The sequence below is a fragment of the Streptomyces sp. GLSS-08 genome (assembly GCF_056387915.1).
In genome coordinates this window covers 56,461-111,733 of record NZ_JBWJAQ010000015.1, presented here as the reverse complement: position 1 = coordinate 111,733, position 55,273 = coordinate 56,461, and the positions used below count along the sequence as shown (strand labels likewise).

Below are 55,273 nucleotides of genomic sequence, written 5' to 3'. Positions count from 1 at the left end.
CCCCGGCCGGCTGCTGCTCGTGTGCGACACCGTCAGCCGCAGGGGCCTGCTGCTGGCCCTGCGCACCGGAGCGGTCGTCCTGAAAACCGCGGACCTCACCGAGGAGACCCTCGCGGCCGCTGTACGCCGCGCCGCCCACCCCCATCCGAGCATCCCCTACCCGGAACTCTCCCACCTGCTGACCGCGGCTCCCGGACCCGGCGAACCGGTACCGGACGTGCGGCCCCCGGCCCTGACGGCCCGCCAGATGTCCGTGCTGCGCCTGCTGGCCGAGGGCCACGCCAACGCGGGCATCGCCCGCCTGCTGGACTGTTCCGAACACACCGTCAAGAACGTCATCTACGAGATCATGGCGCGTCTGCAGGCCCGCAACCGGGCCCACGCGGTCGCCCAGGCCGTGCGCCACGGCCTGGTCTGACGCGCCGAGGACGCCGGGACGGGGGACGGGGGCGGGGGAGGGGGAGGGGACCCATGGACACCGGGCGCCAGGAGCGCCCGCGCGGTCCACCCGTCACCCCGGGGCCGCGTCCGCCCCCCCCGGGACAGGGGGTGAGGAGCGGGCGACGAACGCGGGGCGGACGAACGCCGCACAGCGCGAACCCGGCGGGAGCGGCCGTCAGAACGCGGGCGCCGGCAGCCGCCGTGGTACGAGCCGTTCCTCCACGACCCGCTCGCCGTCCCGGCTCACCACGTAGGCGGCCTTGTCCGGCAGTTCCGCCACGACCTCGACCAGCTCGGTGCCCCGGTAGACCAGGCCCACCCCGTCATCGGTGCAGTGGGCCGTCGCGAAGGTGCCGTCGGCGACCATGCGGTGGATCAGGGGACGCCGGCCCGCGTCGGAGTCGTAGTGCACGCCGTTGCCGTACGGAAGCAGGCCAAGACCCCCGGTCACCGGGCGCAGTTCGGGCCCGAAGGAGTCCGTGGCACCGCCCTCGAACCAGCAGATGGAACCCGCGCTCACCCCCGCCAGCACCACACCCGCCCGCCACGCGCGCCGCATCACCGCGTCCAGCGCGTGCACCCGCCACACGGCGAGCAGGTTGGCCACCGAGCCGCCCATCACCCAGACCACGTCGTGGTCGAGGACCGTGCCCTCGACGTCGTCGACGTTCGGCATGGGGAACAGGTGCAGCGGGGTCAGATCGAAGCCCGCGATCCGGGCCGCCTCCGCCATCCGCGCCGCGACGTGCTCGGCGTCCCCCACCGCCGTGCCGACGTACAGGATGCGCGGGCGCCTGCCGTGCACCCCGGAGAGGTCCACCGCGTGGTGGACCAGAGCATCGAAGAGGACCCGGGCACGCGCGCCGACGCGGTGGCCTCCGGAAGTGGCGAGGATGGTCGGTTCAGCGCCGCTCACGTCCGTGATCGTATCGCGGGCCCCCGCGCCGGGAAGTGGGGAAGCCGTGAAGAGCGGGCCGCAGGACCGCACTTCACGGGGAGCGCCCAGGCAGCACGGCGGGGACCGGTCCGACGACCGGTCCCCGCCGTGCTGCCGCGGGTGCCCTCACGGTGCCCGCAGGGCCACAGCCGCCCCGTACCCCGCGGGGACCAGGACGTCCCGCACGGTCCACTGCGGCGACGGAGCGGCCGGCCGCGGCCCGGTGCCCACGTAGTCGAGCGCCGGATCCCGCACCAGCCCGGTGCCCAGGCCCTTGAGGTAGGCCTCCTTGCGCACCCAGGCCCGGGTGAAGGCCGCCGGACGCGCGTGCGCGGGCAGCCGCGCCAGTTCCCGCGCCTCGGCCGGATGCAGCGCGGACTGCGCGCCGAGCACCGCCTGCGCGGTGGCCAGCCCCTCCACGTCGACACCGACCGGCGCCGGGGCGAGCGCCACCATCACGAGGTCCCCGCTGTGCGACAGGGAGAAGTGCACCCCGGCCGTGCGCAGCGCCGGCCGGCCGTGCGGACCGCCGCAGCCGGCGCACGGTTCACGCATCAGCGGCAGCGCCTCGGCGCGGATGCCCAGCAGGACACTCAGCACACTGCGCAGCGCCGCGTGCGCGACCACATAGGCGTCGCGGTCCCGGTCGCGCCGGAACGCGCGCGCCCGCGCCCGTTCCTCCGCGTCCAGCAGTTCCCGCGCGCGCCGCAGCGCCCGCTCGTCCTGCGCCCCGACCTGGGCCAGGTACAGCTCCAGCGGTCCCCGCAGCGCCCGCGGGCCCGGCGGACACGTCCGGCCGGGCAGCGCGGACAGGTCCAGTACGGCCGGGCACAGCCGGTCCGGTGGCGGTACCGCCGGAGGACCATGGGCCGGCCGCGACAGGAGCCGGCCCGGACGGCCCTCAGACATCTGCCCCGGCCAGCCGGCGGCGCAGACTGAGCGGGCGCATGTCCGTCCAGATCACACCGATGTGGTCGAGGCACTCCTGCCGGCTGCCGCGCCGGCCCTCCGGGTACCAGCCGGCGGGCACCTCGCGGTCCGCCCGCCAGATCGAGTACTGCTCCTCGTCGTTGCGCACCACGAGGTACACCTCGTCGGTGCCGGGGCGGGGTGCCTCGCCGCCCGCGCCGGTCGCGGAGTTGGGTTGCGTCACGGTGAACCTCCCGCAGGTGATGGGGCCGGCCACAGGTCAGGGGCCGACGCTGCCAGCGTGCCCGGGCCCGCCGGGCGGGGTCAGGGACGAACGCGCCGTACCGGCGGCGTGCGTTGCTGCCGGATCTTCTCTGGTGAGCCACGGCCCTGGCGCGGGACCGTGCTCTCCGGCCGGGGCGCCCGGCATCCCGGCGGCGGCACCCGCACGGCCGGGCAGCGGGACCCCCGCGCACCCCCTTCCGGAAGGAGCACGCGATGTCGGACGAGCACGCACCTGTCCTGCTGCCGGGCGGAGGCTGGCGGCTGTGGGACCAGTTCGCGCTGCGCGGCCCCGGCTTCCCCGCCGACGGCGTGCTGCGCCTGGCCCCGCCCGGACTGGCCGAGGCCGCCGACAAGTTCGGTCCCGGCACGGACCTGTCCGGGCCCGAGTGGCAGGCCTTCACCGAGGAACTGTCCGCCGCCGCCGTACACACCGCCCGGCACCTCCAGGAGGTGGCCGCCCAGCCCCGCTTCCAGGCGGCCCTCGCCTGGCAGAACCCCGCCGTCCTGCGGACCGGCATCGCCCCGTTCCTGCGCTGGACGCCGGGTGTGGACAGCCGCAGCAGCATGCCGCGCCAGCGCGAGGAACTGGTCGCTCACTACTGGCAGCGGTTCTGCGTGAAGAACGACACGATCGGCTTCTTCGGCCCCGTCGGCTGGGGCCGCTGGGACCTGTCCGCGCCGGACGCCGTCGCCGTGGACGCAGGCGACGGCTTCCTCGCCGCGCAGGAGGTGTACTTCTCCGGCTGGGCCGTCGACGCCCTGGCCAAGGTGCTCGGCGAGGACCGCGAGCTGATGCGCTGGATCCCGCCGCGCCGGGTGTCCTTCGTGCGCTGCGAGGACGGCGAGGTGCGGGTCCCCGGACGCCCCGCACAGCGAATCGGCGCACGCGAACTCGCCGTGCTGGAACGCTGCGACGGCACCCGGCACACGGACGCCATCGCAGCCGAGCTGGGCCTGGACGCCGATGAGGTGGCCCACACGGTCGGCGAGCTGCTCACCCGGCGCTGGGTGCACTGGCGGCTGGAGGTGCCCGCGGCCACCCACCCCGACCGCGCCCTGCGCCGCATCCTGGAACGCGTCCCCGACCAGGCCGCCCGGGAGCGGGCGCTGGACAGGCTCGCCGTCCTGGAACGCGGCCGGGACGCCGTACGCGCCGCCCGCCTCGACGCCGGCGCGCTGAGCGCCGCGATCACCGCCCTGGAAGCCGACTTCGCCGCGCTCACCGACAGCGAGGCCCAGCGCGCCAAGGGCGAACGCACCGCCCCCTGCCGGGGCCTGGTGTATTCCGACGCACGCCGGTCGGCCACGGCCACGGCCGGCGCCGCACTGCTGGCACACCTGGAGCCCCTGCAACTGTGCCTGACCGCCGCCCGCTGGATGACGAACCGCTTCGCCGAAGCCGTCCGGGGCCGCCTGCACACCGTGTACGACCGCCTGCGCGCCAGCGGCGGACCGGTGGACCTCGGCACCCTGTGGCTGCACACCCTGCCCTCCCCGCACCCCGACGCCGGCGACCTGATCGACGCGGCCCAGGCCGAACTGCGTGCCAAGTGGGCCCGCATCCTGCACCTTCCGCCCGGCGCGCGCCGGGTACGGCTGAGCACGGGCGAACTGGCCGAACGGGTACGCCAGGAATTCGACGAACCGGGCGACGGCTGGTCGCTGGCCCGGTACATCAGCCCCGACGTCCTGGTCATCGCCGAGGACGACGCCGCCCTGGCCCGCGGCGACGTCCGGCTCGTCCTCGGCGAGATGCACTGCGCGCTCAACACCATGGGCGCCTCCCTGTTCGTGCACCAGCACCCGGACCGCGACGAGCTCCTCGCCGAGACCACCCGCGACTTCCCCGGCCCGCGACTGCTGCCCACGCTGCCGAAGGAACTGCCGCTGAAGTGGTCCACACGCAGCCGGCCCTCGCTGGACCGCCCCGAGGACCACTACGTGACCCTGGTCGACCAGACCGGCGACCCGCACCGCCCCCGCACGGTGCTGAGCGCCGACGTCCTGGTGGAGGAGCGGGACGGCCGGCTGGCCGCCGTGCTGCCCGACGGCACCGCCCACGACCTCCTCGACGTCTACGCCAACACCCTCACCCAGCGCGTCATGGACCGCTTCACCCTCCGCCCCGAGGGCGAACACACCCCACGCATCACCATCGACCGCATGATCGTGGCCCGGGAGACCTGGCAACTGCCCGTCGCGGAGGTGGACTTCGCCGACGAGAAGACGGAGGCCGCCCGCTTCGTCCGGGCCCGGCACTTCCAGCGGCGGCACGAACTGCCCCGGTTCGTGTTCGTCGTCTCCCCGACCGAACCCCGCCCCTTCTACGTCGACTTCGACAGCCCCGTGTACACGACGATCCTCGCCAAGGCGGCCCGCAGGCTCGCCCGCAAGGACCCCGCGGCACGGCTGAAGGTCAGCGAGATGCTGCCCACCCCCGAGCAGGCCTGGCTCACCGACGACGAGGGCCGCCGCTACACCTCCGAGCTGCGCTTCGTGGCCGTCGACCAGACCGTCGCCGGCATGGGGGAGGACTGATGCGCACCGTCGCCGACGACATCGCCGCACACGCCGCCCGGACCCCGGAGCGCATCGCGCTGACCACCCCCGCCGGTGACGTGACGTACGCCCGCCTCGCCGCCCGCGTCGAGGAGCTCACCCGGCTCCTGCGGGCCCACGGCGCCCGGCCGGAGACGGTGTGCGCCGTCGCCGTCGAGCACGGCACCGACGCGGTCGCCGCCATGGCGGCGGTCCTGCGCTGCGGCGCCGCCTTCCTCACCCTGGACGTGGGACAGCCCAGGGACCGGCTGGCGGCCTTCGTGCGCAGCGCCGGCGCCCGCCTGCTGCTGACCACGTCCGCCCACGCCTGCCTCCTCGGCCGGACCCTGCCCACCGTCCTGCTGGACCGCCCCGCACCCCCGAACGCCCCGCCGCCGCCCCCGGCCGACCCCCGCGCCCTCGCCTACGTCAGCCACACCTCCGGCAGCACCGGGGAACCCAGCGCCGTCCTGATCGAACACCGCTCCCTCGACGCCTACCTGCGCGACACCGCCCACGCGTTCGGCCTCGGCCCCGGCACGGTGGCCCTGCAGACGGCGCCCCTGGGCTACGACGCCTCGATCCGCGACACCTTCGTCCCGCTGCTGGCCGGAGCACGGCTGGTGATCGTGGACCGGGCCCGGCTGCTGCGCCCCGAGGAGTTCGCCCGCACCGTCCGGGAGCACCGGGTGACGGCCCTGCTCAGCGTCACCCCCTCCTTCCTGTCGCACCTGGCCGGAGCGCCGGGACTCACCGATCCGCTGGCCGGGGTCGCCCTGGCCGCCTCCAGCGGCGAGTCACTGCGGCCCTTCCTCGCCGCCGGCGGGCGCCCGCTCGTACCCGGCAGACTCGTCAACCAGTACGGCCCGACCGAGTGCACGATGACCACCACCCGCCACAGCGTGCCGGCCGAACCCGACCCGTCCGCCGACCAGGTGGGCGTGCCCCGGGCCGGCACCGTCCTGCGGATCCTGGACGCGGACCTCGCGCCGGTCGCCCACGGCACGGTGGGCGAGGTGTACATCGGGGGAGAGGGCCTGGCCCGCGGCTACGGCGGCCGCCCGGCCCGCACGGCCGAGTGCTTCGTCCCCGACCCCTTCGGCCCGCCCGGCGCCCGCCTCTACCGCACCGGCGACCTCGGCTGGTGGGACGAGGCGGGACTGCACTACGCCGGCCGCACCGACCGGCAGGTCAAGATCCGCGGCTACCGCGTCGACCCGGCCGAGGTGGAGGGCGCCCTGCTCTCCCACCCGGGGGTCACGGGCGCGGTGGTGACCTCGCACACCGACGACCGGGGGCGCGTCCACCTGCTCGCCCACGTCACCGGCGACCTGGCCGACATCACGGACGCGGCCCTGCGCGGCCACCTCGCCCGATCGCTGCCGCCCCATCTGATGCCGCGCCGCTTCCAGCGCCTGGACACGCTGCCCACCACCCGCGGCGGCAAGGCGGACCGCCGCCGGCTGGCCGCCGGGAGCACCCGATGACCGCCACCGGTTTGCGCCCGGGCACCGGTGACATGCGCGCCGGCACCACCCGCCGGCACCTCGGCCCCGCCCTCCGCAGCCCCGCCGAACCCGGCCCCGCCGGCCTCGGCCCCGCGGACCTCGAAGCCGCCGCCACCCGTATCGCCCCCCACATCGTCCGTACGCCCCTGCTGCGCGGCCCGGTGACGGCGGCGCACGGCTCGCGGCTCCTGCTGAAGGCCGAACACCTCCAGCTCGGCGGCTCGTTCAAGACGCGCGGCGCCGCCAACGCCGTCCTCGCCCTGGGCGCCGACCGGGTCGTCACCGGCTCCTCCGGAAACCACGGCATCGCCCTCGCCAGGCTCGCCCGCACCCTCGGCATCCGGCTGACCGTCGTCCTCGCGCAGGGCGCTTCCCCCGCCAAGGCCGCCGCGGTCCGGGCACTGGGCGCCGAGACCCTCCGGGTGGGCGGCGGGGTGGCCGAGCGGGAGGAGCGTGCCCGGGCGCTCGCGCAGGAGACCGGTGCCCTCCTCGTCCCCTCCTCGGACCACCCCCTGGTGGTCGCCGGGCAGGGCACGGCCGGAAGCGAACTGCTCGCCGACGCCCCCGGCACCGAGACCGTCTACGTCCCCACCGGCGGCGGCGGACTCCTCGCCGGCGTGTGCCTCGCCGCCACCGGCCGCCCGGTCCGGGTGGTCGGGGTCGAACCCGCCCTCACCCCGCGCTACGCCCGCTCCCTGGCCGCCGGCCGCCCCGTCCGGCTGCCGCCCAGCACCACCGTCGCGGACGGGCTGCGCGGCCAGTGCCCCGGACACGTCCCCTTCCCGATCATCCGGGACCGCGTCGACGACCTGATCGCCGTCGGCGACGCCGAGATCCTCGCCGCCACCGCCCTGCTGCACCGGCACGGCGTCCACGCCGAACCCAGCGGAGCCGTCGCGCTGGCCGGGGCGCTGCGCGCCGGCCGCCGCGAACGGGCCGTGGCCATCGTCTCGGGCGGCAACACCCCCGCCCGCCTGCACGCCACCCGCCCCGACCAGCACACCGACCCGTATCCCGCTGCCCGCACGAAGGAGCACACGTCATGACCTCGAACACCGCCACCGCCGCGACGTCCCTCACCACGGTCGACCTGCTCGTCGGCATCTTCCAGGACGTACTCGGCCTGCCCGACCTCACCGCGGACACCGACTTCTACGAGGCGGGCGGCGACTCGCTCACCGCCTTCCAGATCACCGGCCGCCTCCAGGAGGCGATCGGTGCCGACGTCCCGGTCTCCCTGGTCTTCGCCTACCCCACACCGCTCGACCTGGCCGAGGTCGTCGACGCCGACTACGGCACCGCCTGACCCCTCCCGCCGGACCAGCACGGGCAGGACCGTCCACCCACGCTCGCCAAGGAGAACGTGCCATGACCGAAGACTTCGTGCCGTCCCTCGGCCGCTGGCGGCTGTGGGAGCAGTTCGCCCTGCGGGGGCCGGGTTTCCCCGCCGACGGGGTCCTGCGCCTGGCACCGGCCGGACTGGCGGAGGCGGCCGACAAGTTCGCCGACGACGACCCTCTGGAGGGCGCCCGCTGGGCGGACTTCGCCCAGCTCTTCGCGGACGCCGCCGTGGAGAGCGCGCACACCTTGCAGGACATCGCCCGCATGCCCGCCTTCCGGGAGGCGGTGGCCTGGCAGAACCGGCCGGTCCTCACCTCCGGCATCGCCCCGTTCCTGCGCTGGACGCCGGGTGTGGACAGCCGCAGCAGCATGCCGCGCCAGCGCGAGGAACTGGTCGCTCACTACTGGCAGCGGTTCTGCGTGAAGAACGACACGATCGGCTTCTTCGGCCCCGTCGGCTGGGGCCGCTGGGACGCCGCGACGCCCGGCGCCGCCGTCGACGCAGGCTCCGGACTCATCGCCGACTCCACCGTCTACTGGGCCAGTTGGGGCATCGACGCACTGGCCAAGACGCTGGACACCGACCCCGCCCTGCGGGAGTGGATCGCACCCCGGCGGGTGCCGTTCGTCGCACTGGACGGGGACCGCGTCCGGGTGCCCGGCCGCCGCCCGGTGACCGTGTCCGCCGACACGGCGGCCGTCCTGGCCCGCTGCGACGGCGTCCGCCCGGCCCGGCGCATCGCCGCCGAACTCCCCGACACCGACGTGCCCGCCGTCCTGGCCGATCTGGTCGCCCGCCGCTGGGTGGCGTGGCGGCTGGAGGTGCCCGCCGGCACCCACCCCGACCGGGCCCTGCGGGCCTGGCTCGAGTCCGTCGGCGCGCCACAGCCGCGCAGCCGCGGGCTGGCCGCACTGGACCGGCTGGAGCGGGGCCGCGCCAAGGTGGCGGCGGCCCGTGGCGTGGAGGCGCTGGTCGAGGCCATGGCGGAGCTGGAGCGGGACTTCACCGACCTGACCGCCACGGCCGCGGTACGGGAGAAGTCCGCGTCGACGGCCCCCTGCCGGGCGCTGGTGTACTCCGACACCCGCCGGTCCGCCACCGCCCGCCTCGGCCCCGCCGTGCTGGACGCACTGCACCCGCTGCGGCTGCTCATGGACAGCGCCGCCTGGCTCACCGCAGAGCTGGCGGCGACCGTGACGGCCGAGACGCGACGCGTGTACGACCGGCTCGCCGCCGAGGGCGAGGTCGACCTGGCGTCCTTCTGGTTCGGGTGCCTGCCGGTGCTGCACGGCGCCGCCCGCACCACCGCCACCGAGCTCCAGCGGGAGTTCGCCGCACGCTGGCAGCGCATCCTGGCCGTCCCCGAGGGCGCCCGCCGGGTGACCGTGGCGTCGGCGGACATCGAGGCACAGGTACGGGAGGCGTTCCGGAGCACCGGCGGCGGCTGGACGGCAGCCCGCTATCTCAGCCCGGACGTGATGATCGCCGCCGACGGGGCGCAGGCCGTGGCCCGCGGCGACTTCACCCTCGTCCTGGGCGAACTGCACCTCGCCGCCAACACGCTGGGCGCCTCCCTGTTCACCCACCAGCACCCGGACGCCGCCGAGTTGCTCCGCCTCACCGACCGCGACCACCCCGGCCCGCGCCTCATGCCCCTGATCCCCAAGGAGCATCGCTCGCGCCTGTCCGTCCGGGTCCGCCACACACTCGTACGCCCCGAGGACCACCAGGTCGCCCTGGCCGACTTCACGGCGGACCCCGCCCGCCCCCGGGCCGCCCGCAGTGCCGACGCCACCGTCGAGGAACGCGACGGCCGGCTCCTCGTCCGGCTCCCGGACGGCTCCGCCTTCCCGGCCGTCGACGTCTTCTCCCACGTCCTGACCACCCTGGCCATGGACCTCTTCCAACTCCTGCCGCAGACCGGCCACACGCCCCGGGTGACCCTCGACCGCATGGTGGTCGCCCGGGAGACCTGGCGGCTGCCCGCCACCGACGCGGGGTTCGCCGACGACAAGGACGAGGCCCGGCGCTTCGTCCGCGCTCGCCACTGGCGCACCCGGCTGGGCCTGCCGCGCCACGTCTTCGTCGTCCTGCCGACCGAACCGCGGCCCTTCTACGTCGACTTCGACAGCCCCGTCTACGTCACCATCCTCGCCAAGGCGCTGCGCCGCCTGTCCCGCAGGGACCCGCAGGGCACGTTCACCATCACCGAGATGCTGCCCACACCGGAACAGACCTGGCTCACCGACGACGAGGGCCGCCGGTACACCGCGGAGGTGAGGTTCGTGGCCTTCGACACGGAACACACCCCCTGAACCACACGGAGGATCGCGGTCCCGGCCCCGGTCAGTGCCTCGCGCGCAGGACGGGATCGGGCTCGGGACGCGCGCCGGTCAGTTCGGGTTCCAGGCCGTCGGCCAGTTCGGTGGTGCGGCGGCCGATGTCGGCGCGCCACGCCTCGAAGGCCCAGGCGGTGAGGGCGACGACGGCGACACCGAGCAGCCAGCCGCCGACCACGTCGCTGAACCAGTGCACGCCCAGCGCGACGCGGGTGAAGCCGACGCCGAGCACCGAGAGCACCGCCAGGCACCAGCACGCCACCCGCCAGGCGCGCGGCACCATGGGCAGCAGGACCAGCAGCAGGATCGCGAACGACGTGGTGGCGGTCATGGCGTGGCCCGAGGGGAACGAGAAGCCCGGGGCGTGCGCGACCGGGTCCTCCAGGCTGGGCCTGGCCCGCTCGACGACCACCTTGACGAGCAGCCCGATCAGCCCGCCGGCCACCGCCGTCACGGCGGACCAGGCCGCGAGCCGCCACGCCCTGCGGTGAAGCAGCCACAGGGTGAGCAGCGCGACCACGATGCGCAGGGTCACCGGGTCCCAGACCCAGTTCGACAGGAATCGCAGCGTGTCGGTCCAGCCGGGGTGCTCCAGCGCCGTCTCGTTCAGCCGCCGCGCCGCGCCCGTGTCCACCCGGCGCAGCGGCTCCCACTGTCCTTTGACGAGGACCAGCAGCAGGCCGAACGGCACCGCCGCGATCGCGGCCACGACAGCCGCGCCGAGCAGACGGACGCCGAACCTGCGGTCGGCCTCCCGGCGGCGACGCTCGCGGAAGGGGCGCGTGGTGAACCGGAGGGGCATTCAGACTCCCGGGTCGGTGTGGATCGGACCGGGGCGCATGGCCCGCGCGGCTTCCAGCTGCGCGGAGAAGGACAGTCCGAGGAACAGGGCGATGGAGGTCAGGTAGGCCCACAGCAGCAGCGACATGAAGGCACTGAGCGGGCCGTAGACGGTGTCGAAGGAGCCGCTGATCCCGAGGTAGAGACTCAGCAGCCAGGTGAGGGTCGTCCACAGCACCAGGTACACCGCGGCGCCGAAGGCCAGCCAGGTGTAGCCGGGCTGCCTGCGGCGGGGCGAGCGGCGGAAGATGGCGCTGGCCGAGATGAGCACGAGGACCAGGCCCAGGGGCCAGCGCAGGATGTTCCACGCGGTGAGCGTGCCGTCCTTGAGGTGGTACACCGTCACCGCCGCGGAGGCCAGGTCCGCCCCGGCCACCATCACGATGAAGCCCACGCCGAGCGGCAGGCCGGCGCTGACGGACATCACCAGGCCGCGCAGGTACTTGAGGTGGAAGGGCCGGTCGCGTTCGTTGCCGTAGATGCGGTTGGCGCCGCGCTCGATCTGGCACATCGCGGTGGTGGTGTTGACCAGGGAGAAGAGGAGACCGAACCAGAGAGCGATCTGCGCACCGTCGCCCGCGGTCCGCTTGCTGCGGTCCAGCGCGTCGTCGACCACCTCGGCGCTGGGGCCCTGGGCGATCCGGTGGATCGTCAGCTCGGTGAGCCTGCCGATGCTCTCGGTGTGCAGGGCGGTGGACAGCCCGACGAAGGCGATCGCCAGCGGGATCACCGAGAGCACCGTCTGCAGGGCGAGCGCACGGGAGTGCGTGAAGCCGTCGGCGTAGCGGAAGCGGATGAAGGCGTCGCGCAGCAGCGGCCAGCGGCCGTAACGGCGCAGTGACACCAGCGCCTCGTCGGCGGAGAGTTCCTCGCCGGTCATGTCCCTGGTCTCGGGGACCTTGGTCGCCGTACCCATCACTTCTCCCCGGACGGCAGCAGCATCGTCAGCGCGCCCGGACGGACCTCGGCGGTCAGGCGCCGGCCGGGCGCGACCGGATCCCCGTCCAGTTCGCGGGACTGCACGGACTCGAAGGTGAGCTCGGCGCGCCGGAAGGTGAAGAACTCCACCGGTACGCCGGTGCCGGCGTCGGCGTCAGGGGCGGTGAGGGTGTCCACGGACGTGGGCCGGGGTGTCCTGGCGCCGCCCCGCAGCAGCGCTCCGAGGGCACGGACCCAGCCGCCGGGTCCGCGCGGGTCGAGGATCAGCAGGTCGAGCCGTCCGTCGTCGGGCCGGGCGGCGGGCACGAGCGTGACGCCGCCCTGCACGGTGCCGATGTTGGCGAGGAGGACCATGCGGGCGGTACGGCGCAGGGCCGGGGCGCCGTCGAGCCGGACCGTCACGTGCATCCGGGGGGCGCGCAGCGTGGTGATGCCGGCCAGTACGTAGGCGGGCCAGCCCAGGAAGGACTTGGTGCGGTCGTCGGTGTTCTCCATGATCGCGGCGTCGAGTCCGGCGCCGGACATGGCGGCGAAGTGGGTGGCCGCAAGAGCGTCGCCCTCGATGCGGCCGAGGTCGATGTGGCGCACGCTCCCGCGCAGTGCCTCGTCGAGCGCGGCGGTGGGCGACAGCGGAAGGCCGAGGTTGCGGGCGAGCAGGTTGCCGGTGCCGCTGGGCACCAGGGCGAGGGGGACACCGCTGCCGGCCATGGCGTCGGCCGCCGCCCGCAGGGTGCCGTCCCCACCGCACACCACCACCAGTGCCGCGCCGTCACGGACCGCGCGGGCGGCCTGGCCGCCTCCGGTGTCCTCGGCCGTGGTCGGAACGAACTCCGGTGCGGTGTGCCCGTGTTGCCGCAGCACGTCCCGCAGCGCGGCGCAGGCGCTCTCGTCGGTCACGGTGGGGTTGTAGACCACGACGGTGCGGCCGGGCGCCAGTTCACGGCGGACGGTGCCGGCGGCCGGAGCCGGAGCGGGGCGCGCCGAGGGGGCGGCGGCCACCGTGCCCTCGGTGAAGAGGGCACGGCCGACGATCAGCAGCGACAGGCTTCCGTTGACGAGGCCGCCCACGAGGTCGGTGGGGTGGTGCATGCCCCGGTAGAGGCGGGAGAGAGCCACCATCAGCGGCACGAGCAGCAGCAGCCCGCAGACGACCTTGCGCCAGGGACCACGGATGCGGGACAGGGCGAGCGCGGCCAGCCCGGCGTACAGCGCGGTGGCCGCTCCGGTGTGCCCCGAGGTGTAGCTGGAGGTGGGCGGGGACGCGTCGAGGCGGTCCACCTCGGGCCGGTGACGGTCCACCGACTCGGTGATGATGAGGAAGACCAGCGCCTGGAGCGAGACGCCGGCGGCGAGGAAGACGGCCTGGCGCCACATCGGCAGACGGGGTATCAGGATCAGCGCCAGGCACACCGCGAGCGTGATGGCGATGATCGTGAGGGTGTTGCCGGCCTCCGACGCGAACCACGAGAGGGTGGTGAGGGCACCGGTGCGGCGCTGCTCCAGTGCCTCGTTCAGGTCGTCCTCGGCGGTCATCGGCCACACGTCGCGCGCGGGGCCGGTGATCAGCAGCCCGATGCCCACCATGAACGCGGCCTGGCAGAGCGTCAGCGCACCGATGCGCGCGGCGGTCCGGCCGCTGCCGCGAGGCAGGGCGGGGGTGCGGGCGGGCCTGGCGGCCCCGGGTGATTCACCGGGCAGGACGGTGGGTCTCTCCGGCACGGCGGTCGGCATCAGGACTCCCACGGATCGGCGCCTCGCGGCGTTCTTCTCGGCCGGGGGGTGTACCCTCCCGATCCACCGCCGTATGCCCGCGAAGTCGCCGCGCAGACCTCAGGATCGACCGCAGGCTCTCCGCACCACCACGCAAATTTGCCGATCAGCCGCACATCCTTCACACGGGCCGGTGTGTTCGGGCGGTCCCGGCCGACGCCCCGTCAGACGAGGGGCGCAGCAGAGCGCATGCCGGGGCGCCGACGTGTCCGTGCGCTTCACACGGACACGGACGGCCCTTCCCGGCCGGCTGCGTCGAGCAGCAGCTTCGCGGCCACCGACGCCCCGTCGGTGCGGATCGTGCCGGCCACGTCCCGCGCCCGCGCCCGGGTCCCGGGCAGCAGGGCCGTGGTGAGCTCCGCCGACAGGGAGTCGAAGGTCGGCGTCAGGCCCTCGTGCGCCGCACCGATGCCCAGCTCGGCCACCCGCCTCGCCCAGTACGGCTGGTCCGCGATCCGGGGGACCACCACCTGGGGCGCGCCGGCCCGGGCCGCCGTCGTCGTGGTGCCCGCGCCGCCGTGGTGCACCACGGCCGCCACCCGGCGGAACAGCGCCTGCTGGTTGACCTCGCCGACGACGAAGCAGTCGTCGGCATCGTCGACCGGGGCCAGGCCCGCCCACCCGCGGGCGAGGAGTACCCGGCGGCCCTGCGCGCGGCCCGCGTCCGTGGCCACCCGGGCGATGCCCTGCGGGGCGTGCGCGGCCATGCTGCCGAAGCCCACGTACACCGGCGGTTCCCCCGCGTCCAGGAACGCCTCCAGCTCCGCCGGCAGCGGCCGGTCGTCGGGCAGGATCCACGCCCCGGTCTGTACGAGGTCCAGGTCCGTCATGCCCTGCGACGGACACAGCGTCGCGTCCGCCGCCAGCCACGGCCGGCCGGCGAAGACGTGGTCGCGGACGTTGTCCACCGGCGGCAGGCCGATCGCCGCCCGATGCCTGTTGAGCGCCTCGCCGTACAGCGCGTTCACCCGCTGGGCGTCCTGCTCCCACAGCACCCGGTAGTCGGTCTCGTCCTGCGGGGACGGCGTGCCCGGCCGCCTCCCCGGTGGGAAGTGCCGCGACGGCAGGCCCAGAGTGTGGAAGCACGCGAACACGTAGGGGATGCCCAGCTTCTCGGCCACGTCCCGCGCGCCGGCGGGCATCAGGCCGGTTGCCAGCAGCGCGTCACATCCCTCGGCCGCCGCGGTGAGCGTCTCGAACCGGGCCGCGACCAGCTCGGGGGCGAGCCGGAACGCGTCCTCGGCCGTCGGTGGCCTCGGTCCGGCGACCACCGAGCGCACCGACGGGCCCAGCGGCACCATCGGCACACCTGCACGCGCCAGCAGCGCCGCGAACTCCTCGTCCGGCGGCGCGCACACCCGCGCCTGCGCACCGAGTTCCCGCAAGGCCACCGCCAGCCCCGCCAGCGGTTCGACATCCCCGCGCGATCCCCACGTCGACAACAGCACACGCATGTCCCAACTCCTATTTCCGCAGGTCATGGCTTACGGCCGCCGATTCTGCGGTACGACCCGGGCCTTGCCGCAAGCCCCCCGGTGCGCTATAAGTTGAGAGTGGCAAGGAGAGACATTCTTCTTGCCTTTTCTTCTTTCCGTCCCCCCCTTGGGCGCACGGCGTCCTCACGACACCGCGACCCGCCGCGTACGGCGGCGGTACGGGCGGGGACACCCATCCGAGGTCACCATGAACATCCTCTTTCCGTGAAGAATCCGCCCGCTGTGACGCTCTTCCGCGGACCTCTTTCCGTGACGACAGGATGAAGAATGACCGAAACGCATGCCCCGACGTCTCTCCGCGAAATCTTCTTCGTCTCCAACAACGTGGACGAGACCGGGGGCGTCACCAGCTGGGTGCATCAGATGGCCCGCCTGTTCTCTCAGCGGGGACACGCCGTTCATGTGATCGGCGTCGTTCCCGCTCCCGAGGACCAACGCGCTGATCTGGGTGAAAGCCTGCCGTACGACACTGTCACGCTGTACGACGTCCACCCGGCCGCCGCTCCGGCCCGGCGCGGACCGGCAGCCACGCTCGATGTGCGCGAGCGGCGCCGCCGGGCGGTGCGGGAGGCGGGCATGCGCGAGCAGTCCGCCAAGCTCACCTCGCTGTTCCGTAAGGCGCGGCCCGGGGCCGTGGTCGTCGTCACGCAGGTCTGGGCCATGGAATGGGTGGCGCTCTCCGATACGTGCGGGCTGCCGGTCATCGGCATGAGTCACGAGTCCTTCGAGACGTGCCGCAAGTCCTCCCGCTTCCACCGGGTCAAGCGGTTCTACAAGGACGTGGACCGGATGCTGGCGCTCACCCGTGAGGACGCCGACCTGTGGATTCGCCAGGGCATGAACAATGCGGGCTGCATGCCGAACCCCCTTCCGTTCTTTCCCGAAGTCCCTTCCGGGCGGAGTGAACAGCGCGTGGTCAGCATCGGCCGGCTCCATGAGGAGAAAGGGGTGGACCTGCTTCTCGATTCCTGGGTCGAGATCGCCTCGGGCCACCCCTCCTGGACGCTGTCGATCTACGGCGCGGGCCCGGAGGAAGAAGCCCTGAAGAAGCAGGCGGCGCAGCTGGGAATCACCGCCTCGGTGGAATGGAAGGGCCGCACCGGCGACGTGCTCGGGGCGCTGCGCGAAAGCTCGGTCTTCGCGCTTCCGTCCCGGGGGGAGGGGTTTCCCCTGGCGCTCATGGAAGCAATGGCGACAGCCGTGCCGTGCGTGGCCTTCGACGTGAGTCCCGGAGTGCGGGAGATCATCACGGACGGCGAGGACGGGCTCATCGCACCGGCAGGCAACACCCGTGTGTTCGCGCAGCATCTGGACAGGATGATCTGCGACCGGGACCTGCGTAACCGCATGGGGGACCAGGCGCGAAGGAGCATTCAACGATTCTCCCCGGACGAAGTGGTGAGCCGCTGGGAGTACCTTTTCGCCCTGCTGTACCGCTAGGAGGGCTCACCGGCGCACGGCGGGTGTGCTCATACGAATGGCGGCTCCGGTCCCGAAGGTGCCGGGATCCACCGAGGTTTGCCGCGCAGACCAGTCGACAGGAAGCCGCCCCGGGCGTAAGGTTTGCGTCACAAACCAGTTTGGGAGGGGCGACAATGGAACGCAGGAGTCTGGAGTCGGCGGCGGCGGTCTACTACTACCTGAGAGGCCTTCTCTCGATCCCGGTAGGCGCCATGATCATCTTCGCGGGGCTCGGCAACCTGGCCTGGGGCCCGCTTCGCCACACCTGGGTCTTCATGGGCTGCCTGCTGGTGGCAGCGGCGGCGTATCTGTTCATCACCCGCTACTACAACGAGAACTACGGGCGGGTCACCCTGTCCGCAAGCGCCCAGACCAAGGGTGCCGTCGCCACCGCCGTCAGCGCGGTGGTGGTCGCCGGAGGGGTGCAGGCGGACTGGTCCCTCGATCTGCCGCTCAGCCTCACCGCGGCCTCGTTCGCCCTGATCACGGTGATCTACTACGCCGTCGGCGTAGGGCTGAGGGCACACAACACGATCATCTGCGGCGCGCTCCTGGCAGCCGGCCTCGTACCCGTCTGGGGTGGTGCGGGAGCGGACAGCAAGGTCAATCTGGGCCTGGTCCTGGCGGGGGCGGCCACCATCGTGACGGGGATCTTCGACCATCGCGCCCTCAACCGCACCTTCGGACCCTGCGAGGGGCTGACCGCCGGGAACAGCAATGCCCAAGCCTGAGATGCCGGGGTCCGAACCCGCGGAGTCCGAAGCCTCCGGGCCCGTCGTGCCGGGGGCCGGGAACGAGGAGCTGGTCCTCGACCGCCTGATCCACGAACCGGGCCGGCTGGCGATCCTGACGGTGCTGTCCTCGGTGAAAGCCGCCGATTTCGTCTTCCTCCAGCGCGCGACACGGCTCACCAAGGGGAATCTCTCCAGTCACCTGTCGAAGCTCGAGGAGAGCGGCCTGGTCGAGATCGAGAAGACCTTCGTGCACAGGAAGCCGAAGACGAACGTCACGCTGACGGCGGTCGGGAGAGAGCGCACCGCCCGTCACTGGGACCAGTTGGAGCGCCTGAGGAACTTCTCCGGGGAAGCCATCCAGGAATAGGGCCCTTGTCCGGCCCACTGGAGAGAAACGGCCCACTGGAGAGACACGCGGCCCTCACAAGTACCGCGACCGCACCCGCCGCCCTCGTCGCGTGACCCGGCGAGTGGCTTTGCAGCAGCCGGACTGGGGGACGATGGCCTTCGGTGAACTCTTGACGCTCTGGCTCCTCGCCATGGCGGTCCTGGAGTGGCCGGTGCCGGGCTCGGTGGCTACGCCCTGATCTGCAACCGGGTGCCTGGACGACTGCTCGCCAGAACAGTACGCAGCCCCGGACCGCGGGGAACCGGCATGCTGTTCATGGTCTCCAGCCTCGCCTCCGTCTCATGGACGCCGCTCATCATCGGGCTCGGCATCACTGTCACCGGACACACCGTCAAGCCCACCGGATGACCCGGATCCGCCATTCGAGCGACGGCACCAGCCACCACCAGGGCGGGCCGAAGAGACCGCCCCCGGGCGTCACGGACGAGCCAGGTCGGGATGTTTCAGGCGGTGGTGCGATTGCCCTGGCGGGCGGCGAGCGCGGCCTCGGTGCTGGGGTAGGGGGTCAGGAAGGTGTCCATTCCGGTGACGCTGAGCAGGCGGCTCAGCCGGTCGGGGATGGCCGCCAGGGTCAGAGAGCCGTCGGCGTCCTTGGCGCAGCGCCAGATGCCGACGAGGGCTCCCAGCCCTGAGGAGTCGCAGAACGTGACCCCCGACAGGTCGGTGACCAGGTCGGGGTGTCCGGCCGCAATGAGTTCCAGGGCGCGGGCCCGCACGGCGGGTGCGGCGGCGATGTCGAATTCACCGGACAGCGCGATCACGGCCAGGGTGCCGTCAGTGTGCGGGACGTCGATGTGGAATGCGTCGGTCATGGGCGCGGGATCTCCTGACCGACGGAGGTGTCGGCGGGTGCGGTCGGGGCGGCGGCGCTGTGAACGGTGGTGGTGATGCCGGCGGGAGCAGCGTCCGCGGTGGGAACGGACAGGGCCAGCAGTGCCACGTCGTCGCGTTCGGTGTCGGGGAGTGTGTCCAAAAGCGCGACGGTGTCGTCGATCAGGGTGCCTGCGCTGATCGGCGCCGGTCGTCGGGCAAGGAAGTCGGTGAGGCCGGTATCGGCGAGCATGTGGCCATCGGCGGTGCGGGCCTCGGTCAGCCCGTCGGTGTACAGCAGCAGTCCCTCGCCGGGTGCCAGGTGCAGGGTGCGTGAGGCGAAGGCAGCCTCGGCGAACGCGCCGACCAGCATGCCGCCCTTGGCGCGGGCCGCCTCGACCCGTACACCGCCGCCCTCGGCAGGGCTGAGGTGGTAGGCGGGCGGGTGACCGCCGGTGGCCAGAGTGACCGTGAAACCGCCGTCCCGGGCGGGGTCGAGCAGGCCGAAGACGGCGGTGCAGAAGCGGGTGCCGACCGCCGGGTCGAGCAGCAGCGCGGTGTTCAGGGCTTTGAGCGCGGCCGTGGGGTCCGCGTCGACGAGGGCTGCGGCCCGCAGCGTGTAGCGGGTCAGTGAGGTGACCGAGGCGGCTTCGGCGCCCTTGCCGCACACATCGCCCAGGAAGAACGCCCACCTGCCTCCGCCGATGGGGAAGACGTCGTAGAAGTCGCCGCCCACCTCCTGCGGGGAGGCGGTCTTGTAGTGGCAGGCCAGCTCAAGTCCCGGTACCGCGGGCAGCGCGGGAGGCACCAGGGTGCGCTGCAGGGTGGAGGCGAACGCGGCGATGGCCACCCTGTCCCGCTCCGCACGCTGCCGGGCCTCTTCCTCCACCCGACGGCGCTCCTGCTCGGCGCGTACCGCCTGCAACGCCGACAAACGAAGTTCCAGCTGGTCACGCACTACCGCGGCCAGGTCTTCGAGGGTGGAGGCATCGGCCTCGCTGATCTCACGAGGGCGGGTGTCAAGGACGTTGACCGTGCCCAGGCGGTGCCCGTCCGCGGTGATGATCGGAGCGGCGGCGTAGAACCGCACTCCCATCGGGCCGGTGACCAGCGGGTTGGAGCAGGCGGCCGGGTCCAGCAAAGTGTTGGGGATGACGGTGGTGTCATCACGCAGCACCGCAGAGGCGCACAGGCCCGGATCCCGGCCGATCTCGCTGACACCTTCCAGCCCGTGCGCGGCCTTGAACCAGATCCGGTCCTCATCCACGATCGTCACCGTCGCCACCGGCACCTCGAACAGCCGCGCGGCCAGCGCCGCAACCCGGTCGTAGGCGCCGTCCGGCGGAGTGTCGAGGATGTCGTAACGGCGCACCGCCGCCATCCGCGCCACCTCGACCGGCGCGGTCAAAAGCTCACTCGGTGCTATCGCAGGCGGGCTCGTTTGTTCCGGCATGTCCCTCGTCTCGCTCGTCCCCCCAGGAAGGCACCGACCGAACAGCCAGCACCCCGGAACACTACCGAACACGGCCGGCGCACCCGATCGGACGACGAGCTTCGCAGGGCGTACCGGCACGTTCGATCGGATGCTGCGGCCCGGTTGGATCCACTGCCGCAGCCGTTCAGGTCCGCTTCGGCACCCCGCGGGCGCGGGGCCGTCCGTGTCGCGGAAGGAGTAGGCATGAAGGTGAGGGAAAGGGGTAGGCGCGGCAACAGCGAGTGGAGATGGGGCGCGGTGCCGGTATGGCCGGCAAGGGGAGGGACACATGATCACGGATACGGCAGCGGCGACGGCGGATGCGAAGTTCGCCGGACTGCCTGAGGTGGCCGACCCGTCGAAGGTCGCTCCGAAGGACGCGCGTGAACTCACCCGCCTGTTCTTCCAGCAGCTGGAACGCCTGGAAGAGGGCACGCCGCAGTACCAGTACGCGCGCAACACGCTGATCGAGATGAACATCTCCCTGGTCCGCTACGCGGCCTCCCGTTTCCGCAGCCGGGACCCGGAGGAGATGGAGGACATCGTCCAGGTCGGCGTGATCGGTCTCATCAAGGCCATCGACCGGTTCGAACTCTCCCGCGAGGTGGAGTTCACCTCCTTCTCGATCCCCTACATCATGGGAGAGATCAAGAGGTTCTTCCGGGACACCACCTGGGCCGTGCACGTTCCGCGCCGCCTGCAGGAGGCCCGCGTCCAACTGGCACGCGCCACCGAGGAGTTGAGCAGCCGCCTGGGCCGCACCCCGACCGTGGCGGAGCTGGCCCAGCTGATGAACCTGGAGGAGCAGGAGGTCATCGAGGCACGCCTGGCCTCCAACGGCTACCGCTCCTCCTCTCTGGACGCCGCCATCGGCGGCAGCGAGGACGGCGAGACGGCCCTGTCCGCCTTCATCGGCAACGAGGACGGCGCGCTGGAACTGGTGGAGGACTTCCACGCACTCGCTCCGATGATCGCCGCCCTCGACGAGCGCGCGCGCAGGATCCTGCACTGGAGGTTCGTGGAGGAACTGACCCAGGCCCAGATCGGCGAACTGCTCGGCGTCTCCCAGATGCACGTCTCCCGGCTGCTGTCACGCACCCTGGCCCAGCTCCGACAGGGCATGCTCACCACCCACTGACACCGTCACCCCGCAACGGGGCGCCTCACGGCCGTGGTGAACCCGTGGACCACGCCACCCCCGTTTTGTGGCTGGTTCCCTGTCGTGTCGTGAATCCGGCACAACTGGGCATACGCCTCGACATGACGAACGGGAACTGCTGCGTCTGCACAGACAGACAGCTGCGAACGGAGGGTGTCTGGTGCTGGCCGGGGCTCCGCCACGGGTGCGGGAACTGCTGGCCCTGACCGGCGCCGACGTGCTGCTGCCTGTGTATGACCTGGTCGCCGACGCCTGCGCAAGGTCACCCCAACCCGGTTGACGCGACCGGACCGTTGAAACCGAATGCGGCCCCGTGCTGCACCCGTCGTCAGTCGTGCCGGGCGAGTTTGACCGCGGACACGAGCAGGATCACGGACAGCACGGGGATGAGCACCAGCTCCGGGAAGACCCCGAGCAGGAGCCCGCCCAGGGCGGCTCCGGTGACCGAGCCCGTGATCATGACCAGGGTGAAGCGGCGGTTGGCACCCAGCACGGCGAAGCTGCCGTCACGGCTGTAGCGGGCGAAGGCCACCAGCATCGTAGGCAGCGACACCAGCAGCGAGAGACTGCCCGCGGTCTTGATGTCCAGGCCGAACAGCAGCACGATCGTCGGAATCAGCAGCTCGCCCCCGGCCACGCCCATGATCGCCGCGACCACTCCGATGCCGAGGCCGGCCACCACTCCGATCGGCACCCGCACGCCCGGCGGCAGCGCGAGTGTCCCCACGGTGGTGAGGTGGGTAGCCAGCAGGGCTGCGGCCATGAGGACCATCAGGGCGGCCAGCACCTTGTAGAGGGTGGAACTGCGCATCCGAACCGCCCACGTCGCCCCGGCCCATGCGCCCAGGAGGCTGCCGCAGAGCAGGTTGGCGGCAACCGTCCAGTGCGCAGCCGTCTCGGAGGCGGACACGGTCGCCAGGCGGGCGGGCAGCGCGACCAGGACCACGACCAGGCTCATCGCCTTGTTCAGGATGACCGCGGACAGGCCGGTGAACCCGAACAGGCCGATCAGTAGCGGCAGGCGGAACTCCGCACCGCCCAGACCGATCATCCCGCCCAGAACGCCGATGGCCGCCCCGGCACCGAGAACCACCGGCATCGAGTGCGTCGAACGGAGCGGAACGACATCCTGGTCAGCAGTCATAACGAGCATCCTCGCCAGTGGCGGCCCCCACCCGCCACGTTCGACCCCGCGCTCAGAGGCACGGACCGCGACCTGCCCGTGAGGTCCCATCGGGATCAACACACGTCACGCCTCGCCCGCACGGCCTCGAAATGGCCCCCGGCTGTCCTTGGCTCCGAGACGTGTGCGGTCGCTGCGGGCTCTCAGTTGCCCACCCCCGCCGTGCTGGGGGAGTCGGACGGGGTGGGCGACGCGTCCGCGGCGGCCCCGTCCGGGGCCTGTTCCGCGGCGCGCAGGGCGCGGCGGCGGGTGAGCGCTGCCGCGGCGATCAGGATCAGGGCGAGCGTGCCGGCCGACGCGGGCCAGTACACGTAGCGGTAGTTGGCCTGCGGGGCGGTCGGCAGGTAGCAGGCGATGTAGAGCACGGAACTCAGTCCGAGGAGGCGCAGTTCCCTGGACCAGGGTCCCGGCCACCTCCGGCGCGACGTCAGGACCAGCGCGACGGCGAGCCAGAACCATGCCTGGAAGAGCCAGGGAACGTCGCGGGCCAGGCCCGTCACGTAGGACCTCATGAGGGCGTCGAGGGCCGGATCCACCCTGACGTTCTTCGGGGTGCCGCCGAACGTGCCGCCGGCGTAGCGCAGATTGCCCTCGAACAGCAGCCGGGCGAAGGTCCGGGTGCGGTACTCCGCGTAACCGGAGGCCCGGTGGGGCATCTGCTGCACCCACATCCTCACCAGCACGTCCGCCTCGTCGGCGGTGAAGTGCGGGCCGATGGTGTCCCTGTGGCCGGGGCGGTGCGGGTAGCACGTGAAGTACGCGTCCCACAGGATCCCCTTCGTCCGGCAGGTCCGCGCGGTCTCCGTGAGGTCGTCGCGGAACGAGGGGGTGGCACCCGCCTGCCCGGCGGCCGACCGTACCTCTCGTGGGGTCAGGACGTGGGTCAGGTCGTCCAGCGGGATCTGCGCGTACTGGCGGACGGCCATCGGATGGGTGAGCGAGGAGACCGCCACGCTGCCGGCCGCGGTGAAGGCCAGCAGGGAAGCGGCGGTGATGAGCCACCGGCGCCTGCCGGGTGCCGGCCAGAGGGCGAGCACGAGCATCGGCAGGACGGGCAGGGCGGCGGGCAGCGCGTTCTTCCGGACCAGGATCGCGTAGGCGGTGAAGAGCAGACCCAGCACGAGCAGGGCCCAGCGTGCCCGGTCGTGTCCCGGCGGCAGCTCACGCGCGAAGAGGGCGATCGCGCACACGGCCAGCAGGGCGTAGGCCAGGTGGACGTCCTTCCACACCACTCCGGTGAAGTTGGCGATGTGCGGTGCGAGCCCGAACCCGGGCATCAGCAGCGACAGGGGGCGGCTTCCTGTCCGCTTCCACAGGGCGACGGCCAGCACCCACACGGTTCCCCACAGCACGGCCGTCTGGAGGGCCGCCATCGCCGAGAGCGCGCCGGTGGTGTGGATGAGGACGCGCCAGAGCAGTGCCATGACCGGCGGATGCCAGTCGGTCACCGGCCGCGTGCCCTCCGCCTGGAGAAGCTGTTCGACGCTGTCGGCGGTGAGGAAGCCGGGATGGAAGACGGTGGAGACGAGGTAACCGCACACCGCGGCCGTCAGGGCCAGGAACCCCGGCCAGAGCCGGTCGTCCCGCCACACTCCCGCGCCACGGCGAATCGGTGCGGTCACGTCGGGGGGATCCTCTCGATGGGAAGTGAAGACGAGTTCCCGGTAGACGGTGAAGCGGACGAAAGTCGCCGCGGCCCATCCCGTCAGGCGGACCGCGTTGTCGCTCAGGGCCGAGGAAGAGCCGAACAACTGGTGAGTCACGTACACGGGGGCGGCGGTGATCACGAGGCCCACCAGGTTCACCCCGACGAACCAGGCCACCTCACGCGGATCGACCGGCCCCTTGCGGTCGCGGTAGGTCCAGTGACGGTTTCCGAACCAACCGACCAGCATGGCCAGCACGGTGGCGAGGGCCGAGGCGCCGGCCGGGACGTCGTGCAGCGGCCCCTCACCCGGTGGGCCGAAGGCGAGAAGGTTGAAACTCGCCGTCTCCACCACGAACGCGAGCGCGCCCACGGCGCCGAAGGCCGCGACCTCGCGCCGGACGGACCGCATCCACGCGGGTGAACGTCGCATCCAAGCCGTCGGCCGCAGCATGACGCCGAAGGTAACGTATGCCGCAAAAGCCACCAAATCAGACTGCCGTTCGTGGAGGAGCGCATCGACCGGCACCAGGGCGGCACAGAGGCCGAGGAAAGACCATGAACCCCACCGTCGCGTGCGTCGTTCCCTGTTACAACGAGGAGGCCGCAGTCGGGAAGGTCGTGCGCGACCTGCGCGCCGCCCTCCCCGAGGCCACCGTCTACGTCTACGACAACGCCTCCACCGACAACACCGTCGCCGAGGCCCGCGCGGCCGGCGCGGTCGTGCGGCACGAACCCCGCAAGGGCAAGGGCAACGTCATCCGCCGCGCCTTCGCCGACGTCGACGCCGACGCGCTGCTCATCATCGACGGCGACGACACCTACGACGCCTCCCGGGCCCGCGAAATGGTCGACCTCCTCTTCGAGGGCCCCTACGACCAGGTCGTCGGCGCCCGCCGCGAGAGCGTGGAGACCGCGTACCGCACGGGTCACGCCGTCGGCAACAAGATGCTCACCGGCGCCGTCCGCACCCTCTTCGGCAACGACGTCAGCGACATGCTCAGCGGCTACCGCGTCTTCTCCCGCCGCTACGTCAAGTCCTTCCCCGCCCTGTCCCGCGAGTTCGAGACCGAGACCGAGATGACGGTCCACGCGCTCAGCCTGCGGCTCCCCACCGCCGAGATGGAAGTGGGCTTCAAGGACCGGCCCGCGGGCAGCGTCAGCAAGCTCCGCACCTACCGCGACGGCTGGCGCATCCTCAGGCTCATCCTGGGGCTGGCCCGCAGACAGCGCCCCTCCCAGTTCCACGCCGTCATCGCCGGCCTGCTCACCGTCGTCGCGCTCGCCCTGGGCCTGCCCGTCGTCCTGGAGTTCACCCGCACCGGCACCGTGCCGCGCCTGCCCACCGCCGTGCTCGCCGCATCGATCATGATCATCGCGGTTCTGGTCCTGCTCGTCGGCTACATCCTGGAATCGTTCATGCACATGCGCCAGGAGCAGGCCAGCCTCGCCCACCTCGGCTACTCCGCACCCCTGCGCAGCGCGGACTTCGTACCGGTGACCCTCGCGGACGCCGCGCCGAGCCGGCTCACCCGGCCCTGAATCCGCGGCCTCCGTGACCAACGAAAATCTGTGCTGGCCGGAGTAGACATTGGATGGCGGCATGGGTATGGTTTCTCTCGTAGTCGAGATCGAGGAAGCCCGGCAGGGATGAACTGCCGGGAAGCAGTACGCAGTTCGGTGCGGCGGTGGAGTTCCGGAGCCAGGGTTTTCGCTGGACGGTGACGGGACTGACGGCTGGACCGGGTGGCCCGCAGTGATCAGGGGCCGCCACGAGCAGGACCGCACTTGATGCGGTGGCAGTACCCGCAAGTGCAGTTCGCGGTATCCAGCAGTGAAGTTGATGCAGCACCTCGGTAAAGGCGTCGGCTGCGGGCGCGCGTACCGGGAGGTCCGGCAGTGGGGTTCCAAGCCAGAGCAGACGCAGGACGGGCGACGGGGCTGGCTGCCGGAGAGTGGCGCTTCTTCCAGGCCACCAGCAGTTCGCAGGACAAGCAGTACGCAGTGCCAGTGGTTCGCAATACCAGCAGTACCAGCAGTGCGCAGTACCGGTTTTGGCAAGTGATTGATTCAGAGGGAAGAACGGAGGAGTTGAGCACCATCGGATCGCCCGGGCGCAAGACGTGGGCCCGGGTACCGCAGGACATCGACAGTGAGGTGGTCTCCGGTCACGCATTCGCGATCCCCGCATCCCCGTCCCGTACAGGGCGGCCGCGGACTCAGTAGGCCGGCGCAGCACTGAGGCCGGCAGATGGTGTAGCAGTTCCTTCGGGGCCTTGGTGCCAGTACGGCACCAAGGCCCCTCAACGTGCGCCCCAGAGAGGCGAGATGACAGCAGACGATTCATTCAGCCGTCTTGACGACGACGACTACCCCGCCTACACCATGGGCCGGGCCGCCGAGATACTCGGCACCACCCCCAACTTCCTGCGCGCCATCGGCGAAGCCCGCCTCATCACCCCGCTCCGCTCCGAAGGCGGCCACCGCCGCTACTCCCGCTACCAACTGCGTGTCGCCGCCCGCGCCCGGGAACTCGTCGACCAGGGGACTCCCATCGAGGCCGCCTGCCGCATCGTCATCCTCGAGGACCAGCTCGAGGAAGCCCAGCGACTCAACGCCGAACACCGCCGCACCGCATCCCGGCACACGGCCGTCCTCTGACCCGCGGCCCGCGGCAACGCGCCCGGCCGCTCTCGTCCGCCAACATTTCAGAATAAGAGCGCATGATCGCCGAAGACACTCAGCCGCCGGCACACGGACGGGAGTCCCCCGCCCGCCCCGGTACCACGCCCGACACCCTGCGCACCCCGGCGGTCGATGCGCCTTCCGGCACAGCCAGCCGGCCTGCCTCCGGGCAGCCGGCCGTCGGTCCGGAAGGCGGGGTGGAGCGCGCGGCGGCCGCGCTGAAGCCGAGGATGCGCGGCTGGCTGCACGCCGGGGTGTTCCCCCTCGCGCTGGTCGGCGGCATCGTCCTGATCGCCGTCTCACGTTCGGCCGCGGCAGTGGCGGCCTGCTCGGTGTACGCGGTGTCGGCCTGCCTGCTGTTCGGCACCAGTGCGGTCTACCACCGCGGAACATGGGGTCCGCGCGGGGAAGCGGTCCTGCGGCGGATGGACCACGCGAACATCTTCCTGATCATCGCCGGCACCTACACCCCGCTGGCAGTACTGCTGCTGCCCGCGGGCCGGCAACTGGTGCTGCTGACCGTGGTGTGGGCGGGCGCCCTGGCGGGCATCGCCTTCCGCATCCTGTGGATCGGCGCTCCCCGGTGGCTGTACACCCCTTGCTACATCGCCCTGGGCTGGGTGGCCGTCTTCAACCTGCCCGACTTCGCGCGCACCGGCGGCACCGCGGTCGTCGTCCTCGTCATCACCGGCGGCCTGCTCTACACCGCGGGCGCCGTCGTCTACGGACTCAAGCGCCCCGACCCCTCACCGGCCTGGTTCGGCTTCCACGAGGTCTTCCACGCCCTGACCATCGCCGCCTTCGCCGCGCACTACACCGCCATCGTCCTGGCAGCCGCGTGACCACGTCCGGCGCGGCGCGCACCGGACCCCCGGGCGCGTCGTTCCGGCGGTGTGTCAGCGGGTGAACAGCGGTGCCAGGACGCCGATCCCGCTGGTGCAGGCCACGACGGCGGCAGCGCATACGGCATGGCGTCTGAGGAGGCTGCGGCGCAGGGCCGCGTAGCGCTCCTCGTACTCCTGCCGTAGTTGGCCGGCCCGCTCGACGGTGTCCTGGAGAAGCCGGCGGGTGAGGTCGACGCGCTGGTGGAGGTAGTGGCGTGTGACGTCTTCGGCCTGGGCGCCGGTCAGCCACGGCATGCGCGCGCAGAGGTCCTCGGCCTCGCGGCGTGCCTGGTCCTGGTGGCTGCGGACCAGGAGGTAGCCCTCGATCGTGTTCGCCAGATCGCTTCGGTCGTCCTTGGGCACCTTGCGCATGCCGTGTCTCACCCCGGTTCACCCTTGTGCCCGTCCGGCTCGACGGCGTCGCGCTTGCCGGCGTTCGCATGGTGTTCGATCTCGGCGAGCTCGGGGTGGTTCAGGTCGAAGGCCGGGGACTCGGAGCGGATCCGGGGCAGGGTGACGAAGTTGTGACGCGGCGGCGGGCAGGAGGTCGCCCACTCCAGGGAACGTCCGAAACCCCAGGGATCGTCCACGTCGATGCGCTTGCCGGACTGGGCGGTCTTCCACACGTTGTACAGGAAGGGCAGGGTGGACAGGCCCAGCAGGAACGCGCCGATGGAGGAGATCGTGTTCAGAGCGGTGAAGCCGTCGGCCGCCAGATAGTCGGCGTACCGGCGCGGCATGCCCTCGGCACCCAGCCAGTGCTGCACCAGGAACGTGGTGTGGAAACCGACGAACAGGGTCCAGAAGTGGATCTTCTCCAGACGGTGGTCGAGCATGGTGCCGGTCATCTTCGGCCACCAGAAGCTGAACCCGCCGAACATCGCGAAGACGATCGTGCCGAAGAGGACGTAGTGGAAGTGGGCGACCACGAAGTAGGAGTCCGTCACATGCCAGTCCAGCGGCGGCGAGCCGAGGATGACGCCGGTCAGGCCGCCGAAGAGGAACGTGACGAGGAACCCGGCGGCCCACAGCATGGGTGGCTCGAAGGACAGTGAGCCCTTCCACATGGTGCCGATCCAGTTGAAGAACTTCACGCCGGTGGGGACGGCGATGAGGTAGGTCATGAAGGCGAAGAACGGCAGCAGGACCGCTCCGGTGGCGAACATGTGGTGGGCCCAGACGGTGACCGACAGCCCGGAGATGGCGATCGTGGCGCCGACCAGACCCATGTAGCCGAAGATCGGCTTGCGGGCGAAGACGGGGATGATCTCGGTGATCACGCCGAAGAAGGGCAGCGCGAGGATGTACACCTCGGGGTGGCCGAAGAACCAGAACAGGTGCTGCCACAGGATGGCCCCGCCGTTCTCGGGGTCGAAGACGTGGGCGCCGAACTTGCGGTCCGCCTCCAGCGCGAACAGGGCCGCCGCCAGAACGGGGAAGGCGAACAGGACGAGCACCGAGGTCAGCAGCACGTTCCAGGTGAAGATCGGCATGCGGAACATGGTCATCCCGGGCGCGCGCATGCAGATGATCGTGGTGATGAAGTTGACCGCGCCCAGGATCGTGCCGAAGCCGGCCAGCGCCAGCCCCATGACCCACAGGTCACCGCCGACGTAGGGGCTGCGCTCTCCGCCGCTGAGCGGGGTGTACGCGGTCCAGCCGTAGTCGGCGGCACCCTGGGGGGTGAGGAAGCTGGACATGACGATCAGCCCGCCGAAGGCGAAGAACCAGTAGGAGAGCATGTTCAGCCGCGGGAAGGCGACATCGGGGGAGCCGATCTGCAAGGGCATGATCGCGTTGGCGAACCCGGCGAAGGTCGGGGTGGCGAACAGCAGCAGCATGATCGTGCCGTGCATGGTGAAGGACTGGTTGTACTGCTCCGAGGACAGGATCTGCAGTCCCGGCCGGGCCAGTTCGGCCCTGATCAGCATCGCCAGCGCGCCGCCGATCAGGAAGAACGCGAACGAGGTGATCAGGTAGAGGTGACCGATCTTCTTGTGATCGGTCGTGGTCAGCCAGGAGACGATCACCCGGCCGCGGCTGCGGCGCTCGGCCGCCGGGACGGGCGCAACGGGTTCGGTAAGGGTCGCCATCAGATCCTTCAATCGGCACGACCGGTGCAGTGGGGGTGGGCCGGTGGAGCACCTGCCCCACTGGCGTCGGACGGGCAGTGCGTAACCAACTCCCGGGAAATTACTCCTGTTGAATCGTCACCACCGCCTGGCATCGGCGTTTTTGGGCCGAATGGCTGATCCATCCATCCCGGGGCGGGACCTGAGCGCGCCCGGCCGGCAGTTCCCCGCGCACGGATCCCTCACCCGCAGCCGGCGGCGGGCACCGCGGTCACACGGCTTCCCCCTGCGCCCGCATGTGATCTCCGTGCCGCACAGAGGGAGTCTTGGCGTCCCGCCGGGCGGGCAGGCGTACGGGAGACCTCGCCCTTGTCTGGAGACCCGTCATGACCACCTCCCGCGAACGGCAGCTTCAGGCCGACGGCACGCGTGACACGGCGATCGCCCGCCTGGAGGCGGAGAACGCCCAACTGCGGCACGCCGTCGCCTCGCACGCGGTGGTCGACCAGGCCATCGGCGTCCTGACCGCCGTGTACCGGTTCCGGCCGGCGGCCGGGTTCGAGATCCTGCGCGAAATCTCCCAGCGCACCAACACCAAGCTGCACACGATCGCCGAGGCGGTGATCCACTGGGCGCTGGGCGAACCCCTCCCGGGACGGATGGAGCAGGGCCTGGAGACAGCCGTGCGGCGGCGCGCCTGCCGGCCGGACGCGCAGTCCGGGCGGTCGGACCGCCACTGACCGCGGACAGGGCGCGAATCAGGCGCTCAGCGCCCGGCCGGGGGCTCGGTGAGGGCCAGGACGGCGGTGGTGCGTTTGCCCCCGGACGTCGGCCGCACGTCGTAGTGCGCGCAGACGGCCAGGACGATCTCCAGCCCGTGTCGTCCTGTGCGGCTGGGGTCCGGCGCGTGAGCCGTGGGCAGGGTGGGGGCGGTGTCCCAGACGGTGATCTCCAGGCTGTGCCGGAGGTGGCGCAGATCCAGGCGCAGCGGGCCGGGGGCGTACCGGCAGGCATTGGTGACCAGCTCGCTGACCACCAGCTGCACCGTCCCGACCGCTCGCCGCGTGAGCGGAGTCTGCTGCTCGGTGTGGATGCGGTGGAGGTAGGCGGTCGCGAAACGGCGCGCGGCACCGATGCACGACGTGGCCCCGTCGTAGGCTGCGCAGGCGGGCGGTGCCGGTTCCACCGGGGAAGGTGCGGGCGGTCCGTTGTATAAGGTCTGGTCCATCAGGTCCGCCTTGCGTCATGTACGTCACGTGCCGGGTCCGCATGGGTACCCCGGACGAGCGCCTCCCCTCAGCTCCGTCCCAGTCTTCACCGCAGAGACAGAGGCACAGCACAGTGTGGGCGGATGGTGAGACTACCGGGGAGCGGTCGGCCGGGCTCGAGCGCTGCGCCCCCGATCAGCAGGCCCCCGGGCGGAGTTCGGGCAGCCGGCCTGCCGCCGGCGGGAGCGGGCGGGCCGCGGGTCAGGCGGCCAGCGCCTGCTCGACGGTGGGGTGGCAGGGGATGACGTCGTCGAGGCCGACGATCTGCAGGACCCGCAGCACGAACCCGTGGGCGCCGGCGATGCGCAGCCATCCCCGGGCGCCGGTCGCCCGCCGGTGCGCGGCGACGATGACGTTGATGCCGCTGGAGTCCATGAAGGTCACGCCGCTGAGGTCCACCACGGTCCGAAGCGGCACCCGCTCGTCACCGGCGAGCAGGGCCAGGCTGAGGACGTCCTGCACGTCGTGGTCCACTTCGCCGTGCAGAGCCACGACCTGGATGCCGTCGACCTCGCGGTGCGTGACGGACAGCCGGTCCGGCCGTTCTTCTTTCGGGGTGTTGGTCACTGGCTCCTCGACTGCGTTCCGGGCCTGCCCGCGGTCGGGCGTGCGCTGCGTTCCGGGCCTGCCCGGGGGGTCGGGCGTGCGCGGATGATTCTGCCCCAACACGCCCGCAGGATGCCCCGGGCGGACCTGTGGAGAATGCCGGAGTGGCCTGTGTGGTGTATGCATCGGCATGGCGGGTACCGGTGCGCACATGAGCGGCAAATGAGGACGACGGCTGCGGGAGTCACGCCTATGGGGACGGCCGTATGACGCCCGGCACCTACCTGATGGACGCCGGCTATGCCCTGGGCGAGGACGACGGCTGTATCGCCGACGCCCGCCACCACGCCGCCGCCTTCCTCGAACAGGCCCGCACGGAGCACCACCTGACCGTGTCGGCGCGCGCGGTGGACCTGACCCAGCTGGTGGTCAGCGAGCTGGTCACCAACGCCCGCAAGTACGCCCCCGGTCCCGTCCTGCTGGAGCTGCGCCTCACCGCGGCCGCCGTGGACGTCGTGGTGCGGGACGGCGACCCCACGGTTCCCGCCGCCCGCGCCCCGGATCCCGGCCGGATCGGCCAGCACGGACTGGAGATCGTCAAGGCGGTCGCCATGAGCCTCCACGTCGAGCGGGAGCCGGCCGGCAAGCGCATCACGGCCCGTATCGCCCTGTCCGACACCCCCGGCGGCACCACCGCTCACAGCCCGGCCTGACGAGCCTCGGGGCCAGCTCCCTCTGCCACGGCATGCGGTCTCCCCCTGCCGAGGGAGCGGCCGGTGGACCACGTCCGCAGTCGTGCCCCGTGCGTCAGGGGGAAGGAGAGTGTGTGACCCAAGGGAGGCGACTGTGGAGCGCGATCGGATGGCACTGGCCGAGGTACTGGCGGAGGCGGAGAACGCCGCGCCGGTACGTTCCCTCGACGCAGTGGCGCGTCACCTGCGCGAACGGCTCGGCGCACGCTACGTGTCATTCCTGTTCGTCGACGTCGTCGGCCGACGCCTGCTGCGGGTCCACGACATGGGACAGACCCGGCAGGAGCGCCATGCCGAACAGGTCCCCCTGGCCGGCAGCAGCGTCTACGACGACGTCCTGCGCACCCAGAAACTGATGAAGGCACCGCAGGGCGAGCAGGACGAGGAGGGCTGGCGGGTGCTCGCCCCGGTCACCAACCGCGGCGACGTCGTCGGTGTCCTCGAACTCTTCCTCACCCACGTCACACCGGATGTGCTGCGGCAGGTGGAAGAGGCCGCGCACGCGCTGGCGTACATCATCGTCACCGACCGCCGCTTCACCGACCTCTACCACTGGGGCAACCGCACCACCACGGTCCGCCTGGCCGCGGAGATCCAGCGCCAGCTGCTGCCCTCGGCGCCTTCCTGCGAGGCCGCAGAGTTCGCTCTCGCCGGCGCCCTGGTCCCGGCCTCCGACATCGCAGGCGACACCTACGACTACAGCCTCGACCAGGACGCCGTGCACCTGTCCGTCACCGACGCCATGGGGCACGACGTCGACGCCTCCCTCATGGCGACCCTCCTGGTCAACGCCTCCCGCGGCGCCCGCCGCGCCGGGACCGACCTTGCCGAGCAGGCCCGCCAGATCCATCAGGCCCTCCTCGACCACGGCAGACGCACCTTCGCCACCGGCCAGTTGCTGCGCATCGCCCTGGACGGGACCAGCGCGCAGCTCGTCAACGCCGGGCATCCCGGGCCGCTGCGGCTGCGCGACGGCGCGGTCGAGGAACTGCGCCTGACGGTGAACCTGCCCTTCGGCGTCGTGGGGCAGGGCCCCTACCAGGTGCAGGATCTCGACCTGCGCCCCGGTGACCGCCTCGTGCTCTACACCGACGGCATGCAAGAACGCCAGGCGCGGACCGTCGACCTGCCCGGTCTCATGCGCAAGACCGCGGCCGAACACCCGCGGGAGGTCGTACGCACTCTGGTCGCCGCGGTCTCCGACGCCTGCGACGGTTATGTGAAGGACGACGCCACCGTCCTGTGCCTGGACTGGCACGGTCCCCAGCCCGAAGGGCGCCGCGCGAACGCCGGAGCCGACACCTGACTCAGTGCCTCGCGAACTGCACGCGCGTCGGCTGCACGGCTTCCGGCCGCAGGGCGATCCCGTCGACGGTCAGTCGTTCTCCGTAGATGTCGGTGATCCGGATCGCGCTGCCGCACCCGCTGCCGTCGGGGGAGAGGAAGTAGTTGTAGTCGGTGCGGGCGAGCCGGCGCCAGCCGTTGCCGGTGCGGACCTCCAGCCGGGCGAGCGGGTTGCGGTGGCCGATCGCCTGGATGCCGCACCAGTAGGGGCTGGAGCCGGTCTTGTAGCGGATGGAGATCGGGCCGGCACTGCCGGGGCTCAGGAGGCTCCAGGTGATCGCGATCCGGCCGGTGGAGGGGGCGGCCAGTTTGGCGAAGGCCTGTTCGCTGAGGTCGAGTTGGCCGGGTGCGCAGGGCAGGGGGCATTCGTTGGTGATCCGGACCGTGACGGAGGCCCCGTTCGCCGCGCGGACGAGCACGTGTGCCCCGCAGGCCTTGGACGTCTCGTAGTCGGCGGTGTTCATGGCCGCGATCATCATGTCGGCGCTCGGCCCGTACGAGCAGGCGCCGTCCCCGGTCCCGGCCCGGTAGACCGTGGCGACCCCTCGGTAGGTGACCTCGGGCCGGATCCGTCCGGCCGGCACTGACGCGGCGGGAGCCCTTTGGGGGGCCGCCGACGTCCGCGCCTTCGAGGGGGTCGCCGACGACCGCGCCTTCGAGCGGGTTCTGGAAGCCTTCGGGACGGTCGTGGAGGGCGTGCTGCTCGGCGAGGCGCCGGACGGCTCGGGCGTCGGCGGTCCCGGTGGGAGGCTGCCCCGGGAGACGGCGGCGGACACCGCCGTGTCCCGCCCGGCATCGGCCTTGCCGCCCGACCGCACGGCCACCACCACCCAGACCAGCACGCCCACCACGGCCAACGCCGCAGTGATGCCCTTCATCAGCCCGCGCCTCCGCTTGCGGTGCCGCGCAGCCAACCGTGTTTCCTGCATGTCCGTCCATTCCGAAGAGCGAAGGAAGTGTTGCGCTCTTCAGTGGCCGCCGCAGGCACAAAGGTTGCCGCCGATCGGTTTTTGCCCGGCGCCGCCGGCCGGCCCGGTCCACCGAACGGCAGCTGTGGCGAGCGGCCACCGGCCCACTCGAAGAAGCGGCGCACATGCGTGGCCCCCACCCGGCCGGAGACCTGCACACGGCCACCGACCCGGACGGCACCTCCTTTGGTGCCGGCACGTCCAGGTGCGGGTGACCGCCGTCGCCCCGCCGTCATGGGCCGGCGGTCGGCGGCCACCCGCTGAGTGTCCTGCACGCTTCAGGACGGGGCTCCCAGGGCCTGGGCGATGAAGCGGGCCTCGTTCTTCTTGAGATTCAGGGCGACCGCGATCCTGGGGCCGGTTATCTTCTCCAGAATGGCGGGGCTGGCCAGCAGGCGGTTCGAGTCCCGGATGACGAGGGCCAGTTCGTCGTGCGGCCGGGGCTGTCCCGCCACCTTCCCGGTGAGGCGGGAGAAGGCGGTCCGGTCGCCGTCGGTCAGGGTGACTTCCACGGTCCACCCGTCCAGGCCGTTCTCCGACTGGTAGAAGGCCCTGACGTTCTTGAACCGCCGTACCGTGAGCCCCTGTTCGGCGGCCGTGACCACGCAGGTCTGGCGGTCGTCCGACGTGAAGGACCGTCCCTCGGGGAAGTCCGAGGGGCACACGCCGGGCGACTCGCTCAGTACCGGCAGGATGCCGACGGGACCGTCCGGTTCCCCCGCGGCTCCGGCCTCCCCGGCCCAGGGACGCAGAACGAGCAGAGCGCCGAGGGCGAGTGCGGCGGCCGCCCCGCCGACCGCCGGCAGCAGGTGTCTCGGGCGCCGGGCCGCCGCGGTGGTGCCCTGCGCCGTGGTCAGGCGCGCGGTCGGCCGCGGCGGCCGGCCGTCAGCGTTCGGCCCCACCCGGCGTCGTGCCTCCCGTACCGCGTGCGAACGCTGCGTTCGGTGGCGCTCGATGGCTTCGGCCCAGTTCCCCGGCAGCCAGTCCTCGCCGTTTCTGGCACCGGGCCGTTCTTCCAGCCGCTCCTGGGCGCGTGCCACGATCTGCTCGGGTGTGGGCCGGGCGGCGGCGTCGAATCGCAGGCAGGGGAGGATGAGCGCCTGCAGGTCACCGGCCAGTCCCGTGACGTCGAGTTCACCCGCAGCGGTGCGCACGAGCTGCTCCAGCGCCGATCCGGCTCCGCCGTCACGGTAGGGCGCACGGCCCACGGCGAGGTGGAACAGCGTCGCCCCCAGGGAGAACACGTCGGACGCCGCGGTGGTCGGCTCACCCCGTGCCTGTTCGGGCGAGGCGTACGCCACCGTGCCCAGCGCCACCTGCGTGCGGGTGACGTCGTGGGCCTGTGAGATGCCGAAGTCGATGACGCGCGGACCCTCCATCGGCAGCAGCACGTTGGACGGCTTGATGTCCCGGTGCACCAATCCGGCCGCATGGATGCTGAGGAGGGCCTCCGCCATGCCGGCGGCTATCCAGTGCAGCGCGCCTGCTCCGAGTACTCCGCAGTCCTCGACCAGGTCACGCAGCGACGGGGCGGGAATGTACTCCGTCGCCATCCACGGCACCGCGGCCTCGGCGGCAGCCTCGATCACGCTCGCCGTGTAGACGCCGCGCACCCGCTGAGCGATCCGCGCCTCGCGGGCGAACCTCCGCCGGTCGTCGGCCGAGTCGGCCAGCAGGGTCTTCACCGCGACGACGCGGCCCCCGGGGGAACGTGCGAGAAGGACGCGTCCCATGCCTCCGCTGGCCAGCTCCTCCAGGACGACATACGGGCCGAACCGCTCCACCGGCATTCCCCCGTCCCCCTGCCCATCGAACTCCGAGCCGCGGGAGGCACAGTCACCGGCCCGGCAGCTGGATCCACCCGACAGATCGTAACCCGGCTGTGCCGGGCGGCACTTGGCCCCCTGCGGGCCGCCGGCCATGAGGTCTCCCCATGCCGGGAGGCACAGGCCCGGTGTCCCGGCGTCATGGTGGCAGGCTCAGGCTCCGCCGCCCCTGCTGAGGGTCTCGTAGGCGAAGGCGGCGATCCCCGCCTGTAACCGGGACTCCACGTCGAGCTTCGCCAGGATCTGCGCGACATGGGCCTTGGCGGTGCGCTCGGTGATGGCGAGCTGCGTCGAGATGGTCCGGTTCGACGCCCCCTTCGCCAGCAGGTGGAACACCTCCAGTTCGCGCTCGGAGAGCAGCGGGACCCGGCGCACCACCGTGTCCCAGGTGTGGTCGCGGTGCAGGACCGGGCGCTCCGTGGGTATGCGGGTCTTCCGGCCGGGGGAGCTGAGAGTGTCGGTGATGCGCATCGTGCTCGGGTACTCCTGCTTCAAGTACGGGGGTGGAGCGAGACGACGGCGGTCGGCCGGTCGCGGCTTGGCGGAATACGGAGAAAGTCTCTCAGTTTACCCCCGGAAACCGGCAGCTTCTTTTGGCCGCTCTGTCGGCCGAATATCAGCCGACCCACCGGAAGATTTGGGGAAGGCGAAATTCGGGATACGTTTATCGGAGCCCTGCACGGGGTTAATCCCGGCGGGCAGCGTACTAGCGGCCGATATTGGCGGGCAATCCATACTTCACTATGTGAGATGCGAGGCCTGAGCGCGCCGCAAAGGTCTGCGAAAAGCCGTTTGTCGCGTTGTGTGTGCGGTACGAAATATTCCGGCTGTGCGGCCGCCTTCCGTCATTTTCCGGCCGTCGTTTTCCGGTCAGCGCATTCCGGCGAGCCGGAGCAGGGCGGCCGTGCCGGCGGCGGCGAGCACGACGAGGAGGAACGGGGCCCTGCGCCAGGCGAGTACGCCGCCCACCGCCACGCCGATCGGGCGGGCCAGGCCCGCGAATTCGTGTCCGTCGGTGAGCGCGGCCGTGGCCGTCAGGGCCGCGAGCAGGACGACGGCGGAGGCCTCCAGCAGTTTCTCCGCCCGCTGGGGGAAGGTGATCCGGGCCCGCAGGGCCGGGCCGGCGAGCCGGAGCAGGAAGGTGCCTCCCGCGAGGGCCAGCATCGCGAGGAGCGCCGGGACGGTGTTCTTCATCGGTCGGCTCCTCGGTCGGCTTCCTTCGTCGCCGCGGTGACGGTGAAGAGCGGCAGGGCGGCCAGGGCGACCAGGACCGGGAGTCCGGCCGGCAGGAAGGCGGTGGACGCCAGTGCCAGGACCACGCCGGCCAGGGAGGTCTGCCGCAACTCGCGCTGTTTCAGGGCGGGCAGGATCAGCGCCAGGATCACCGCGGGGAACATGGCGTCCAGGCCGAGGGCGTCGGTGTCGGGGACGACGCTGCCCAGCAGGGCGCCCAGTGCGGCCCCGGCCGGCCAGCAGATCAGGATGCCGAGCCCGCAGGCCCAGTACGCGGCCCGTTTGCGCGGGAGTCCGTCCTGGGCGATGGCGAAGACGACCGTCTCGTCGTTCATCAGGTGCGTGCCGAGCAGCCCCTTCCAGCCGCGGCCGAGGACGTCGGGTACGGCCAGGCCGAACGGCACGTGCCGGGCGTTGACCAGAAGTCCGGCCAGCAGGGCGGCGACCGGGCTGCCGCCGGCGGCGATGATCCCGACGAACAGGAACTCGGAGGACGCGGCGAGGACGAGTGCGCCCATGAGGACCGGGAACCACCAGGCGAAGCCCGAGGTGACCGCGATGGCGCCGTACGACACACCGATGACGCCCACCGCGAGGCAGACGAGCGAGATGTCACGCCATTGGGTACGGTCGAGGGTTCTCCATAACGAACGCATGGTGTTTATAATGAACGGCACAAAGGTGTTCGTCAAGGCGAACAATTGACCATTGGAGCGAACGTCTCGTGTCCGAAGCCGACCTCCTGCTCAAGCCGCCCCTCGACGTGATCGCCGCCTCCCTGCGCGCGGAGCGCGTCCGGGCCGGGCTCTCCCTCACCGAGGTGTCCCGCCGCGCCGGACTCGCCAAGTCCACGCTCTCCCAGCTCGAATCGGGCGCGGGCAACCCCAGCCTGGAGACCCTCTGGGCGCTCTGCGTCGTCCTGGAGATCCCCTTCTCCCGGCTGCTGGGCGCCACCTCCCGGCCCCCGGTCCAGGTGATCCGGGCGGGCCAGGGCCCGGCCGTGGTCTCGGCCGAGGCCCACTACCGGGCCACCCTGCTGGCCGCCTCCCCGCCCGGCGCCCGCCGGGACGTCTACCGCATCGCCGCCGAACCCGGTCCGCAGCGTTCGTCCGCACCGCACACGCCGGGGGTGGTGGAACACGTGGTGATCGGCACGGGCCGGGCGCTGGTCGGGACCGCGCAGGAACCGGTGGAACTCCTGCCGGGCGACTACATCAGCTACCCGGCCGACGTCCCGCACGTGTTCCAGGCGCTGGAGAGCGGCACCACCGCGGTACTGGTCTCCGAGCACCCTTGATCCGGCCCCCGGCCCCCGGCCCCCGGCCCCCTGGCCCGAGCACTCCTGATTCGGACCCGGGCCCGGGGACCGTACGGCGGGCTCAGTGCCCCATGCCGAGGCCGCCGTCCACCGGGACGACGGCCCCGGTGATGTACCCGGCTTCCGCGGAGGCGAGGAAGCGCACGGTGGCGGCGATCTCCTGCGGCTCCGCGCTGCGCGCCAGCGGCACCCTGCCGAGGAACGCGGCGCGCTGTTTCTCGCTCAGCGCCCTGGTCATGTCCGTCTCCACGAAACCGGGCGCCACCAGATTGCAGGTGATCCCGCGCGAGCCCAGTTCGCGGGCGATCGAGCGGGCGAAGCCGACCAGAGCGGCCTTGGAGGCCGCGTAGTTGGCCTGTCCCGCCGCGCCGAGCAGGCCCACCACGGAGGAGATCAGGACGATCCGGCCCCGGCGGGCCGCCACCATGTCGGCGGCGGCGTGCCGGACGATCCGGAACGCCCCCATCACGTTGGTGTCCAGGACCGCGGCGAAGTCCTCCTCGGTCATCCGCATGACCAGCTGGTCCCGCGTGATGCCCGCGTTGGCCACGAGCACCTCGACCGGGCCGTGTGCCTCCTCGACCTCCCGGTAGGCCTTCTCGACCTGCGCGGAGTCGGTGACGTCGCACCGTACGGCGAGGCAGCCGAGCCGCAGCGCGGCCTCCGGCGGCTCTCCGGAGCGGTAGGTCAGCGCGACCTTGTCGCCCGCTTCGGCGAACGCGAGGGCAACGGCGAGGCCGATGCCCCGGTTTCCTCCGGTGACCAGGACGGAACGGCTCATCGGTTCAGCGCACCTTTGCTCGGATCATCTCTGATGTGTCGGGAGGGGAGTCGCACCGCGGATCAGGCGATCTTGTGGACCCAGCCGAACGGGTCGGGCCGCTCGCCGGACTGGATCCCGGACAGCTCCGCACGCAGCCGGGCGGTGACCGGGCCGGGTTCGCCGCCGCCGATCGTCCAGCCGCCGTCCTTGCTCCTGACCTCGCCGACCGGGGTGATCATGGAGGAGGTGCCGCAGGAGAACACCTCGGTGAGCCGGCCCGACTCGGCGTCGGCCCGCCAGTCCGCCACGCTGATCCGCCCCTCCTCGGCCGTGTAGCCCAGTTCGCCGGCCAGCGCGAGGACGGAGTCCCGGGTGACGCCGGACAGCAGCGAGCCGGACAGCTCCGGGGTGACCAGCCGGTCGCCGTAGACGAAGAACATGTTGCTGGTCCCCATCTCCTCGACCTGGCGGTGCTCGGCGGAGTCCAGCCAGACCACCTGGTCACAGCCCATCTCCTGGGCCTGCGCCTGGGCGACCAGGGTTCCGGCGTAGTTGCCGCCGCACTTGGCCTCGCCGGTGCCGCCGGGGGCGGCGCGGGTGTAGTCCTCGCAGAGCCAGACCGTCAGCGGCCTGGCCCCGGCCTTGAAGTACGCGGCGGCCGGGGAGGCGATCACCATGAAGCGGTAGGCGTTGGACGGGCCGTAGAAGCCGATCGTGCGCTGCGTGGCGATCATGAAGGGGCGCAGGTAGAGGCTGTGGCCCGGCTGCTCGGGCACCCAGTCCCGGTCGGTGGTGACCAGGAGTTCCAGGGCCTCGACGAAGGTCGCCTCGGGCAGCGGGGGCATGGCCATGCGCTCGCAGGAGCGGTTGAGGCGGGCGGCGTTGGCGTACGGGCGGAAGGTGACCACCGATCCGTCGGGGCGCCGGTAGGCCTTGAGCCCCTCGAAGACCTCCTGGCCGTAGTGGAACACCTGGGCGGAAGGATCGAGGACGAGCGGTGCGTACGGCGTGATCCGGGCGTCGTACCAGCCGCGCTCCACGCCCCAGTCGATGCTGATCATGTGGTCGCTGAACACGTCGCCGAACGCGGGTGCCTCAAGCACCCGGGCGCGCTCCGCGTCGGCGAGCCGCTCGGCCGGCTCGGTGGTGAAGGTGATGGTCATGAGAACGCTCCGGGACGGTGGAAGTGGCCGGTCACAGGGGGGTGTTGGCGTGCTTGCGGGACGGCTGCTCGGAGTTCTTGGTCCGCAGCATCCAAAAGGCACGGATGAGCGTCGCACGGGTCCCGGCGGGGTCGATCACGTCATCGACGAGGCCGCGTTCGGCCGCGTAGTAGGGGTGCATCAGCTCGGCCCTGTAGTCCTTGACCATCGCGGCCCGGGTGGCCTGCGGATCGTCCGCCTCGGCGATCTGCCGCCGGAAGATGACATTGGCGGCGCCCTCGGCGCCCATCACGGCGATCTCGTTGGTGGGCCAGGCGTAGGAGAGGTCGCAGCCGATGGAGCGGGAGTCCATGACGATGTACGCGCCGCCGTAGGCCTTGCGCAGGATCACCTGCACCCGGGGGACCGTGGCCTCGCAGTAGGCGTACAGCAGTTTGGCGCCGTGCCGGATCACCCCGCCGTGCTCCTGGCCCACGCCGGGCAGGAAGCCGGGCACGTCGACCAGGGACAGCAGCGGAATGCTGAAGGCATCGCACATCCGGACGAAGCGGGCCGCCTTCTCGCTCGCGCGGATGTCCAGGACACCGGCCAGGACGACGGGCTGGTTGGCGACGATGCCCACGACCTGCCCGCCGAGCCGGGCCAGCCCGCACAGGATGTTGGGCGCCCAGCGCTCGTGGACCTCCAGGAAGTCCCCGTGGTCGACGAGTTCCCCGATCACGTGACGCATGTCGTACGGGAGCTTGCCCTCGGCCGGCACGAGCGTCAGCAGGGCCTCGCCGCGCCGGTCCGCCGGGTCCGACTGCGGAGCGGCGGGCGGCAGTTCGGCGTTGCTGGAGGGGAGCAGCGAGATCAGGTAGCGGACTTCGGCCAGGCAGCTCGGTTCGTCGTCGTGGACGAAGTGGGCCACGCCGGACAGTTCCGCGTGCACGTCGGCGCCGCCGAGGCCGTCCTGGCTGACCTCTTCGCCGGTGACCGCCCTGACCACGTCCGGGCCCGTGATGAACATCTGGGAGGTGCCCCGGACCATGAACACGAAGTCGGTCAGGGCGGGGGAGTAGGCGGCGCCGCCCGCGCACGGGCCGAGCATCACCGAGATCTGCGGGATGACGCCCGAGGCCCGTACGTTGCGCTGGAAGATCCCGCCGTACCCGGCCAGCGCCGAGACGCCCTCCTGGATGCGGGCGCCCGCGCCGTCGTTCAGGGACACCAGGGGCGCCCCGGCCGCGATGGCCATGTCCATGATCTTGTGGATCTTGCCGGCGTGAGCCTCGCCGAGCGCCCCGCCGAAGATCCGGAAGTCGTGCGCGTAGACGAAGACGGTGCGGCCCTCGACCGTGCCCCAGCCGGTGATCACGCCGTCCGTGTGCGGCCTGCGGTCCTCCATGCCGAAGCCGACCGAGCGGTGCCGGCGCAGCTGCTCGACCTCGTTGAACGAGCCGGGGTCCAGGAGCAGGTCGATCCGCTCCCGTGCGGTCAGCTTGCCCTTGGCGTGCTGGGCCGCGGTGGCCCGCTCGCCGGGCCCGCGGCGGGCCAGCTCCTTGATGGCGTGCAGCTCGGCCACCCGCCCGTGGGAGTCGGGGGCCGGGGCCGGCGTCTTCGCCGGGGCGGTCTTCTGCGGGGCGGGCATCTCTTGTCGTTCCCCTTCCGGAGCCGGTACGGCAATGTGCGGTGACGATCAGAGTGCCGCTGACCCGCCGGCGGCCGGTGGGCGCGGCACCGGCCGCCGGCTGACTCCCGGCGCCGGGCCGCGCGGCGACGCCGCCCGGGCCGGCGCAGCGGGCCGCACGGCCTGGCGGCAGTGCTGGCGGTGCGCGCCCAGACCCGCGACCTCGGCCTCGACCAGATCGCCGGGGCGCAGGTAGGGCTGGTCGGGGCGGCCGAGCGCGACCCCGCCCGGGGAGCCGGTGAGGATCACGTCCCCGGGGTGCAGCACCATGAACTGGCTGAGGTACCAGACCAGATGGGCCACGTCGAAAACCATGTCGGCGGTGGAGGCGTCCTGCATGACCCGGCCGTTGACCGTGCAGCTCAGCCGCAGGTCCTGCGGGTCGGGCACCTCGTCGGGTGTGACCAGGAAGGGCCCCAGCGGGCTGAAGGACTCGAAGGACTTGCCCTTGACCCACTGACCGCCGCGCTCCAGCAGCCAGCGCCGCTCGGACACGTCGTTGCCCGTGGCGAAGCCCGCGACGTGGGCCGGGGCGGCCGCCCGGTCGGGCAGGTACTGGGCACGCCGTCCGATGACGACCGCCAGCTCGACCTCCCAGTCGGTCCTCTCGCCGCCCGGGGGCAGCAGGAGGGCGTCGTTCGGACCGACCAGCGTCATCGGGGCCTTGCTGGAGACGATCGGCTCGTCCGGCAGCTCGAGACCGGCCTCGGCGGCGTGCGCACGGTAGTTGAGGCCGATCGACAGCAGGTGCCCGCCCGGCCGGACGGGCGGGCCGACCCGCTCGGCGGCCGGGTCGGCCACCGGCAGCGTGCCGGCCTCCCGCACCAGCCGGGCGTCCAGCTCGCGCAGCACGTCCGGGTCCAGGCTCTCGCCCGTCCAGTCCGCGACCCAGGACGACAGGTCGCGGACCACTCCACCGGGGCCGACCGCGCACGGCCGTTCCCCGCCCTGCGGGCCGATCCGGAGCAGGCGCATGTCAGCGTGCCGACCCGGTCTCTTCGAGGTACTTCTCGAAGAAGCCGGTCTCCGCGTCCGTGAGCCGACGGGGGCGGCCCGCCCGGTAGTCGAACGGGGCCATCGTGGTGGAGGCGGTGGCGTAGACGAGGTCGCCGTCCCGCACCGCGTAGTCGACGGTCACCGTCGCCGACTGGAGGTCCGAGACCCACATCTCGATGTCGACCGGCTCGTGGCGGTGGACGAGCTGACGCCGGTAGCGGATCTGGTGGGAGACGACCACCGAGCCGTCCCGGAAGAACGCGTCACCCTCGGTCGGGGCCATCCGGAAGATGAAGTCGACCCGGGCCTCCTCCAGGTAGCGCACGAAGGAGACGTTGTTGACGATCCCGTAGATGTCCATGTCGGACCAGCGGATCGGGCAGGGATAGGTGTGCCGTGTCATGGTGATCAGTTCCCGGTGGTCGGCTGGGCGCCGGCGGGACCGAACGCTCCGGTCCGCTGCTGGAAGGCGCTCACGTAGTCGTCCGCGGCGATCGGGGCGCGCAGCAGTTCGGGCGACAGGTTGAAACCGCCGATCAGCGTCTGCGCGTACGGCCGGATCAGGGCGCACAGGGCGTCCAGGACCTGCGGCAGCTCCTCGACCTGCCCGGCCGTGAACACCCCGCGGGCCAGGTACCAGCCCGCGTCGCGCTGCACCTCGGTGAGCGCGTACAGCGAGGCGAGCAGGCCGAGCGCGGTCCGTGCCTCCTCGGTCTCGGCGCCCCCGGCCGCTTCGGTGAAGCACTCGAGTGCCGTACGCACGCCCCGCACCCGGGCCATGGTCAGCCCGGTGTTCATCGTGTCGTTCCAGGCCTCGAGGTAGGTACGCTCACGGGACTCGTCCGCCATGGCGGCACGGGCGGCCCCGAGCAGCTCCCGCTCCCGGTGGCGCAGGGCCGCCAGCAGGAACGCGGTGTCGCGCAGATCGCGCCCGGCGGGGTCGGGTGCCTCGGACGGTACCTCCTCCTCGGCCTGGCTCTGGGCGATGATCTGGCCGGCCGTGGTGGCGAGCAGGACCTGGTTGTCGCCCTCCGCGGTCACCAGGCCCTGCAGCAGCGAGCCGTAGTCCGCGATCCGGTTGGCGCTGAAGATGCCCTGGGCCCCGCAGCGCTCCCGGCAGACCGCGATGACCTCGGTCATCTCCCAGGTGGAGAGGGCCTTGGTGATCGAGATCAGGTGGTTCAGCTCGGCCGGCACGGCAGCCGGGGCCGCCACGAACTCCCGCTTGGCGTGGTTGAGCAGCAGGGTCATCGCGTAGACCTTGGACAGCGCGGTGAACAGGGCCAGCTGGTGGCTCCGGTACTCGATCACCGGAAGGTCGTTGCGGCCGGGGGCGTTCGTGAGCCGCTGCGCCGCGAAGCGCAGCGCGATGTACACGCCGGCCCGGCCCGCGCCGACCGCCGAGCTGGAGACGCACAGGCGCCCGGGCAGGATCCGGCTCATGGCGCGCAGGAACCGCTTGCGCTGGTTGCCCGAGGTGGGGCGGAAGGTGCCGTTCTCGTCGAAGCCGCCCATGTCGCCGTGGAGCAGGTTGCGGCGCGGGACGCGGACGTGGTCGAACCAGGTGACGCCGTTGTCCAGGCCCTGGACGGGCTTCTCCGGGCAGGGAGCCGCGTGGACCCCCTCGTGCAGGCGGGTGCCGTCGCTGATCGGAACGAGGAAGGGGTAGACGCCGTGGTCCCTGCCGTCCGCCTTCAGCCGCGCCATGACGACGGCGAGTTTGGGGACGTCCTGGAACCCGCTGTAGGACATGTGCTTCTGGGCCAGCGCGTCCGGGGTGTTCAGGACGAAGGTCTGGGAGGCGGCGTCGTAGACCGCCTCGGTGCGCATGGCGGCCACGTTGTTGCCGTAGCCCAGCTCGGTGGCCATGTACGGGCTGAACGAGTCCAGCCGGTCCAGCTCGTCGACGAGGTCCTTGAGTTCGGGCCGGTCGCCGTGCTCGACGACCGTGCCGAAGCTGAGGTTGTAGTGGACCATCAGGAGCGAGAACGTGGACACGTCGACCAGCGACGGCCACTCGGCCAGGGCGAACAGCCGCCAGGGGTCCTTGAGAATCTCCGTGGGCCGCTCCAGTCCGGCGTGCACCACCCGCGACCGTTCGTAGGCGAGCTTCCCGGCCTCGTTCATCGTGAGGCCCTCACGGGGATCGAAGACCGGGTCGAGCAGCAGCTCGCTGATGTCCTTGTGCGCCTGCTCGTACCTGCCGTCGAAGAGCAGCCTGGCCAGGTCGGCGGTGGCGGCCGGGTTCATCTGGGAGGTCCTTTCACGGTTCTGGTGCGGTTCACGAGGAGATCAGCAGGGCGGCGTTCTGGCCGCCGAACCCGAAGGAGTTGCTCAGGGCGATGTCCACCGGGCCCAGCCGCGGCGCGCCGTGCACGACGTCGACGTCCACCCGCGGGTCGACCTCGGTGAGCGAGGCCGTCGGCGGGATCACGCCGTGGTGCACCGCGAGCGCCGCGTACGCCGCCTCGATGGAGCCCGCCGCGCCGAGCGGGTGCCCGGTGACCCCCTTGGTGGAGCTGACCTTGGCGTCCGAGCCGATCACCCGGCGGATCACCCCGGCCTCGATCACGTCGTTGAGGGGGGTGGAGGTGCCGTGGGCGTTGACGTAGTCCACGTCGCGGCCGGTCAGGCCCGCGTCGGCGAGCGCCGCCCGGACCGCCAGCTCCGCGCCCCTGCCCTCCGGATGCGGGGACGTCACGTGGTGGGCGTCGGCCGAGGCGCCGTACCCGATCACGCGGGCCAGGGTCTGGGCGCCGCGGGCCCGGGCGTGCTCCTCCGACTCCATGACCACGATCCCCGCGCCCTCGCCCAGTACGAACCCGTCGCGGGTCGCGTCGAAGGGACGGGAGGCCGTCGCCGGGTCGTCCAGGCGCCTGGACAGTGCCCGCATCCGGGCGAAGGAGGACACGTAGAGCGGGGTGATCGGAGCCTCGGCGCCGCCCGCGATCACGATGTCGGCCAGCCCGGAGCGGAGCAGCTCCCGGCCGAGGCCGATCGCGCTGGCTCCGGCTGCGCACGCGGTGCATGGCGCCAGGCAGGGGCCGTTGGCCCCGATGTCGATGGCGACCTGCCCGGCCGCCATGTTCAGCAGCCCCATCGGCAGGGTCATCGGGGAGACCTCGTCGGGTCCTTCCTCGATCAGGACCCGGTGCTGCTCCTCCAGCGTCGCGGTGCCGCCGGCCCCCGAACCGACGATGACGGCCACCCGTGCGCTGTCCGCCCACTCCCCGGCCACGAGACCGGCCTGGGCGAGGGCCTCGCGCGTCGCGGCGATGGCGAACTGGGAGTAGCGGTCGAACTGCCAGGCGCCGCGCAGCCCGAGCCGCCGGGGCGAGAAGTCGGGCACCCGGCAGGCCATGGTCACCGGCAGGCCGGCCAGGTCGTCGTGGTGGGCGGCGGTGGGCCGTCCGTCGACCACGCGCTCCCAGTTCTCCTTGACCCCGATGCCCGCGGGGGTGATCAGCCCGATACCGGTGACGGGAGCCGTGAAGCCGCTCATCAGACGGCGGCGGGCTTCTGCTCGATGAGGGCGATGATGTCCGAGACGGTCTCCACCTCGGACAGCTCGGCGTCGGTGATGACGACGCCGAGGCGCTTCTTCAGCGCGGTCGCCAGCTCGATCTGGGACAGCGAGTCGAGACCGAGGTCGTCGAAGGTCGCTTCCGGGACGACGCTTTCGGCGTCGAGATCGAAGCGGGAGACGAAGACCTCGACGACGGATTCCTGAACGGTGCTCATGGTGTGTCTCCTGGTTCGGAATATGTTGGTGAAGGCGGGTCGGTTCACGTGCTCGGTCAGTTCACGTGCTCGGCAGGGATGTCGGGCCAGACGAGGGTCGTCGAGCCCCACGAGAGACCGGCTCCGAACGCCGACAGCAGCACCCGGTCGCCGGCCTTGAGACCGCCGTCGGCGGCGATGTCGTTCAGCAGCAGGGGGACCGAGGCCGACAGAGTGTTCCCGACCCGGTCGATGTTGACCGCGACGCGCTCCATGGGGACTTCGAGTTCCTCGGCCACCGCACGCACGATCCGGACGTTGGCCTGGTGCCCGACGAACCAGTCGACGTCCGCCACGGACCAGTCGGTGCGCTTGAGCACCGCCCCGGCCGACTGCGTCATGCGCTCGACCGCCTGCGTGTAGAGGGGGCGGCCCTCCATCCGCAGGTACCAGTCCCCGGTGGGCACCACCTCGTGGCCGAGGCCCGCGTCCGCGGACCGCTGGCGCGAACCGCCGGCCGGGATGGCGAGCAGATCGGCGAGCGAGCCGTCACTGCCGAGGTCGAAGGGGCCCAGCGCGCCGGGCTCGTCGTCCTCACCGCGGCGCAGTACCACCGCGCCCGCTCCGTCGCCGAAGATCGGCGCCGTTCCGCGGTCCTGCTGGTTGACCAGCGTGGTGAAGGCCTCCGAGCCGATGAACAGCACGCTGTCCGCGGTCCCCGAGGAGATCAGCCCGGCGCACGTGGCGAGTCCGTAGAGGAACCCGCTGCACGCCGAGGTGAGGTCGAAGGCCGCGACCGTGCCCATGCCGAGCCGGGACGCGACCTCCGGTGCCACCGCGGGGCAGAGCCGGTCGGGGGAGGTGGTCGCCACGACCACCAGGTCCACCCCGCTCACCCCGGCGGACCGCAGCGCCCGGGCACCGGCCTCCACGGCCAGGGAGCCGGTCGAAAGGCCGTCCGAGACGACCCTGCGTTCACTGATTCCGGTCCGCGTCCTGATCCACTCGTCATTCGTGTCGAGCGTCGCGGAAAGGTCGTCGTTCGTGACCACTCTGGGAGGGAGAAATCCTCCGATACCCGAAAGCACCACCGCCATGTGAATTTCCCCCCTGCTGGCCGCCATTGACTGTCTGACCTGGCGTCCAACCACCCTCGCGCAGCCCTCTGAGGCACGGCAATTGGCCTTTCGTACACCTGCGGATCCGGCTGGACCAAAGGCCAATTGACCCCCGGCGGGGCCAGTGAAAGCGTCGCCAAGATGGGCACCGCGACTCCTTCAGCCACCACGGCCTCTTCGGCCACCGAAGCTCCTCCGGCCGCCACGACCTCATCCGAGCTGGCGCGGCTCCTCCCAGCGGGACGGGTGATCGCCGACCGGGACACCCGCGCCTCCTTCGCCCACGACGAGGCGGCGGGCGCCCCCTTCGGCATGCCCGCCGCCGTCGTACGCCCCCACGACACCGCCGAGGCCGCCGCGGTGGTCGCGTACTGCGCCGAGCGGGGCGTCCCGCTGGTCGCGCGCGGCGCGGGCACCGGGCTGTCCGGCGGCGCCAACGCCATCGAGGGCTGCGTGGTCGTCTCCTTCACCGCGATGGACGCGATTTTGCGCATCGACCCCGACGAGCGGCTCGCCGTCGTACAGCCCGGCGTGGTCAACGACCATCTGCGTGCGGCCTGCGCCGAGAAGGGCCTCTGGTATCCGCCCGACCCGGCCAGCGCCCCGTGGTCCACGATCGGCGGGAACGTGGCCACCAACGCGGGCGGGCTGTGCTGCGTGAAGTACGGGGTGACCCGGGACTACGTCCTCGGGCTTGAGGCCGTCACCGGACGCGGCGAGACCGTCCGGCTGGGGCGGCAGACCGCCAAGGGCACCGCGGGCTACGAACTGGCCGGGCTGATGGTGGGCTCGGAGGGCACCCTGGGCCTGGTCACCGAGATCACCTTGCGGCTGCGCGGCGCCCGGGCCAGGGAGCGGACCGTCGTCGGCTACTTCGACGACCTGCCCGGCGCGGGACGTGCGGTCGCCCGCGTGGTCGCCTCCGGAGTGGTGCCGAGCGCCCTCGAACTCGTCGACCGCTACTGCCTGCGCGCCGTGGACGACTGGAAGAACATGGGTCTCACCGACGCCGGGAACGTCCTGCTGCTGGCCCGCTGTGACGCCCCCGGAGCCGCCGGGGACCAGGAGGCCGACACCGTCCTGAGCTGTTTCGAGAGCGCGGGCGCGACCTGGAGCGCCCGCTCGACCGACGCTGCCGAGGCGGATGCCCTCTTCGCCGCGCGCCGGCTGGTCTATCCGGCGCTGGAGCGGCTGGGCCTGGTGCTCAGCGAGGACATCTGCGTACCGCGCATGCTCGTGCCGCGGATGCTCGCCCACCTGGAGCGGATCGCCGCGGCGCACGACGTGCACATCGCGAGTCTGGCCCACGCGGGGGACGGCAACCTGCACCCGATGATGGTCGTTCCCCGGGGCGACGAGGCCGCCCTGGCCCGGGGGCGCGGGGTGTTCGAGGAGGTCGTCGACCAGGCGATCGCGCTGGGCGGCACCGTCACCGGGGAGCACGGGGTGGGGCTGCTCAAGATGCGCGGCCTGACCCGGGAACTGAGCCCCGCGGTGCTCGACCTGCACCGCGCGACCAAGAAGGTCTTCGACCCGGCCGGAATCTTCAACCCGGGGAAGGTCTTCACCTCCTGATGACGTCGCCGACAGGTCTTGTCGACCCGGTGCCGGACGGCGTCCGAGGTCGGAGTTGAAGATCACCGCCCGGTTCTGCCGGTAGGGGATGGTCGTGCTGCGGGCCCGCCGGCGTCGCAGGAACGGATGGATCAGGTTCTGGCGGCCGTTGTAGGTGTCGAAACCCCAGGACAGGGGGGCGTCGCTGTCGTGCACCACCAGACCGCCCGAGTGCGCGACTCCTGGCTGAGGGCGAAGCCTCGACGGGGTGGGTGCGGCACGCCGCAGCTCGAGGGGCGCGGCCCGCGTTCACACGTTTGGCTCGTGCCGGGCTGCTCCGCGCCGGCGGATGACGCGCTCACCCCACCGCTGGGCCATCCGCCGGATACCGTGTCATGTCCGCGGCAAGAGAAGGTGAAGGGTGATATGGCCTCCAACAGTTCGGTCCGTGCGCGCCTCGCGCTGGGCGCAGTCCTGGTGCCGGCACTGCTCTGCGCCCCGGTGGCTGCGGCCGCCCCCGGGAACGCGAGCACAGACACGGGCACAGCCCGCACTGCCCCTGCCGGCAGCGAACACACCTGCCCCGTCGTGTACTTCGACCTGGGGGAGACCCTGGTGCACACCGCCGACGACGGCAGCACCGCCTACCTGCGCGGCGCCGCCTCATATCTGCGGACCCTGCGCGAACGCCACATCAGAGTCGGCCTGATCACCAACGTTCCGCCCTCCTGGGGCACGACCGACGCCGAGCGTGCCGCCCGGCTGAAGGAGGAGGTCGACGCGACGTGGCGGGGCCCGGTGCCGTTCGCCTGGGAGGATTTCGGCGACCGCATCCGCACCCCGCGCACCGAAGCCGAACGCAAACCCTCTCCGGTCCTGTGGCAGCGCGCGAAGACCGACTCGGGCCGCTGCCGGGTCGTCTACCAGGCGGAGACCGCCCAGGAGGTCACCGTCGCCTCCTCGCTGGGCTTCGTGGCCTACCAGGCCGGCCGGCCCCACCGGCCCGCGTTCCTGCCGGCCGGGCTGGTCGAACTCCTCGGCCGGTAGCGGCCCGGTGGCGGCACTGACGGACGTCCACGCGCAGTGCCCGCGGCCGTACGCCCCTTTCCCGCTCCGGTGCGTACGGCCGCGGGCCGGCGCCGGCGCCGGCGCCGGCACCAGGGCCACGGATCCGACCGCGACCCCCAAGGCCTCCTCCGGTCAGCCGGGAAGCCGGTCCGCAGTCTCCGGGCCGCCGTCATCCGTGCCCGCGGCCCCGGCACGGCCGGCTTCCGAAGCCGGCACCACCTGCTCCCCGGGCCGGTCCCGCGCAACCACCCCGCTGCGCACCAGGAGTTGAAAGGCCCCGAGCAGTACCGCCGTCGCCAGCGCGCTGTGCCATAGCAGGGCGTCCAGGTGCCCGGCCGACAGGTACGCGCCCGCGGCGATCGCGGCCAGTGCGCACACCGCGCGGTCCACGATGCTCTCGACCGACAGCAGCGTGGCCCGCGGGGCGTGTGCCGGCACCGCGTCGTTGACCAGTTTGCGCTGGACGGGGAACGCGAAACCGGTCGCGGCGGCGAACAGGCAGAGCAGCACGACGACGACCCACGGCCCGCCGAGCGTCATCGCCGCCAGGGTGCCCGCGAGCGCGAGACTGAGGACGGACACCCAGGCGACCGGCGGCAGCCGGCGGCTCAGCCACTGGGGGCGGGCCGAGGCCAGCGCCTCCGCCACCGTCATCGCGGCCAGCACCCCGCCGTGCGAGGCCTCGGCGATGCCGTGGTCCAGCAGGATCGGCTGGAAGAGGTTGACCTGGCAGATCCGGGACAGCGTGAACACCGCCACGCCCTGCACCATCACCAGGGCCAGCCACCGCGAGGAGGCGACACAGCGCAGCGCGGTACCCGCGTCCCGCAGGAACGCGCCGCCCCGCCGTCCCCCCTCGGCCCGGCCCGAACCCGCGCCTGTTCCCGCGAGCCGGGGCAGCATCACGGCGCAGACGAGGGAGCCCGCCGCGCTCGCGGCGCTGAGCACGTACGGCGCCGGGTGGGCGAGGGCCATCAACGGCCCGACCAGCGGCCAGCACACCACTTTCGCCGCCAGCCCCAGGGCCCGTGCGGTGCCCTCCGCCCGCAGATAGTGCTGATCGCACCGCTCCGCCCGCAGCCCGTCGTACAGGTAGGCGCTCGCCGCTCCGGAGGTCAGTGACCGGCCGGCGGCGATGGCCAGGAAGTGCAGGAGGAAACCGGTGTAGGAGGCGCTGACGACCGGGACCAGGTTCGCCGCCGTCATGACCACCGCTCCGGCCCGCAGGCAGTTGCGGGTGCCGATCCGGTCGGCGATCAGCCCGGTCGGGATCTCCAGCAGGCAGAAGGCCACGTAGTAGATGCTCTGGATGCCGAAGATCTGTCCGTCCGAGAGACCGGCCGCCTTCTGGTAGGCGTAGAACACCGGCATCCACCACAGCAGGTTGAACAGCAGCTGGAAGCCGTAGTTGAGCCGGATGATCCGGCGGGCGGTGTCCGTCGGGCCCGCGGTCGACCCCGTGCCGGGACGCGGTGGGCCAGGACGCGTCCTCACAGCGCGTAGGGGCGGATCTGGACCAGCCGGAAGTCGCCCCGTTCGGTCATCAGCCACTCGATGTCGAGCGGCTTGTCCACGTCCGCCCCGCTGAAGTGGGACTGCAGGAGCCGTCCGGTCAGGGACAGGTCGGCGAGCCGGGCGCGGGTGGCGGCCGGCAGCCCCTCGCCCCAGGAGCCCAGGGCGACGGTGCGGCCGCCGCCCTCCACGGTGTTGTACAGGTACTGCTGCGGCAGGACCGAGCCGTCGACCACCTGCTCGGGGGAGCCGGGGGAGCAGTTGAGGTAGACGTTGCGGAAGTCCTCCCGGCGGGTCGGATTGCAGGTCACCAGGACACCGCCAAGAACGGCCGGCACGTACTCCTGGATGATCACGCCCATGTAGGTGTCGTCGAGCGAGATGCCGACCTGGTGGCGCAGCCGCACGCTGCGGGGTGAGACCAGGGAGGCCCACACCTGGCGTACGGCGTCCAGGAGTTCGCCGGTGCCGTGGACGGTGGTGACGGAGTCGTAGACGCCCGCCGCGGAGAACCCCGGGAGGTCCTCGGCGTTGGAGGAGGAGCGCACCACCAGAGGTCCGCGCGAGGCCGTCGCGGCGGGGAAGGCCTGGTCGATCTGCCGGGTGACCGCCTCGGGGACGGGCGTGTGCCGGATCAGGTGCTGCAGGTGCAGGCAGAGCGAGTCCAGGACGTCGGCGGCGTCGAGTTCGAGCGCCAGCTTGAGTTTGCCGATGCCCTGCTGGAGGACGGGAGAGGAGGCGAGGAAACGCTGCTGGAGCGCGAAGGGAACCGCGACCCCCTCCGGAGCGCTGACCGCGCCGGCTACGAACTCGGCTGCGGCGGCGCGCAGTTGTCCGGCGGAGGGCGCGCTCAGGCCGAGACGGGCCGCGAGGTGCCCGTAGAGGTCCTCGCGCGGCGGCCGGGGCCGTCCGTAGAAGGACGTCAGATCCGCGGTGCGGCTGTCGAGCACATGGTGCAGCTCGCCGAGGTTGGCCGCCTTGGTGCCGTAGCGGTCACGGTCGGCGCTGCGCAGCCGGTGCAGGGACAGCACGGGGGCGTCCTCGAGCAGCGGCGGTTCGAGGCGGATGCGCTGCTGGTGCCAGGCAGGGGCCCGCAGGTCGGGTTCGTGATCCAGCCGCCGCAGGGATATCTCGTCCTCGCCGACCCGGTAGCGCACCCACGCGCCGTCGAGGCCGCCCTGCTCGACCAGCTGTTCCAGGTCGCGCACGATCGCGTTGGGGATGCCCCAGCCGGAGGCGAGGACATTGGTGTGCGAAAGCGGCGTGATGGGCGCGGTGTTGACGAAACCGGCGACCCGCGGCACGTCGTCGGGCAGGCACGGCATCGCCACGATGTCCGACCAGCCCAGGCCCGCCTCCGCCGCCGCGTACTCCTGCTGCGTACGGAAGAACCGCAGTCGCCCGGTGGCCTCGCCCGGGTTCAGCGGCGTCCGCTCCCGGGACCCGAACAGCTCGTGGCTCAGGATGCGCGGCACACGCTGTTCGCTGATCGCCGACAGCTCCTCCTCCTGCCCGTGGTTGGCGGGCTTGAGCAGCAGCGGCAGCCTGCTGTCGACCCGCGCACGCACGAACTCATAGAAGAATTCCAGCAGTTCGCCGTGCATGGTGTCGGCCTCGGTCGTCTCCAGAACGAGGAACAGCCGCTCGCGGCCCTCCGGGTCCTGCTCGCTGTGCAGGGACAGCACACCGAGCAGGAAACGGCGCCCGGGATCGGTGTAGACGGAGGCGTTGAACGCGTCCAGATCCTCGTCCAGCGCGGTGAGGTCCATCCCCAGCACCCGAGTGGCGACGTAGTTGACGTGGAAGGGGTGCGCGCTGGTGTCCAGCACGTGCCAGGTGTTCTCCGCACGGTCGACGACGACCTTGAGATAGGGGTGCCCGGCCAGCACCCCCGACAGCGTCCTGAACAGCGGCAGGGAGAGGTTCTCGCCGACGACCGTGCGGTCCGTGGCCTGCTCGGCGGCACCGGTGACCAGCGGGGCGCTCATGCCGGGACCTCCTCGCACCGCGCGGCGGGCAGCACCCGCGGCAGGGCGCCCACCAGGGTCTCGAAGTCCCGCAGCACCGTCTGCGGGTCAGCGGCGAAGAGCAGGCACAGCGCGGCCATGGTGTTGGCGCCCGCAGCCGGGTCGTAGACCGGTACGACGCTGCCGTCGGCCAGCGAACTCTCCGCCACCACCGACAGCTCACTGCCCCGGCTCAGCGGCACCTCCGAGGCGACCACGGGAAAGTCCCAGACCCTGCGGTCCTGCCAGGCCTCACCCCGCCCGTCGACCGCGAGGACGACCAGGGAACCCGCCGCACCGCGCGCCTGAGCAGGCGTCAGAGCCTGCTCGGGCCATGCGACCGGCCGCCCCAGGAGGTGATCGACGAGCATGCCGATCAGATCCAGCCCGAAGACCTCCTCGATCTGCGGCACCGTCATCGCACCGCCGAACCGGGCAGCCGTCTCGATCAGCCACATGCTGCCGTCCGGACCGAGCTTGATCTCGGTGTGTGTCCCGCAGTCGCGCAGGCCCAGAGCGTCGACGGCGCGACGGGCCAGCGCCACGACCCGGTCCTGCGCGTCGGGGGAGAGCAGGGCGGGGGTGATAC

52 protein-coding genes (2 of these 52 running past the window's edge) are annotated in these 55,273 nt (G+C 72.0%); 20 read left to right on the top strand and 32 right to left on the bottom strand.

All coding sequences use genetic code 11. The features are described 5' to 3' along the window. On the top strand, window positions 1-418 hold the 3' portion of the coding sequence (locus AC0ZLC_RS25345) for a response regulator transcription factor (RefSeq protein WP_476754268.1). 53 nt of this gene lie to the left of the window's left edge; 418 of the gene's 471 nt are visible here — the last part of the coding sequence; its start codon lies beyond the left edge, outside the window; the stop codon is at window positions 416-418. A gap of 198 nt (window positions 419-616) precedes the next feature. Here the strand turns inward: AC0ZLC_RS25345 and AC0ZLC_RS25340 are convergent, their stop codons facing one another. The 3 genes from AC0ZLC_RS25340 to AC0ZLC_RS25330 all read right to left on the bottom strand — a co-directional run bounded on the left by AC0ZLC_RS25340 (window position 617) and on the right by AC0ZLC_RS25330 (window position 2,531). Beyond that, the gene (locus AC0ZLC_RS25340; protein ID WP_476754267.1) at window positions 617-1,357 is read right to left on the bottom strand and encodes a Type 1 glutamine amidotransferase-like domain-containing protein; all 741 of its coding nucleotides are present in this window, start codon (window positions 1,355-1,357) and stop codon (window positions 617-619) included. A gap of 147 nt (window positions 1,358-1,504) precedes the next feature. Next, window positions 1,505-2,287: a 4'-phosphopantetheinyl transferase family protein gene (locus AC0ZLC_RS25335; RefSeq protein ID WP_476754266.1), complete on the bottom strand. Its 783-nt coding sequence runs from the start codon at window positions 2,285-2,287 to the stop codon at window positions 1,505-1,507. Continuing rightward, window positions 2,280-2,531: an MbtH family protein gene (locus AC0ZLC_RS25330; RefSeq protein WP_358850596.1), complete on the bottom strand. Its 252-nt coding sequence runs from the start codon at window positions 2,529-2,531 to the stop codon at window positions 2,280-2,282. The genes AC0ZLC_RS25335 and AC0ZLC_RS25330 overlap by 8 nt, the downstream gene beginning before the upstream one ends. Before the next feature lie 254 nt (window positions 2,532-2,785). Here AC0ZLC_RS25330 and AC0ZLC_RS25325 point away from each other — a divergent pair, with 254 nt between their 5' ends. The 5 genes from AC0ZLC_RS25325 to AC0ZLC_RS25305 all read left to right on the top strand — a co-directional run bounded on the left by AC0ZLC_RS25325 (window position 2,786) and on the right by AC0ZLC_RS25305 (window position 10,275). Further along, window positions 2,786-5,110, top strand: a complete 2,325-nt coding sequence (locus AC0ZLC_RS25325) for a lantibiotic dehydratase (RefSeq protein ID WP_476754265.1) — start codon at window positions 2,786-2,788, stop codon at window positions 5,108-5,110. Beyond that, the gene (locus AC0ZLC_RS25320) at window positions 5,110-6,597 is read left to right on the top strand and encodes an amino acid adenylation domain-containing protein (protein ID WP_476754264.1); all 1,488 of its coding nucleotides are present in this window, start codon (window positions 5,110-5,112) and stop codon (window positions 6,595-6,597) included. Before AC0ZLC_RS25325 ends, AC0ZLC_RS25320 begins: the two co-directional genes overlap by 1 nt. Then, on the top strand, window positions 6,594-7,664 hold the full coding sequence (locus AC0ZLC_RS25315; protein ID WP_476754263.1) for a threonine ammonia-lyase: 1,071 nt from the start codon (window positions 6,594-6,596) through the stop codon (window positions 7,662-7,664). The genes AC0ZLC_RS25320 and AC0ZLC_RS25315 overlap by 4 nt, the downstream gene beginning before the upstream one ends. After that, a complete protein-coding gene (locus tag AC0ZLC_RS25310) occupies window positions 7,661-7,924 on the top strand; it encodes an acyl carrier protein (RefSeq protein WP_476754262.1) in 264 nt (87 codons plus the stop codon). Before AC0ZLC_RS25315 ends, AC0ZLC_RS25310 begins: the two co-directional genes overlap by 4 nt. Window positions 7,925-7,986: 62 nt before the next feature. Continuing rightward, window positions 7,987-10,275, top strand: coding sequence for a lantibiotic dehydratase (locus AC0ZLC_RS25305; protein ID WP_476754261.1), 2,289 nt, complete (start codon window positions 7,987-7,989; stop codon window positions 10,273-10,275). A gap of 31 nt (window positions 10,276-10,306) precedes the next feature. On the opposite strand, the gene AC0ZLC_RS25300 is transcribed toward AC0ZLC_RS25305, so the two are convergent. The 4 genes from AC0ZLC_RS25300 to AC0ZLC_RS25285 all read right to left on the bottom strand — a co-directional run bounded on the left by AC0ZLC_RS25300 (window position 10,307) and on the right by AC0ZLC_RS25285 (window position 15,302). Further along, window positions 10,307-11,101: a phosphatase PAP2 family protein gene (locus AC0ZLC_RS25300; protein ID WP_476754260.1), complete on the bottom strand. Its 795-nt coding sequence runs from the start codon at window positions 11,099-11,101 to the stop codon at window positions 10,307-10,309. Next, window positions 11,102-12,055, bottom strand: coding sequence for a YihY/virulence factor BrkB family protein (locus tag AC0ZLC_RS25295; protein ID WP_476754259.1), 954 nt, complete (start codon window positions 12,053-12,055; stop codon window positions 11,102-11,104). Next, window positions 12,055-13,809: a bifunctional phosphatase PAP2/diacylglycerol kinase family protein gene (locus AC0ZLC_RS25290; protein WP_476754258.1), complete on the bottom strand. Its 1,755-nt coding sequence runs from the start codon at window positions 13,807-13,809 to the stop codon at window positions 12,055-12,057. Before AC0ZLC_RS25290 ends, AC0ZLC_RS25295 begins: the two co-directional genes overlap by 1 nt. Before the next feature lie 257 nt (window positions 13,810-14,066). Next, window positions 14,067-15,302 (bottom strand): glycosyltransferase, encoded by a 1,236-nt coding sequence (locus tag AC0ZLC_RS25285; RefSeq protein WP_476754257.1) that lies wholly within the window; start codon window positions 15,300-15,302, stop codon window positions 14,067-14,069. Between the two features lie 309 nt (window positions 15,303-15,611). On the opposite strand from AC0ZLC_RS25285, the gene AC0ZLC_RS25280 reads away from it, so the two are divergent. The 4 genes from AC0ZLC_RS25280 (at window position 15,612) to AC0ZLC_RS25265 (ending at window position 18,126) form a co-directional block, all read left to right on the top strand. Continuing rightward, window positions 15,612-16,784, top strand: coding sequence for a glycosyltransferase (locus AC0ZLC_RS25280; RefSeq protein WP_476754256.1), 1,173 nt, complete (start codon window positions 15,612-15,614; stop codon window positions 16,782-16,784). 155 nt (window positions 16,785-16,939) lie between these two features. Then, on the top strand, window positions 16,940-17,536 hold the full coding sequence (locus tag AC0ZLC_RS25275) for a hypothetical protein (protein ID WP_476754255.1): 597 nt from the start codon (window positions 16,940-16,942) through the stop codon (window positions 17,534-17,536). Further along, window positions 17,523-17,906, top strand: a complete 384-nt coding sequence (locus tag AC0ZLC_RS25270) for a winged helix-turn-helix domain-containing protein (protein WP_476754254.1) — start codon at window positions 17,523-17,525, stop codon at window positions 17,904-17,906. The genes AC0ZLC_RS25275 and AC0ZLC_RS25270 overlap by 14 nt, the downstream gene beginning before the upstream one ends. Window positions 17,907-17,997: 91 nt before the next feature. Continuing rightward, window positions 17,998-18,126 carry a hypothetical protein gene (locus tag AC0ZLC_RS25265; protein WP_476754253.1) on the top strand — a complete coding sequence of 43 codons (129 nt, stop codon included), beginning with the start codon at window positions 17,998-18,000 and terminating at the stop codon, window positions 18,124-18,126. Between the two features lie 265 nt (window positions 18,127-18,391). Here AC0ZLC_RS25265 and AC0ZLC_RS25260 read toward each other — a convergent pair whose 3' ends face one another. Continuing rightward, the gene (locus AC0ZLC_RS25260) at window positions 18,392-18,760 is read right to left on the bottom strand and encodes an STAS domain-containing protein (RefSeq protein WP_476754252.1); all 369 of its coding nucleotides are present in this window, start codon (window positions 18,758-18,760) and stop codon (window positions 18,392-18,394) included. After that, entirely contained in the window at window positions 18,757-20,166 is a 1,410-nt protein-coding gene (locus AC0ZLC_RS25255; RefSeq protein WP_476754251.1) for a PP2C family protein-serine/threonine phosphatase, read from the bottom strand. The genes AC0ZLC_RS25260 and AC0ZLC_RS25255 overlap by 4 nt, the downstream gene beginning before the upstream one ends. Before the next feature lie 355 nt (window positions 20,167-20,521). Here AC0ZLC_RS25255 and AC0ZLC_RS25250 point away from each other — a divergent pair, with 355 nt between their 5' ends. Continuing rightward, a complete protein-coding gene (locus AC0ZLC_RS25250) occupies window positions 20,522-21,370 on the top strand; it encodes an RNA polymerase sigma factor SigF (RefSeq protein ID WP_476754250.1) in 849 nt (282 codons plus the stop codon). A 349-nt stretch (window positions 21,371-21,719) separates the two neighbouring features. Here the strand turns inward: AC0ZLC_RS25250 and AC0ZLC_RS25245 are convergent, their stop codons facing one another. Next, window positions 21,720-22,535 (bottom strand): sulfite exporter TauE/SafE family protein, encoded by an 816-nt coding sequence (locus AC0ZLC_RS25245; RefSeq protein WP_476754249.1) that lies wholly within the window; start codon window positions 22,533-22,535, stop codon window positions 21,720-21,722. 182 nt (window positions 22,536-22,717) lie between these two features. Continuing rightward, window positions 22,718-24,673, bottom strand: a complete 1,956-nt coding sequence (locus AC0ZLC_RS25240; protein WP_476754248.1) for a GtrA family protein — start codon at window positions 24,671-24,673, stop codon at window positions 22,718-22,720. A gap of 104 nt (window positions 24,674-24,777) precedes the next feature. Between AC0ZLC_RS25240 and AC0ZLC_RS25235 the strand changes: the two genes are divergently transcribed. The 3 genes from AC0ZLC_RS25235 (at window position 24,778) to trhA (ending at window position 27,746) form a co-directional block, all read left to right on the top strand. Continuing rightward, complete coding sequence (locus tag AC0ZLC_RS25235) at window positions 24,778-25,761, top strand: glycosyltransferase family 2 protein (protein ID WP_476754247.1); 984 nt, start codon at window positions 24,778-24,780, stop codon at window positions 25,759-25,761. Window positions 25,762-26,547: 786 nt separating this feature from the next. Then, a complete protein-coding gene (locus AC0ZLC_RS25230) occupies window positions 26,548-26,880 on the top strand; it encodes a MerR family transcriptional regulator (RefSeq protein ID WP_476754246.1) in 333 nt (110 codons plus the stop codon). A gap of 62 nt (window positions 26,881-26,942) precedes the next feature. Then, window positions 26,943-27,746, top strand: a complete 804-nt coding sequence (gene trhA / locus AC0ZLC_RS25225; protein WP_476754245.1) for a PAQR family membrane homeostasis protein TrhA — start codon at window positions 26,943-26,945, stop codon at window positions 27,744-27,746. A 54-nt stretch (window positions 27,747-27,800) separates the two neighbouring features. Here the strand turns inward: trhA and AC0ZLC_RS25220 are convergent, their stop codons facing one another. Both AC0ZLC_RS25220 and ctaD read right to left on the bottom strand, forming a co-directional pair. Beyond that, the gene (locus AC0ZLC_RS25220; RefSeq protein ID WP_476754244.1) at window positions 27,801-28,160 is read right to left on the bottom strand and encodes a hypothetical protein; all 360 of its coding nucleotides are present in this window, start codon (window positions 28,158-28,160) and stop codon (window positions 27,801-27,803) included. 8 nt (window positions 28,161-28,168) lie between these two features. Continuing rightward, a complete protein-coding gene (ctaD, locus tag AC0ZLC_RS25215) occupies window positions 28,169-29,881 on the bottom strand; it encodes an aa3-type cytochrome oxidase subunit I (RefSeq protein WP_476754243.1) in 1,713 nt (570 codons plus the stop codon). A 365-nt stretch (window positions 29,882-30,246) separates the two neighbouring features. Here ctaD and AC0ZLC_RS25210 point away from each other — a divergent pair, with 365 nt between their 5' ends. Continuing rightward, window positions 30,247-30,600 (top strand): ANTAR domain-containing protein, encoded by a 354-nt coding sequence (locus tag AC0ZLC_RS25210; protein WP_476754242.1) that lies wholly within the window; start codon window positions 30,247-30,249, stop codon window positions 30,598-30,600. Between the two features lie 26 nt (window positions 30,601-30,626). Here AC0ZLC_RS25210 and AC0ZLC_RS25205 read toward each other — a convergent pair whose 3' ends face one another. Together AC0ZLC_RS25205 and AC0ZLC_RS25200 are read right to left on the bottom strand one after the other, a co-directional pair. Further along, window positions 30,627-31,088: an ATP-binding protein gene (locus AC0ZLC_RS25205; protein ID WP_476754241.1), complete on the bottom strand. Its 462-nt coding sequence runs from the start codon at window positions 31,086-31,088 to the stop codon at window positions 30,627-30,629. Window positions 31,089-31,329: 241 nt separating this feature from the next. Continuing rightward, complete coding sequence (locus tag AC0ZLC_RS25200) at window positions 31,330-31,695, bottom strand: STAS domain-containing protein (protein WP_476754240.1); 366 nt, start codon at window positions 31,693-31,695, stop codon at window positions 31,330-31,332. A 245-nt stretch (window positions 31,696-31,940) separates the two neighbouring features. Between AC0ZLC_RS25200 and AC0ZLC_RS25195 the strand changes: the two genes are divergently transcribed. Together AC0ZLC_RS25195 and AC0ZLC_RS25190 are read left to right on the top strand one after the other, a co-directional pair. Then, window positions 31,941-32,387, top strand: a complete 447-nt coding sequence (locus AC0ZLC_RS25195) for an ATP-binding protein (RefSeq protein WP_476754239.1) — start codon at window positions 31,941-31,943, stop codon at window positions 32,385-32,387. A 133-nt stretch (window positions 32,388-32,520) separates the two neighbouring features. Next, a complete protein-coding gene (locus AC0ZLC_RS25190) occupies window positions 32,521-33,732 on the top strand; it encodes a PP2C family protein-serine/threonine phosphatase (protein ID WP_476754238.1) in 1,212 nt (403 codons plus the stop codon). 1 nt (window position 33,733) lies between these two features. Here AC0ZLC_RS25190 and AC0ZLC_RS25185 read toward each other — a convergent pair whose 3' ends face one another. The 5 genes from AC0ZLC_RS25185 to AC0ZLC_RS25165 form a co-directional block, all read right to left on the bottom strand. Beyond that, window positions 33,734-34,648, bottom strand: a complete 915-nt coding sequence (locus AC0ZLC_RS25185; protein WP_476754237.1) for an expansin EXLX1 family cellulose-binding protein — start codon at window positions 34,646-34,648, stop codon at window positions 33,734-33,736. Window positions 34,649-35,016: 368 nt separating this feature from the next. Continuing rightward, window positions 35,017-36,528, bottom strand: a complete 1,512-nt coding sequence (locus AC0ZLC_RS25180) for a serine/threonine-protein kinase (RefSeq protein ID WP_476754236.1) — start codon at window positions 36,526-36,528, stop codon at window positions 35,017-35,019. A gap of 189 nt (window positions 36,529-36,717) precedes the next feature. Then, window positions 36,718-37,035: a LuxR C-terminal-related transcriptional regulator gene (locus tag AC0ZLC_RS25175; protein WP_476754235.1), complete on the bottom strand. Its 318-nt coding sequence runs from the start codon at window positions 37,033-37,035 to the stop codon at window positions 36,718-36,720. Between the two features lie 399 nt (window positions 37,036-37,434). Further along, complete coding sequence (locus AC0ZLC_RS25170) at window positions 37,435-37,758, bottom strand: AzlD domain-containing protein (RefSeq protein WP_476754234.1); 324 nt, start codon at window positions 37,756-37,758, stop codon at window positions 37,435-37,437. After that, a complete protein-coding gene (locus AC0ZLC_RS25165; protein ID WP_476754233.1) occupies window positions 37,755-38,453 on the bottom strand; it encodes an AzlC family ABC transporter permease in 699 nt (232 codons plus the stop codon). The genes AC0ZLC_RS25170 and AC0ZLC_RS25165 overlap by 4 nt, the downstream gene beginning before the upstream one ends. Window positions 38,454-38,521: 68 nt before the next feature. Here AC0ZLC_RS25165 and AC0ZLC_RS25160 point away from each other — a divergent pair, with 68 nt between their 5' ends. After that, on the top strand, window positions 38,522-39,094 hold the full coding sequence (locus AC0ZLC_RS25160; protein WP_388789405.1) for a helix-turn-helix domain-containing protein: 573 nt from the start codon (window positions 38,522-38,524) through the stop codon (window positions 39,092-39,094). Between the two features lie 82 nt (window positions 39,095-39,176). Here AC0ZLC_RS25160 and fabG read toward each other — a convergent pair whose 3' ends face one another. The 9 genes from fabG to AC0ZLC_RS25115 form a co-directional block, all read right to left on the bottom strand. Then, entirely contained in the window at window positions 39,177-39,896 is a 720-nt protein-coding gene (fabG, locus tag AC0ZLC_RS25155; protein ID WP_476754232.1) for a 3-oxoacyl-ACP reductase FabG, read from the bottom strand. Window positions 39,897-39,958: 62 nt separating this feature from the next. Beyond that, the gene (locus AC0ZLC_RS25150; protein ID WP_476754231.1) at window positions 39,959-41,041 is read right to left on the bottom strand and encodes a branched-chain amino acid aminotransferase; all 1,083 of its coding nucleotides are present in this window, start codon (window positions 41,039-41,041) and stop codon (window positions 39,959-39,961) included. Between the two features lie 31 nt (window positions 41,042-41,072). Then, window positions 41,073-42,671, bottom strand: a complete 1,599-nt coding sequence (locus AC0ZLC_RS25145) for an acyl-CoA carboxylase subunit beta (RefSeq protein WP_476754230.1) — start codon at window positions 42,669-42,671, stop codon at window positions 41,073-41,075. Window positions 42,672-42,719: 48 nt separating this feature from the next. Continuing rightward, window positions 42,720-43,685: a fumarylacetoacetate hydrolase family protein gene (locus AC0ZLC_RS25140; protein ID WP_476754229.1), complete on the bottom strand. Its 966-nt coding sequence runs from the start codon at window positions 43,683-43,685 to the stop codon at window positions 42,720-42,722. 1 nt (window position 43,686) lies between these two features. Beyond that, window positions 43,687-44,109: an acyl-CoA thioesterase gene (locus AC0ZLC_RS25135; protein WP_476754228.1), complete on the bottom strand. Its 423-nt coding sequence runs from the start codon at window positions 44,107-44,109 to the stop codon at window positions 43,687-43,689. 5 nt (window positions 44,110-44,114) lie between these two features. Further along, window positions 44,115-45,956, bottom strand: a complete 1,842-nt coding sequence (locus tag AC0ZLC_RS25130) for an acyl-CoA dehydrogenase family protein (RefSeq protein ID WP_476754227.1) — start codon at window positions 45,954-45,956, stop codon at window positions 44,115-44,117. Window positions 45,957-45,987: 31 nt separating this feature from the next. Further along, window positions 45,988-47,208, bottom strand: a complete 1,221-nt coding sequence (locus AC0ZLC_RS25125) for a beta-ketoacyl-[acyl-carrier-protein] synthase family protein (protein WP_476754226.1) — start codon at window positions 47,206-47,208, stop codon at window positions 45,988-45,990. Then, window positions 47,208-47,447 (bottom strand): acyl carrier protein, encoded by a 240-nt coding sequence (locus AC0ZLC_RS25120; RefSeq protein WP_476754225.1) that lies wholly within the window; start codon window positions 47,445-47,447, stop codon window positions 47,208-47,210. The genes AC0ZLC_RS25125 and AC0ZLC_RS25120 overlap by 1 nt, the downstream gene beginning before the upstream one ends. Window positions 47,448-47,503: 56 nt before the next feature. After that, the gene (locus tag AC0ZLC_RS25115; protein WP_476754224.1) at window positions 47,504-48,523 is read right to left on the bottom strand and encodes a beta-ketoacyl-ACP synthase III; all 1,020 of its coding nucleotides are present in this window, start codon (window positions 48,521-48,523) and stop codon (window positions 47,504-47,506) included. 162 nt (window positions 48,524-48,685) lie between these two features. Between AC0ZLC_RS25115 and AC0ZLC_RS25110 the strand changes: the two genes are divergently transcribed. Both AC0ZLC_RS25110 and AC0ZLC_RS25105 read left to right on the top strand, forming a co-directional pair. Next, entirely contained in the window at window positions 48,686-50,119 is a 1,434-nt protein-coding gene (locus AC0ZLC_RS25110; RefSeq protein ID WP_476754223.1) for an FAD-binding oxidoreductase, read from the top strand. Window positions 50,120-50,524: 405 nt separating this feature from the next. Next, window positions 50,525-51,145, top strand: coding sequence for a hypothetical protein (locus tag AC0ZLC_RS25105; RefSeq protein ID WP_476754222.1), 621 nt, complete (start codon window positions 50,525-50,527; stop codon window positions 51,143-51,145). Between the two features lie 153 nt (window positions 51,146-51,298). Here the strand turns inward: AC0ZLC_RS25105 and AC0ZLC_RS25100 are convergent, their stop codons facing one another. The 3 genes in view from AC0ZLC_RS25100 to AC0ZLC_RS25090 are tightly spaced (each overlapping or abutting the next) and all read right to left on the bottom strand, a layout consistent with a single transcriptional unit that may run on beyond the window. Further along, window positions 51,299-52,660, bottom strand: coding sequence for an MFS transporter (locus AC0ZLC_RS25100; RefSeq protein WP_476754221.1), 1,362 nt, complete (start codon window positions 52,658-52,660; stop codon window positions 51,299-51,301). Beyond that, entirely contained in the window at window positions 52,657-54,666 is a 2,010-nt protein-coding gene (locus tag AC0ZLC_RS25095; protein ID WP_476754220.1) for a PEP/pyruvate-binding domain-containing protein, read from the bottom strand. The genes AC0ZLC_RS25100 and AC0ZLC_RS25095 overlap by 4 nt, the downstream gene beginning before the upstream one ends. Beyond that, on the bottom strand, window positions 54,663-55,273 hold the 3' end of the coding sequence (locus tag AC0ZLC_RS25090) for an ATP-grasp domain-containing protein (RefSeq protein ID WP_476754219.1). 763 nt of this gene lie beyond the right edge of the window; only the last 611 of its 1,374 coding nucleotides appear in the window; its start codon lies beyond the right edge, outside the window; its stop codon occupies window positions 54,663-54,665. The genes AC0ZLC_RS25095 and AC0ZLC_RS25090 overlap by 4 nt, the downstream gene beginning before the upstream one ends.

Coding starts and splice junctions, on each gene's coding strand:
- AC0ZLC_RS25335 (WP_476754266.1), bottom strand. CDS start 2,287: ATGTCTGAGGGCCGTCCGGGCCGGCTCCTGTCGCGGCCGGCCCATGGT.
- AC0ZLC_RS25325 (WP_476754265.1), top strand. CDS start 2,786: ATGTCGGACGAGCACGCACCTGTCCTGCTGCCGGGCGGAGGCTGGCGG.
- AC0ZLC_RS25320 (WP_476754264.1), top strand. CDS start 5,110: ATGCGCACCGTCGCCGACGACATCGCCGCACACGCCGCCCGGACCCCG.
- AC0ZLC_RS25315 (WP_476754263.1), top strand. CDS start 6,594: ATGACCGCCACCGGTTTGCGCCCGGGCACCGGTGACATGCGCGCCGGC.
- AC0ZLC_RS25310 (WP_476754262.1), top strand. CDS start 7,661: ATGACCTCGAACACCGCCACCGCCGCGACGTCCCTCACCACGGTCGAC.
- AC0ZLC_RS25305 (WP_476754261.1), top strand. CDS start 7,987: ATGACCGAAGACTTCGTGCCGTCCCTCGGCCGCTGGCGGCTGTGGGAG.
- AC0ZLC_RS25300 (WP_476754260.1), bottom strand. CDS start 11,101: ATGCCCCTCCGGTTCACCACGCGCCCCTTCCGCGAGCGTCGCCGCCGG.
- AC0ZLC_RS25295 (WP_476754259.1), bottom strand. CDS start 12,055: ATGGGTACGGCGACCAAGGTCCCCGAGACCAGGGACATGACCGGCGAG.
- AC0ZLC_RS25290 (WP_476754258.1), bottom strand. CDS start 13,809: ATGCCGACCGCCGTGCCGGAGAGACCCACCGTCCTGCCCGGTGAATCA.
- AC0ZLC_RS25285 (WP_476754257.1), bottom strand. CDS start 15,302: ATGCGTGTGCTGTTGTCGACGTGGGGATCGCGCGGGGATGTCGAACCG.
- AC0ZLC_RS25280 (WP_476754256.1), top strand. CDS start 15,612: ATGACCGAAACGCATGCCCCGACGTCTCTCCGCGAAATCTTCTTCGTC.
- AC0ZLC_RS25275 (WP_476754255.1), top strand. CDS start 16,940: ATGGAACGCAGGAGTCTGGAGTCGGCGGCGGCGGTCTACTACTACCTG.
- AC0ZLC_RS25270 (WP_476754254.1), top strand. CDS start 17,523: ATGCCCAAGCCTGAGATGCCGGGGTCCGAACCCGCGGAGTCCGAAGCC.
- AC0ZLC_RS25260 (WP_476754252.1), bottom strand. CDS start 18,760: ATGACCGACGCATTCCACATCGACGTCCCGCACACTGACGGCACCCTG.
- AC0ZLC_RS25250 (WP_476754250.1), top strand. CDS start 20,522: ATGATCACGGATACGGCAGCGGCGACGGCGGATGCGAAGTTCGCCGGA.
- AC0ZLC_RS25245 (WP_476754249.1), bottom strand. CDS start 22,535: ATGACTGCTGACCAGGATGTCGTTCCGCTCCGTTCGACGCACTCGATG.
- AC0ZLC_RS25240 (WP_476754248.1), bottom strand. CDS start 24,673: ATGCTGCGGCCGACGGCTTGGATGCGACGTTCACCCGCGTGGATGCGG.
- AC0ZLC_RS25235 (WP_476754247.1), top strand. CDS start 24,778: ATGAACCCCACCGTCGCGTGCGTCGTTCCCTGTTACAACGAGGAGGCC.
- AC0ZLC_RS25230 (WP_476754246.1), top strand. CDS start 26,548: ATGACAGCAGACGATTCATTCAGCCGTCTTGACGACGACGACTACCCC.
- trhA (WP_476754245.1), top strand. CDS start 26,943: ATGATCGCCGAAGACACTCAGCCGCCGGCACACGGACGGGAGTCCCCC.
- AC0ZLC_RS25220 (WP_476754244.1), bottom strand. CDS start 28,160: ATGCGCAAGGTGCCCAAGGACGACCGAAGCGATCTGGCGAACACGATC.
- ctaD (WP_476754243.1), bottom strand. CDS start 29,881: ATGGCGACCCTTACCGAACCCGTTGCGCCCGTCCCGGCGGCCGAGCGC.
- AC0ZLC_RS25210 (WP_476754242.1), top strand. CDS start 30,247: ATGACCACCTCCCGCGAACGGCAGCTTCAGGCCGACGGCACGCGTGAC.
- AC0ZLC_RS25205 (WP_476754241.1), bottom strand. CDS start 31,088: ATGGACCAGACCTTATACAACGGACCGCCCGCACCTTCCCCGGTGGAA.
- AC0ZLC_RS25195 (WP_476754239.1), top strand. CDS start 31,941: ATGACGCCCGGCACCTACCTGATGGACGCCGGCTATGCCCTGGGCGAG.
- AC0ZLC_RS25185 (WP_476754237.1), bottom strand. CDS start 34,648: ATGAAGGGCATCACTGCGGCGTTGGCCGTGGTGGGCGTGCTGGTCTGG.
- AC0ZLC_RS25180 (WP_476754236.1), bottom strand. CDS start 36,528: ATGCCGGTGGAGCGGTTCGGCCCGTATGTCGTCCTGGAGGAGCTGGCC.
- AC0ZLC_RS25175 (WP_476754235.1), bottom strand. CDS start 37,035: ATGCGCATCACCGACACTCTCAGCTCCCCCGGCCGGAAGACCCGCATA.
- AC0ZLC_RS25170 (WP_476754234.1), bottom strand. CDS start 37,758: ATGAAGAACACCGTCCCGGCGCTCCTCGCGATGCTGGCCCTCGCGGGA.
- AC0ZLC_RS25165 (WP_476754233.1), bottom strand. CDS start 38,453: ATGCGTTCGTTATGGAGAACCCTCGACCGTACCCAATGGCGTGACATC.
- fabG (WP_476754232.1), bottom strand. CDS start 39,896: ATGAGCCGTTCCGTCCTGGTCACCGGAGGAAACCGGGGCATCGGCCTC.
- AC0ZLC_RS25150 (WP_476754231.1), bottom strand. CDS start 41,041: ATGACCATCACCTTCACCACCGAGCCGGCCGAGCGGCTCGCCGACGCG.
- AC0ZLC_RS25145 (WP_476754230.1), bottom strand. CDS start 42,671: ATGCCCGCCCCGCAGAAGACCGCCCCGGCGAAGACGCCGGCCCCGGCC.
- AC0ZLC_RS25140 (WP_476754229.1), bottom strand. CDS start 43,685: ATGCGCCTGCTCCGGATCGGCCCGCAGGGCGGGGAACGGCCGTGCGCG.
- AC0ZLC_RS25135 (WP_476754228.1), bottom strand. CDS start 44,109: ATGACACGGCACACCTATCCCTGCCCGATCCGCTGGTCCGACATGGAC.
- AC0ZLC_RS25130 (WP_476754227.1), bottom strand. CDS start 45,956: ATGAACCCGGCCGCCACCGCCGACCTGGCCAGGCTGCTCTTCGACGGC.
- AC0ZLC_RS25125 (WP_476754226.1), bottom strand. CDS start 47,208: ATGAGCGGCTTCACGGCTCCCGTCACCGGTATCGGGCTGATCACCCCC.
- AC0ZLC_RS25120 (WP_476754225.1), bottom strand. CDS start 47,447: ATGAGCACCGTTCAGGAATCCGTCGTCGAGGTCTTCGTCTCCCGCTTC.
- AC0ZLC_RS25115 (WP_476754224.1), bottom strand. CDS start 48,523: ATGGCGGTGGTGCTTTCGGGTATCGGAGGATTTCTCCCTCCCAGAGTG.
- AC0ZLC_RS25110 (WP_476754223.1), top strand. CDS start 48,686: ATGGGCACCGCGACTCCTTCAGCCACCACGGCCTCTTCGGCCACCGAA.
- AC0ZLC_RS25105 (WP_476754222.1), top strand. CDS start 50,525: ATGGCCTCCAACAGTTCGGTCCGTGCGCGCCTCGCGCTGGGCGCAGTC.
- AC0ZLC_RS25095 (WP_476754220.1), bottom strand. CDS start 54,666: ATGAGCGCCCCGCTGGTCACCGGTGCCGCCGAGCAGGCCACGGACCGC.